We start from the raw sequence: 49,744 nt of genomic DNA, 5'->3' as shown, positions 1-49,744 counted from the left end.
CCCCCCCGCCCGGGGCGGCCGGCCCCCCCCCCCCCCCGCCGGCCCCGCCGCGGACGGCGCCGGCGATGTTGTAGACGCCGAAACCGCCGACCGCCAGCATGGTCCCGCAGACGACCGCGACACCGATCCGGACCGCACGCCGCCGCCCGGGCGCCGCCGCCCCCTCCGACCCGTACTCGGCGTCCTCGTACTCGGCGTCCTCGTACTCGATCATCCCCGCCCCCTCGTGAAAATCATGGCGGTGGAGATCATCCGCTCCCGAACGGCCGGGGCGCAATGAGTATCCGTACTCAGAGAGCACCGCGAGGGGCGGGGGGAATTGCGCAATTCGGATGCGGGCCACCAAACGGACCAGCGGTGAGCCGGATCCGTCAGGAGCACCCTCCCGGGCACTGCGCAGTTCTCCCCCGGCCTTCGGCCGGGAGGTACCCCCACGCGCCCCTGAATCGACCCCCCGAGCGCCCTTGAAGGCAGTTCCTAGCCGGCGGCGACGACCTGACCGGCCGTCACCAGGGGCGGGTTCGGGAGCAGGGAGGCGAGGTGGTCGCGGACGAAGTCGGCGGCCCTGGCGACCGACTCCTCGGCTCCGGCTTGGTCCTCGTACACGCTGGTCGAGATCATCACGCCGTTCCCGGCGTCGACCCAGTAGTAGGCGACGAAGCCCGGGACCTGGCGCAGGAGGGGGACGAATCCCTCCGCCACGCGGCGTCCCGCCTCGGCAGGGTCCGTCACGCCTTCGTACCGCCGCACTGCTGCGTACACGTCGTTCTCCTTGCCGCGTCCCTCGGGTGTGCTGTCCCGGGACGGCATACCCCCGCCGGGCCTCCCGCGGTCGCGGGAGGCCCGGAAGGCACCCGGACGGGCTCATCGTCCGCGGCGTCCGCGGGGCCGGCCCGGGCCCGGGTCAGGCGCGGCAGCGCAGCATCTCCAGCGGCGGCCGGTCGAGGAGGTCCGTCCAGAAGTCCTGGCCGTGGGCGCGGAGGCCGGCCTCGGACACCTGGATCGGCACCCACTCGAGTGCGGTGAATCCGGCCGCCCGCAGGGAGCCCTCGTAGACCTCGCGGCGCGGGGCGGTGGTCACGATGGTGATCGGCTGCGGTTCGAGGAGGGCGGTGACCCGTACCCGCGGCCCGGTCTCGGTCTCCTCGCCGGCCGGTTCGCAGCGGAAGCCGTACTCCGCGAGGGAGGCGCAGTCGAACCGGTAGTCGGGCTTCTGGACGAGCAGGAAGAACTCGCCGCCCGGGACGAGGCTGCGGTGGATGTTGCGGCACATCCGCTCCATCGCCGCGGCGGATTCGGCGTAGTTGAGGCACTGCACCGCCAGCGCGATGTCGAACTGCCGGTCGAAGGACCGGAGTTCCGCGACGTCTCCGACCTCGTACCGCACGTCGAGCGGGTCGCGGCGCTCGATGTCCCGCGCGGCGGCGACCATCTCGACGGAGATGTCGACGCCGAGCACCTCCGCGGCCCCGCGCCGCTTGAACTCCCGGCTGTAGAAGCCGGTGCCGCAGGCCAGGTCGAGCACGGACCTGCCCTTCACCTCGCCCACCATGCCGAGGAAGCTCGGTACCTCCCCGTAGCGCATCAGCGGCAGGGACTTGAACCCCTCGAACGCCTCGCCGATCCCGTCGTACTGCTGCACAGCCATGTGCTGCCCCCTCCTGCACGTCGTCCTGCGCCCTGCCCCGCCGGCCCTCCGGGATCGGGGGCCTGCGGGGCTCCGGGCCGTGGCAGAGAGTCTCCTCCGCACCCGTCCGACCGCCGTACTGGCAGATGGCACAAAGAAGTCGGCGCGGCGGCCGGGGTGTCTACTCGGCCGGTCCAGTGGCGCCGCCGGCCACGAGGGCGTCCTCCAGCGCCTGGATGTCGATCTTCTGCATCTGCAGCATCGCGCGCATCGCCCGCTGGGACCTGTCCGGGTCGGGGTCCGCGAGCAGTTCCGTCAGCCGGCGGGGGGTGATCTGCCAGGAGAGGCCGTAACGGTCCTTCAGCCAGCCGCAGTCGCTCTCCTGTCCGCCGCCCGCGGTGAGGGCGTCCCACAGGCGGTCGACCTCCGCCTGGTCGTCGCAGTTCACCTGGAGCGAGATCGCCTCGGTGAACGGAAAGATCGGGCCGCCGTTGAGGGCGAGGTAGCGCTGCCCGGCGAGTTCGAAGGACACGGTCATCACCGAGCCCGCCGCACCCGGTCCCGCCTCGCCGTAGCGCTGCACGCCGACGATCCGGGAGTCCGGGAACAGCGAGGTGTAGAACTGCGCCGCCTCCTCGGCCTGGTGGTCGAACCACAGGAACGTCGTGATCTTCTGCTCCGGCACTGCGTCCTCCCGTTGTTCCGGTCCCGCACGACGGTAGGCCGCGGGGCCCGCCCGCGCACCGGGGCCACGCCGTGCCGCGCACGGATCACCCGTCGGCGCGGGGATCGCGCGGCCGCCGTGGCTGCCCGGCGGAACAGGCCGGGCCCCGGCCCGCCACCTGCGTGGCGGTCCGGGGCCCGGTGGTGGTGTCCGTTCGGGTCAGACGTTGCGGCGGTACTGGCCGCCGACCTCGAAGAAGGCCTCGGTGACCTGCTGCAGGGAGCAGACCCGGGCGGCGTCCATGAGGACCTCGAAGACGTTCTCGCCGCTGATGGCGGCCGTCTTCAGCCGGGCGATCGCCTCGGCGGCCTCCGCTCCGTGCCCGCGCTGGAAGCCGCGGACGCGCTCCAGCTGGGACTCCTTCTCGGCGGTGGTGGCACGGGCGAGCTCCAGCTGCTGGGGCTCGCCGTCGCCGCCCGGGCGGCGGAAGGTGTTGACGCCGATGATGGGCAGGCTGCCGTCGTGCTTGCGCTGCTCGTACAGCATCGACTCGTCCTGGATGCGGCCGCGCTGGTAGCCGGTCTCCATGGCGCCGAGCACGCCGCCGCGCTCGTTGATCCGGTCGAACTCGGCGAGCACGGCCTGCTCGACCAGGTCGGTGAGCTGGTCGATGACGAACGAGCCCTGCAGCGGGTTCTCGTTCATGGCGAGGCCCCACTCGCGGTTGATGATGAGCTGGATGGCCAGTGCCCGGCGCACCGACTCCTCGGAGGGGGTGGTGACGGCCTCGTCGTAGGCGTTGGTGTGCAGCGAGTTGGCGTTGTCGTAGATGGCGATCAGCGCCTGCAGGGTGGTGCGGATGTCGTTGAAGTCCATCTCCTGGGCGTGCAGCGAGCGGCCCGAGGTCTGCACGTGGTACTTCAGCTTCTGGGAGCGCTCGTTGCCGCCGTACTTGTGCTTCATCGCCACGGCCCAGATCCGCCGGGCGACCCGGCCGAGGACGGAGTACTCCGGGTCCATGCCGTTGGAGAAGAAGAACGACAGGTTGGGCGCGAAGTCGTCGATGTGCATGCCGCGCGCCAGGTACGCCTCGACGTAGGTGAACCCGTTGGCGAGGGTGAAGGCCAGCTGGCTGATCGGGTTCGCGCCGGCTTCGGCGATGTGGTAGCCGGAGATGGAGACGGAGTAGAAGTTGCGGACCCTGTTGGCGATGAACCACTCCTGGATGTCGGCCATCATCCGCAGCGAGAACTCGGTGGAGAACAGGCAGGTGTTCTGGCCCTGGTCCTCCTTGAGGATGTCCGCCTGCACGGTGCCGCGGACGTTCGCCAGCGCGTGCGCCCGCAGGCCGGCCGCCTCCTCGGGCGACGGGTCTCGGCCCTCGGCGGCGCGGAAGGCCTCGGTCTGCTGGTCGATCACGGTGTTGAGGAAGAACGCCAGGACGGTGGGCGCCGGGCCGTTGATGGTCATCGACACCGAGGTGGTGGGCGCGGCGAGGTCGAAGCCGTCGTAGAGCGCCTTCATGTCCTCCAGGGTGGCGACGGAGACGCCGGAGGTGCCGACCTTGCCGTAGATGTCGGGGCGCTCGTCGGGGTCCCGGCCGTAGAGGGTGACCGAGTCGAAGGCGGTGGACAGCCGGGTGGCGGGCTGGCCCTCGGAGAGCAGCTTGAACCGGCGGTTGGTGCGGAACGGGTCGCCCTCGCCGGCGAACATGCGGGCCGGGTCCTCGCCGTCCCGCTTGAACGGGAAGACGCCGGCGGTGAACGGGAAGAGTCCGGGCAGGTTCTCGCGGCGCCAGAAGCCGACCAGTTCGCCGTGGTCGGTGAAGCCGGGCAGGGCGACGCGCGGGATCCGGTTGCCGGAGAGGGACTCGCGGGTCAGCTTGGTGCGGATCTCCTTGTCCCGGACGACGACGACCTGCTCGTCGCCGGAGTAGGAGGCGACCACGGCGGGCCAGTTGTCGATCTGCTCGCTGACCTCGTGCGGGAGCTGCTTGCGGGCGGTCGAGAGCAGTGCCTCGACGTTCGCGGCGTCGTGGCCGGCGTCGGCGAGCTGGCCGCGGACGGCGTCCAGGCGCTGCACGGACCGGGCGGCCTCGGTGATCCGCTCGGTCTCGGCGTGGTAGCCGCGGACGGTCTCGGTGATCTCGGCGAGGTAGCGCACCCGCTCGGCGGGGACGACCTGGCGGATGCCGGAGGAGTGGCGGACGGAGACCTCGGGCAGGGCGCCGTCGGTGACCGGCAGGCCGTGCTCGGCGAGGGCGGTCCGCAGGCTCTGGTAGAGCGCAGTGACCCCGTCGTCGTTGAAGGTGGCCGCGGAGGTGCCGAAGACCGGCATGTCCTCGGGCTTGGTGCCGAACGCCTCGCGGTTGCGGACGAGCTGGCGGCCGAGGCCGCGCAGGGCGGCCTTGGCGCCGCGGCGCTCGAACTTGTTGATGGCGACGACGTCGGCGAAGTCGAGCATGTCGATCTTCTCGAGCTGGGAGGCGGCGCCGAACTCGGGCGTCATCACGTACAGCGAGGTGTCGACGAAGGGCACGATGGCCGCGTCGCCCTGGCCGATGCCGGGCGTCTCGACGATCACCAGGTCGAAGCCGGCGGCCTTGACGACGGCGAGGACGTCGGAGAGGTGCTCGGGCAGCTCGTGGCTGCCGCGGGTGGCGAGGCTGCGGAAGAAGACCCGGTTCCCGTCGAGGGAGTTCATCCGGATCCGGTCGCCGAGCAGCGCGCCGCCGCCGCGGCGGCGGGTCGGGTCGACCGCGATGACGGCGATCCGCAGCTTGTCCTGCTGGTCGACGCGGAACCGGCGGACCAGCTCGTCGGTGAGCGAGGACTTGCCGGAGCCGCCGGTGCCGGTGATGCCGAGGACCGGGGTCACCCTGGTCGCCGCGGCGGCGCGCACCCGCTCCGTGAAGTCGGCGGGCAGCTTGCCCAGCTCCGCGCCGGTGATGCTGCGGGCGATCGCGAACCGGTCGCCGGCGAGCAGGGCGTCCAGGTCGGCGGCCCGGCCGTCCCACAGGTCGAAGTCGCAGTCCTCGACGACCGAGTTGACCATGCCGGCCAGGCCCATCCGCTGGCCGTCCTCGGGCGAGAAGATGGTGACGCCGCTGCTGCGCAGCCGGTCGATCTCCTCGGGCACGATCACGCCGCCGCCACCGCCGACCACGCGGATGTGCTCGGCGCCGGCCTCGCGCAGCCGCTCGACGAGGTACTCGAAGTACTCCACGTGTCCGCCCTGGTAGGACGAGACGGCCACGCCGTGGGCGTCCTCCTCGAGGGCCGCGTCGACGACCTCCTGGACGGACCGGTTGTGTCCGAGGTGGATGACCTCGGCGCCCTGGGACTGGAAGATCCGCCGCATGATGTTGATCGACGCGTCGTGCCCGTCGAACAGTGCCGACGCGGTGACCAGTCGGACGGGGTGCACGGGACGGTGCAGATCGCTCATGGAGGACCCTCATGTCGGTTCGGCGGAGACTGCTCACCAAATATAGTAGGACGTCCTAGCATTTTTGTGAGGAGCGATGTGACCAGACGCACATGTCGCCCGGACGGCGGACAGCGGAAGAGTGGTGTACGAGGCCGTTTTCGACCCCCGGCCACCGGCGTCCGCCGCCCTCAGGACGCCGGGACCCCGGCCGGGGGGACGGGCGCGCCCTCGGCCCCGCCGGGCAGCGGCACCACCGGCGACGCCTGAGCGGCGCCCTGCACCCGTGCGGCCCCGGGCGCCCGGGCGGCCCGCGAGGCCAGCCGGCGCAGGCCCGCGCGGCGCTGGACCGCGCCGAGGCCGGTCGCCGCCGCGCCCAGGGCGATCCAGCCGAGCGGGCCGCCGGCCGTCACCACGCCGGTGAGCAGCAGCGGCCCCACCGACTTCTGCACCGACTGGGCCATCCCGGCGACCCCCAGGTAGGAGGCCCGGGCCCGCGGCGGCGCCAGGCTCACCGCCAGTTCCCAGGAGCTCACCGAGCGCAGCAGCTCCGCCAGGGTGACCAGGCCGGCGGCCGCCAGCAGTGCCGCCGAGGCCCACCCCGGGCCGCCGCCGGTCGACGCCGCCAGCAGCAGACAGCAGGCCAGCAGCGCCGCCCCGTACCAGCGCAGCGCCTTGAGCGCCCCGTGCGGCCCCTCGGCCCAGGCGGAGACCCGTAGCTGGAGCAGCACCACCAGGACGGTGTTGACCACCAGGAAGGCGGGGACGAGGGCGTGCGGCGCCTCGGTGCGGTGCACCAGCCAGAGCGGCAGGCCCACGTTGAGCACCGAGTCGTCGAGGTTCAGCGGGATGTCGAGCAGGACGAACAGCAGGTAGCCGCGGTCCCGCCAGGGGCCGGGTGCGGCGGACCCGTCCGCGGGCCCCGCTCCCCCGCCGTCCGCGTGCCGGGCCACGACCGACCCGTGGCCGGCCGGCTCCCGGGTGCGCAGGACGAGGGTGGCGGCCAGGACGAAGGAGAGGGCGTTGGCGAGGATCAGCGCCCGGTACGCGGCGGGCGTGCCCACGGCCAGTCCGAGGGCCGCGATGCCCGCGCCGAGCGCGTAGCCGGCGTTGGCGGTGCTGCGGAAGAGCGCCTGGTAGACGCCTCGGCGTTCGCCCGCGACCCGGGTGGCGAAGAGCATCTCCAGCGTCTTGGCGGCCCGCTCGCCGAGGCAGGTGAGGGCCACCACGGCCAGCAGCACGGCGTAGTCGTGCACGACCAGCAGCAGGCCCGTGGTGCCGAGCCGCAGCAGGTGGCAGGCGGTCAGCAGGCCCCGGACGGTGAACCGTTCGGCCGCCCGGCCGGCGAGCGGCGATCCGGCGATCCCGGCGACCGCTCCGACGCCGAGGAGCAGGCCGAGCTGCCCGGCGTCGAGGCCGCGGACGAAGGTGAAGAAGAGCACGGCCGCGGCCGACCACACGCCGGTGCCGGTCCGGTCGACGAACTGGGCGAGCAGCATCGTCCGGCCGTCCCGGCCGCCCGGTGGCTGCCGCAGCTGTGCGACCAGTCCGCCGGTGTTCCGCTTCCGCCGCATGGGCGATCCCCCCGCTCGTCTCCTCCGACATAAATCTCGACATCAAGATACTTCATGTCGAGATTTCTTGGAAGATCGGGGACCGCCCCCGCCTCCGGATCGGTCGCGCAGGCACCGCGGGCGGCCGGCGGCGGCCGGACGACGCGTCAAGTCCCTTCGGCGGCACGCGGGGACGGCCCGCCCGCCCGGTCCACCGGCCGCCGTGCGAGGATCACGGGAGAGGAACGGCCCGGGTGAGGGGATGCGCCGTGTGCACCGTGTTCGTCAGTTTCGATCCGGGCTCGCCGGTTCCGGTCGTCGTCCTCGCCGCACGGGACGAGTACGCCGACCGCGCCTGGCTGCCGCCCGCCCGGCACTGGCCGGACCGGCCCCGGCTGCTCGGTGGCCTGGACCTGCTGGCCGGCGGCACCTGGCTGGCGGTCGACCCGGGCGGTGACGGCCGTACCCCGCGGCTCGCCTGCATCCTGAACGGCTTCGGCCTCCCCGCCGACCCGGCGAACCGGCTCTCGCGCGGCGAACTGCCACTACTGGCCGCGGACGGCGCCGACCTCGCCGACCGCGACTGGGCGCGCTACGACCCGTTCCACCTGATCACCGCCGGGCCGGACGCGGTCTCCATGCTGGGGTGGAGCGGCGCCGAGCTCACCCGCACCTCGCTGGGGCCGGGCCTGCACGCCGTGATCAACGACGGCATGGAGGGGCTCGCCTCGCACCGCACCTCCTCGCAGAGCGCCTCCCGGATGATGGCCGCCCGGCTGGCGCACTTCCGGCCCCGGCTCGCCGCCGTCCACCGGCCCGAACCGCCCACCGGGCCCGCCGGCGGGGCTGACGCCCCGACCGCCGCGGTGTGGGGCGACTGGCCGGCCATCGCCGACGGCGACGGGCTGGACCGCACCGACCCGGCCGCCCTCGTCCAGCACCGCGACTTCGGCGCCGGACGGGTCTGGGCCACCACCTCGCTCGCCCTGGTCGGCCTCGGCCGCAGCGGGGTCCGCTACGACTTCAACCCGGCCCCGGGCAACGCCGCCTGGTACCCGGTCGACACCCGCCCGATCCCCGGCTGAGTCCACACGTCACGTGGCGCCCCGGCCCGGCGCCGGGCCGCCGCTCAGGGCAGCCCGACGGTGCGGCGGACGGTCTCGAATCCGACCACCTCGATGAGCGGGGTGCCGTCGGCGTCCCGGGTCAGACGGACCTCGTTCCCGACCAGCAGGCCGGTGGTCACCACGTAGGTCCCGTCGGGCAGGACACCCAGCGGCAGGGTCCGCGGGCCGAGGTGGAGCGACAGGTCGAGGCCCTGCCGGGTGAGGCGGTAGCCGCCCTCGTAGTGCCCCAGGAACGCCGCGGTCGCCCCCGGGTCCGTCGGCGCGGTGCGGCTCCCGAGGTCGCGCAGGCCCTGGAGGGCGGCCAGGTACGCGGCGTGCGCCTTCTCCGGGACGCCCCGGTTGAGGCCGAACCGCTCGCTCAGCAGCAGGTTGAGGACGTACAGGTAGAAGTACGGTCCGGTCGGGGTCGGGTTCATCGCGTTGAGCACGACCAGCCCGAGGTCGCGCTCCGGCAGGAAGCCGATGTACGAGGTGAAGCCGTCGATGCCGCCGTTGTGCCAGACCAGCGACGTGCCGTCGCGGAACCGGTTGCGGATCCAGCCCATGCCGTAGCCGGAGGCGGTGACGTCCGGGTCGAACTCCGGCGAGACGGGGACGGGGATGTGCGGCTTCCAGCACTCGGCGAGGTTCTGCGCCGACACCACGCGGCGGCCGTCCACGGAGACGCCGCGGCGCAGCTGCAGACGGACGTAGGCCGCCATGTCGTCGAGCGAGGCGAGGGTGCCGCCGGCCGGGGCGTAGCTGCCGACCGGCCCGTAGGCGAGCGGACGGTTGGCGCCGGTGAGGTCGGGGACGGTGCCGCGCATGAAGTCGGTGACCAGCCCGCGGGGGTCGTCGGCGATCCGGGCGCCGGCCATGCCGGCGGGCCCGTAGACCCGGTCCCGCATCTCGGTGGCGAAGGTGCCGGTCAGGGCGTCGCCGGTCACGCCGGAGGCGAGCAGCGGGAGGTAGCCGCCGACCGAGTAGACGGTGTTGTTGTAGAGGTAGGCGGTGTTCGGGCGGGCCGCCACCGGCAGGGTGGCCAGGGAGGTGAGCAGCTGAGGGGCCGTCGGGTCGCCCTCGTGGAGGCCGGACAGGGCCGGTGGTTCGTCGATCCCGGTGGCCATGCCCAGCAGGTCGCGGACCTTCAGGGAGTGCGTCAGCCGGTCGGTGGGGGCCCGGAACCCCGGCCAGGCGTCGATCGCCCGCTGGTCCCAGGCGAGTTGCCGACGGTCGACGTAGGTCGCGGCGAGCAGCGAGGTCATCGACTTGGTCGTCGAGGCGACCAGGAACCGGGTCGCCGGGGTCACCGGCGCCCGGCTCTCCAGGTCGCGCACCCCGAGCGGCAGGCTCAGCAGCACGCCGTCCCCGTCGACCACGGCCACCGCCGCGCCGACCAGGCCCATGGCGGTGAACTCCTCCCGCACCCGGGCGGCGAAGGCGTCCCAGCCGCCGTCCCGGCCGGCCGCCGGCGCCGCGGACGGCGAACGGGCGCCGAGCCCCACCGCGACACCGCCCGCGACCAGTCCCCGGAGGACGGCCCGGCGTGTCGGACGGGTCGGTGTGAGTGCGTTCGCGGCGGCGAGCTCCAAGGTCTTCCTCTCCCTGCTGCGGGTGGGAGCGGGCGCCGGGCCGTTCCCGGCGCCGCGGCCGTACGACGCAGCCGACGTCCCGTCACGTCCCGGGCCCGCCCGGCCAAGCTAGCCACCGGCCCGCGGCCGCACCCCGGACACTCCGTCCCCGCGGAGCGAACGTCACCCGATCAGGGGTCGGCAGCCGGGTGCCGCAGCGCGGAATCCGGAGGCGCCGCCGGGCCGGACGCGGCAGACTCCGGCGGGTGATCGTGATGCGTCCCGTCGTGGAAATCGTCCCGCCGGAGGGCTTCGGCCTGTGGCCGGTCGTCGAGACCGAGCAGTTCGCCCTGCTGCCCCTGCACGGCGGCCTCACCCCGGCCGAGGTCGGCACGGTGATGATGGGCCTCGCCGAGTACCTGCGCGACGACGACCTCCCGCCCCGGCCGGACGATCCCGTCGGCCACTTCCTGCACGGGCTGCTGACGGCGGACGAGGGCCTCTGCGCCTCCGGCGGCCTGCAGGTCACCGACACCTCGACGGGCGTCGTCTTCCGGCCCGGCTGCTGCGACGGCCTGGAGGACTGGCGCGAGTGGCACCGCGTCACCGAGGCGGGCGAACCCCTCTGGTACGGCCACGAGCCGGTGACTCCGGCGGCCCTGCCGCACGGTGACACCGTCCGGCTCGTGGTGGACACCCTGCGCAGCGACTCCGAGGTGATCGAGGTGTCCGTCGACGAGCTCCGCCGCCTGCTCGCCGGTGCCGAACGCGACCTGGCGGCGTTCCTGGTCCTGGCGGCCGGCTGGGCGTCCGTCCACGTGCCGGCGTACGCGGCGGGCGTGGTCGACGCCCTCGCCCGGCTGGTCGACCTGCCCGCCCCGGAGCACCCGGTCCCCGACTTCGGCTGAGCCCGGTCCCCACCGGGTGGGGCCGGTGTCGTCGCGGCGTCAGCCGTGTCCGAGCCTGAGCACCACGATCCCGGCCAGCACGGCCGCGCCGGCCGCCAGCCGGGAGCGGCCGAGCGGCTCCCGCAGGACGAACGCGCCGATCAGGGCGGCGATCAGGATGCTGGTCTCACGCAGCGCGGCGATCGTGGCGAGGTCGCCGGCGGTCTGCGCCCACACCACCAGGCCGTACGCCGCGAGTGACATCACGCCGCCGGCCAGGCCCTGCCAGGGCCGGCGGCGCATCGCGGTGAGCAGCGGCCGGCCGCGGACGGCCAGCGCGACGAGCAGCATCACCGCGCCCTGGGCGAGGAACATCCAGGCCAGGTACCCCGCGGTGCCGCCGGCCCGCCGGACTCCGGTGCCGTCCACCACGGTGTAGGCGGCGATCAGCACGCCCGTCCCCAGGGCGGCGCCGAGGGCGGGCAGCTGGGCGCGGCCGGGCAGTCCGCCGGCGAGGGCGAGTCCGGCCAGGCCGAGCGAGATGACCAGGACCCCGGCGGCCTGCCCGGCGGGCAGCGACCGGCCGAGCACGGTGACCGTCAGCAGTGCGACGACGAGCGGCGAGGTGCCTCGGGCGATCGGGTACATCTGCCCGAAGTCGCCGAGCCGGTAGGCCTGGAGCAGGAGCAGCTGGTACCCGACCTGGAGCACGGTGGAGGCCGCGACGAACGGCCAGGCGGCCGGGTCCGGCAGCGGGACGAGGCAGGCGAGCGCGGCGCCGCAGGCCAGGGTGGCGGTGTTCATCAGGGCGAACCCGGCCAGCCGGTCGCCGCTGCGGTGCGCCATGGCGTTCCAGAGGGCGTGCAGCACGGCGGCGGCGAGGACGACGAACGGAACCGCTTCCCGCGTCACACGGACCCCTTCCGGTCGGGAGCGGGCCCTGCCCGACCCGAAGATGTATAGCCAACTTCGCATCATCCAACAGGCCCGGCCGGCGGGCCGTCAACCGCCGCCCCCGCGCCCGCCCGCCGGCCCCGGTCCGCGCCGGCCGGCCCGCCGTCCCCGGCAAGGCGAACGGCCCTGCCGAACCGGGTGGTTCGGCAGGGCCGTTCACAGGGTGTCACCGTCGCGGGGCGGTCAGCGGTAGCGGTAGCGGATGCGGCCGCGGGTGAGGTCGTAGGGGCTGAGCTCCACGAGCACCCGGTCCTCCGGGAGGATCTTGATGTAGTTCTTGCGGATCTTCCCGCTGATGTGGGCGAGCACCTTGTGCCCGTTGGCCAACTGCACGGTGAAGGTGGCGTTGCGCAGGCACTCGACGACGGTGCCCTCCACCTCGATGCCCCCTGCTGCTTTGGTCATGGTTCCTCGATTTCTCCGGTGATGGTGGTGGTTGTGTGGGCGACGTGCTCGGGCGGTCGCCGGCGCCCCGGGTGCGGCCGCGGGTCAGCGGCGGACGAGCTCCAGCGTGCTGCCCTCGCGCCGGGCCCCGGTGCCCGCGAGGAGGGCGGTGGCCGCCGCGTTGGACTCGTCCACCTCGGCGCGGACCCAGGCCGTCCCGGCCTCGTGCAGGGCGCCGAGCGCGTGGGCGAGCAGCGCCCGGCCGATGCCGCGGCGCTGCCGGTCGGCCCGGACGGCGATCAGCCCGATCCGCGGCAGCCGAAGGCGCGGCGTCACCCGGACGAGGCCCACGTAGCGGTCCCCCTCCTGCGCCACCGCGTACATCGACGGGTCGACCACGGTGTCCCCGGCCGGGCGGGGCAGGATCTCGGCCGGCATCGTCCGCCAGCCGGCGGTCGCCTCGACCTCGTCGCGGACGACCCGGTCCAGGGCGCGCAGCGGGCCGTCCTCCGCGGATCCGGCGGGGAGGATCGTCACGCCGTCCGGGCACGGCACGTCGCCGAGACCGGTGACCCGGGGGTCGGTGGGCACCAGGTGGCCCCACTCGCGGCGGGCCGGGGTGAAGCCGAGCCGTCCCCAGGCGGACGCCTCGTCGTGGTCGGCTTCGTCGACCAGGGTGTGGAGCGGTTGCGGCAGGTCGGCCAGCATGGCGTCGGCGATGCGGTCGAACGCGGCGCCGTGCCAGGCGTCGATGCTGACGAACAGCCGTCCGTCGGGCCGGAGCGAAGCGTCGCCGGTGCCGGCCACGACACCGTCCTCGACGGCCTGCCACTGCGTGTCGGAGACCCGGGTGACCCGGACCGCACGGTCGTCCCCGACCGGGGTGGAATGCGAAGGATTCATGGGAGTTGCCTCTCGGGAGTGCCAGCGATCAGGCGCCCCCGGCGACACCTCGGTCAGTCGCCCGCCGCAACGGAGATGGGGAGCACCCATACGGATACAGCCTTCACGGGTGTCACCTCCTCGGTCGTCTCACGGCTGCCCAGACGCTACCAGCCCGCCCCGCCGGGCCCAACCGGTTTTCCTCAGTGCAGCAGGACGGCGTGCACGGGCGTGTCGGGCACGGGCCGGCCGACCAGGTCCAGGACGTGCACGAGGCCGCCGTCCTCGATCTCCACCCGGACGGCGCGGTCGGCGTCCTCGTAGACCGGGTGGCCGTGCGGGCCGTACCCGGCCTGCCGTTCCACCACCACGGTGTCCTGTTCGCCGTGGGACCCGGCCGGTCCCGGGAAGGTCAGCATCCAGCGGCCCGTGTCCGGTGCCACGACGATCACACCCTCTCCACCACGGCGGTGCCCCGGCCTCCATTGTCCGGCCGGGCCGGGCCGCCGTGCACCCGCCGGTGGCGGCCGGCCGCGGCGTCGCTGCTCACGGCCCCTCCCGGGGGGCGGCGGGGTTGCGGTCGCCCGCCTCCCCCACCGCCCGTCCGGCATCAGTTCAGGGCGAACTTCTGGGCCGCGGATCCGTTGCAGTCCCAGATCTGCAGCCGGGTGCCGTTGCCGGTCGTGCCGTTCGGCGCGTCCAGGCAGCGGCCGGACTGCGGGTTGCGCAGCGAGCCGTCCGCCTGCTGCACCCACTTCTGACCGCCGACCCCGTTGCAGTCCCACAGCTCGACCTGCGTGCCGTTCGCCGTCCCGTTCCCGTTGACGTCCAGGCACCGGCCGAGCGTGCTCAGCGAGGTGTCGCCGTTGTGGTACCAGTGCTGGTCGAGGGCCCAGGACTGGCAGTCCCACAGCTGGACGGCCGCGGAGTTGCCGCCGCTGTCGTCGGCCGCGACGTCGACGCACTTGCCGCCGGGCCCGGTGACCGGGGCGCCGCCGTTGACGGAGAACCTCTGGGCGGCGGATCCGTTGCAGTCCCAGATCTGCAGCCGGGTGCCGTTGGCGGAGGCGCCGTTCGGCGCGTCCAGGCAGCGGCCGGACTGCGGGTTGCGCAGCGAGCCGTCCGCCTGCTGCACCCACTTCTGACCGCCGACCCCGTTGCAGTCCCACAGCTCGACCTGCGTGCCGTTCGCCGTGCCGTTGCCGTTGACGTCCAGGCACCGGCCGATGGTGCCGAGCGAGCCGTCGGCGTTGTGCGTCCAGTGCTGGTCCTCGGCCCAGGCCTGGCAGTCCCAGAGCTGGACGCCGGTGCCGTTGACGCCGGTGTCGTCGGCGGCGACGTCGACGCACTTGCCGCCCGGTCCGCCGACGGTGCCCTGCGGGCCGTTGGGCACGTTGGTCTGGCCGGTGTAGCCGACCGAGACGATGTTCGCCTGGACGGCGTTCTCGGCGGCGTCGGTCGGGTAGCCGGCGACCATCGCGCCCTCGAAGAAGGTGCCCTTGTTCCAGTTGCTGTTGTCGCCGCCGGTGCCCAGGATGATGCCGCCCTCCTGGTGCATGGGCAGGTAGCCGCCGCGGGTGGGCAGCGAGCCGTTCCACCAGGTGGTCAGCGCGCCGGTCTGCGAGTTGCCGCCCTTGAGGGCGTAGGTGCGCTGGCCGTCGTTCTTGAGGACGGCGGTGACGTACGGGGTGCTGTTGCCGCGGTTCGCGGTGTTGGAGCCGTTGTCGCCCTGGAACATGCCGTTCTCGAGGTCGGCCTCGATCCACGGGCCGGAGCCGCTGCACGGCGGGAAGTAGCAGGTGGTGGCGATGGAGACGGCGTCCATGTGGCCGTTGCCGGTGTCGGCCGGGGTGGACTCGGCGTTGCCGTAGTCGAAGCAGCAGTCCGCGCCGACGTGGGTGCCGCTGGCGACCATGTAGACGCCCTCGGGCTGGCCGTCGACGGCGACGCCGGAGGCCCGGCCGGTGTAGCGGTAGCCGACGCCGGGCGAGATCCAGATGCCGTAGACCTTGTGGCCGCCGGCGGTGACCGCGATCTCGCTCGCGTCGGCACCGCGGTCGGCGCCCATGCCGGCGGTACCGGCCGGGCCGGGCAGGAGGTCGTTGTGACGTGCCGTCTGGTCGTAGACCTTGGTGATGCGGCAGGTGCTGCCGCCGCAGAACACGTCCTGCTGGGCGGCGTTGGCGTAGCCGCCGGGGCTCAGCAGTCCGATGTCGGCGCGGGCGCCGTCCGAGGCGCGGGTGACCTGGTACAGCGGGCCGCTGTAGGAGGAGGCGAGGGCGCGCACGGTGCTGTGCGCGGCGACGCAGGGTGTGCCGGCTGCGGCGTAGATGTCGCAGGGCAGCGAGCCCGCGGCGTGGGACTGGCCCGGCAGGCCGAGCAGTCCGGCGAGGGCGAGTCCGAAGGCGGCCACGGCGGCCACCAGGACCCTCGCGTGGCGCAGGGTGCCGCGAGCGGCGGCGGGGACGGCCCGTGGGGCGGCCGGCCTCAAGTCGCGCATGAGGTGCTCCTGACACTGTGGTGGGGGTGGATCTGCGAGCGGTACGGCTCGGCCGGGAGGCGGCCCTCCTCTCCGGACGGGGGCGGCGAGCCTGCCCAGACGGTAGGAGAAGCGGGCCGCCCGGGGAAGGTATCCAACGATGGAAATTCTGATGGATCATCAAATCCGCTGGTCACGACGGGAGAACTCGAAGCTTTCGCCGAGCCACCCGGAGGAGGGGTTCGAGCCGTTCCAGACAAGGGAGTTGACATTGCTTCATGTGGGCGTGATGCTGCGACCGGCGATATTCCATCGATGGAAATAATCGTCCCGCGTTCACGGTCGGCGGCCTCCGCCCGCCGCGCGCCCCACCCGTCGCCGCGCGGTCCGTCCTGCCGGTCCGCCGCCCCGTGTCACGTTCCGCCCGCCTGCGTCGTCCGCCTACCGGCACGCAACCGAGCGACCCGCCGCGAGGCAGACAAGGGGACGGCACCATGGACGGACGGACGACGACGGACCGACGCGGCCTCAGGTTCCTGCAGACCTCCATCGCCCTGCAGACCGCGGCCGTCTTCTTCCAGGCGGTCACCGCCGGACTGCTGCTCTCCTCCCCCTCGCAGGAGGTGCTGCACAGCGTCGGGGCACGCGTGATGTACGGCGCGTCGATGCTGTACGTGCTCGCCGCGGTCCTCGCGTGGCGGCCCGGCGGCGCGTCGCCCCGCCGCATCCTGCACGCCTCGGGCTTCCTGGCGCTCGCCTCGGTCCAGGTGGTCCTGGGCATAGCGCACCGGCCCGCGCTGCACGTCCCGCTGGGCATCCTGATGTTCGGCCTGAGCCTGCTGGACCTGGCCCGGGCCCTGTCCACCCGTGCGCCCGGGCACGTCGCCGCCCGGCCCTGACGGCCGCACCGAGGGGACGGCCGCACCTAGGACGGCCGCGCGGTGGGCGCCCGCGGCCTCCCCTGCGGTCGGCGGCGAAAAACCCGTGGTCAACGCCCGCGTCCGCCCGGCACCATGCACGCCATGCACCCCCTGCACCCCATGGACCCCATGGACGGGGCCTTCACCCTGGCCTGGCAGCACGCCGTCGGCCACGTCCTCCCCGAGGACCTGCCGATGGCCGCCGCCCGGCTGCTGGCGGACGGCCTCGACTCCCCCGCCCTCCGCGACCTCGCCGGACGCCACCGCCACGAGGACACCCGCGAACTCGACGCCCTGCTCCACCGGTCCCTGGCCGAACTCGGCGTACAGGCACCGGACCACGACACGGCCGAACGCTGCCTGCTGCACCACCTGGCCGCCCTCCTGGTCGCCGGCGACCTCACCCCCGAGGAGGCCGCCGTCCGGCTCTGGCACGGCATGGCGGAGACGGCGACCGAAGCAGAGGCCCGCTTCCTGGAGATCGCTGTCACGGAGGACTACTACGTCCACGACCCGGAGTACCACCGCCCCGAGGAGGTCCGCTCCTGGCGCACCCGCCTGCGCACCGCAGCGGTCGAGCTCGTCGCCGCCGAGGACAACCCGCCGGCCCCGGCCCGGCATTCGGCACGCGGGCGGGCGCACTGACGGTGGATCACCGGCGGTGCCGGGCGCGGCGGGGTGCGGACGGGCCTCGTCGGCGGGGTGCGGCCCTCACCCGGCCGGCCCGCTCAGCCTGGGGACGGGGAACGGGTCGGCGGGTGCGGGGTTCCAGGTCAGGTCGACCAGGGCCTGCGGCGGGTCGCCTCCGTCGGCCATCGCCCGGACGTAGGCCGTGGCCTGGCCGATGCCGAGGACCGGCGCCTGCCTGCGCAGGTGGCGGACGGCAGCGGTCGGCCCGTCGGCCCGCAGGACGGCACGGACGGCCGGGGCCAGCGGGTCGGGCAGGTCCGGCGGGCGGACGCCCCTGTACTGCCAGAGGAAGTGCTTCTCCCAGCCGTCCGCCACGGCTTGGAGCGGCAGCAGGTAGACGCTTCCGTCGTCCTTGTCGACCAGGTACGGGCCGCCCCCGACGAGCTTCTTCCTCGGATCGCGGGTGCGGATGCACTCCACCGTGTCGCAGTGGACCAGCCATCCCAGGGCGTGCTCCTGCACCCCGTCGACGGCGACCTCCGTCCCTCCCTGCCGCTCCTTCACCAGGAGTGCCTCGACCAGCTCGACGGCGCCTTGTTCGGTGATCACCCGTCCATGGTCCGCCACGGCGCAACCGGATTTCCGGCGCCGGTACGGCCGCTCCGGCGGGGCCGCACACGGTCGGCCCGGATCCGCGACAGGATGCCCGTCAGGGCCCGCGACGGGACGGCCGGGAAATTCTTCGGGCCGCCCTGTCGATTCCGCTGCAGCCCGTTCGTCATACCTGCACGACCGACCCGAACCATCGAGGAGCTGCACCGTGAAGTACCTGCTGCTGATCAACACCCCGGCACCCGACTCCACCGAGGAGCGGCCGGCCGGGGAGCCGACCGTGGAGGAGTTCATGGCGTACGAGAAGGCCGTGACCGACGCCGGTGTCAGGCTCGACGGCAATGCCCTGGACCTCGTGAACGCGACCACCGTGCGGGTCCGCGTGGACGGCGAGCGGGTGGTGACGGACGGGCCGTTCGCCGAGACCAGGGAGATCGTCGGCGGCTACTACCTGCTCGACGTCCCCGACCTGGACGCCGCGCTCGACTGGGCGGCCCGGTGCCCGGGCGCCCGGTACGGCACGGTCGAGGTCCGCACCGTCTGGGAGCCGAACCAGTCGTGAACGAGCGGCGGGCGGCCCGCTCCGTGGAGGCGGTGTTCCGCGAGGACCGGAGCAGGCTGCTCGCCCTGCTCGCCGCGAGGTTCGGCGATCTGGACCTGGCCGAGGAGACCGCCTCGGAGGCGGTCGAGGCCGCGCTGCAGCGGTGGCCGGTCGACGGCGTCCCGGACAAGCCGCTGGCGTGGCTGCTCACGACGGCCCGCCGCAAGGCCGTCGACCGGATCCGCCGCGACCGGGCGTTCGCGGAGCGGCTGGCGCTGCTCCAGCTGGAGAGCGACCGGGCGGCGGCCGTCGTCCCCGAGCCCGGCTTCGACGACGTCCCGGACGAGCGGCTGCAGTTGTTCTTCACCTGCTGCCATCCGGCGCTGTCGCCGGAGGCGCAGACCGCGCTGGTGCTGCGGTTCCTCGCCGGCCTGACCACGCCCGAGGTCGCCCGGGCGTTCCTGGTGCCGACGGCGACGATGGCGCAGCGGATCGTCCGGGCGAAGCGCAAGATCCGCAGTGCGCGGATCCCGTTCCGCGTCCCGGGGCCGGAGGAGCTGCCCGGGCGGCTGCCGTCGGTGCTGCGGGCGGTGTACCTCGTCTTCACCGAGGGGTACGCGGCCAGCGCCGGCGACGGCCTGCTGAGGCCCGATCTGGCGGAGGAGGCCGTCCGGCTCGCCCGGATCCTGCACCGGCTGCTCCCGGCCGAGCGGGAGGTGGCGGGGCTGCTGGCGCTGCTGCTGCTCACCGATGCCCGGCGGGCCGCGCGGACGGACGCCGCCGGGCGTCAGGTGCTGCTGGAGGACCAGGACCGCTCGCTGTGGGACGCCGACCTCGTCGCGGAGGGGCAGCGGCTCCTCGTCCCGGCGCTGACCGGCCCCGGGGTCGGGCCGTACGCGGTGCAGGCGGCGATCGCGGCGCTGCACGACGAGGCGGCCGACATGGACAGCACCGACTGGCCGCAGATCGTCACGCTGTACGACGTGCTGCTGGGGATCGATGGGTCGCCGCTGGTGGCTCTGAACCGGGCGGTGGCCGTCGCCATGCGGGACGGTCCGGAGGAGGGCCTCGCGCTGCTGGACGGCCTGGCCGGTGCGGAGGAGCTGCGCGGCTACCACCTGCTGCCGGCCGCCCGGGCCGATCTGCTGCGCAGGCTCGGCCGCACGGCCGAGGCGGCCGCCGCGTACCGGGCCGCACTGGCCCTGGTCGGCAACGAACCGGAACGGGCCACGCTCACCCGCCGCCTCACCGAACTCGGCAGGCCCTGAGCCGGCGGGGAACACGAGCCCGCCGCCGGGGTCGTGCCGGTGGGCCCCGGGTCGGCGGCCGGGCGCAACCCGTTGTCCGTCCCGCGGGCGGGCACCTGCGGCGGCGGTTCGCCGTCGGCCCCTCGGGGGCATGACGTTCCGTCGGGTGCCGGGGTGTCCCGTTCGTCGGGCTCCCGTCCGCCGGCTCCGCCGCCGGTGAGGTCGGTCGGCGGGCTGCGCCGGGATGGTCGGCCGCTCGTGCGGTCAGGGCTGCGGGTCGAGGGGTGCGGCGGCGGTGGCGGTGGCGCCCGCGGGTGCACCGGGGGCGGCGAGGTCGAAGGGGTCGTGGGCGCAGACCAGTCGGATCTCGTCGGCGTGGGTGCGGCGCAGTTCCCGGAGGCGTTCGAGGGTGTCGCGGCGGGCGCCGTCGTCGATGGCCACGAGGCGCTGGAAGGCGGTCAGGCCGGGCGGGCGGCGCACGGGGCCGGGAGCGACGTCGGTGTGCGAGAAGTAGGCGTCGCCGCAGTGCAGCAGCCAGCGGTCGGCGGTGCGGACGGCGACGCCGCTGTGGCCGCGGGAGTGGCCGGGCAGCGGCACCAGGAGGAGGTCGGGGGTGTCGCCGGGCAGGATCGGCACGGCCGGCAGGCCGTACCAGTCCTCGGTGGCGCCGTGGCGCGGGTGTTCGACCCAACGCGGGTTGTGCGCCCACTGGGCGGGGCGGTAGCGGTCGCGTTCGCCGCGGGTGGCGCGGGCGCGGGCGGCGCGGAGTTCCTCGTCGAGGACGTGGATCCGGGCGTGCGGGAAGTCGCTGATCCCACCGGCGTGGTCGAGGTCGAGGTGGGTCAGGACGATGTCGCGGACGTCCTCGGGGCGGTACCCGAGGGCGCGGATCCGGTGCAGTGCGGTGTGCGCGAGGTCGAGGCGGGGCCGGACCATGGTGAGGAACTGCCGCCCGAGCCGGCCGGGGTCGGCGACGTCCGCGGTGCCGAAGGCGGTGTCGACGAGGATCAGCCCGGTGGGGCCTTCGATCAGCAGGCAGTGCGCGGAGAGCCGGCCGACCAGGGGTCCGCCGCTGCCGAGCAGCAGCCGGCCGCCGAAGGGGCACATGGTGGCGCAGTCCAGGTGGTGCACGCGCATGCGGCCTCCAGGCCTCTCGGACGCGGGCGGGCGTCGTGACGGTGCCGACGGTTCACGGGCGGTACCCGCGGGTGGCGGGCGGTGCCCGTGGTTGCGGGCGGTGCCGGGCATCGGTGCCGCGCGGCAGCGTACCAGCGGGTAGGAAGCGGACGGCACCCTGCGGCACCGGGGTCCGGCGGCAAGGGCCCCACGGCGCCGGGGTCCGTGCGAAGTGGCCGGGGCGGTTCGCCGCCGCAATGATGGGCAGATCCGGTCGATGGCCCCGAGCCGGTCGCGGCGGACGTCCCCGCGGCACTCGGGTCCCGGACGGAGGGTGCGGCCGGACTGCCCGCCCCCGCCGGCGGCCCGGTGCCGGATCCGGGACGGTCGCGGCGCGGCCCGGGGCCGTTACGGCCCCGCCGGTGCGGCGGGCCGAGGAGGCGCTGTGAACGACTACCCCCCGATCGCGGACCACGGCATCGTCGGTGACCTGCAGACGGCGGCTCTGATCGCCGCCGACGGCACCGTCGACTGGTGGTGCACCCCCCGCTTCGACTCCCCCAGCGTGTTCGCCTCACTGCTGGACAGCGACCGCGGCGGCTTCTGCCGGCTCGCCGCCGATGCGGGTCCCGAGGCGACCGTCCGCCAGCTGTACCTGCCGGACACGGCCGTCCTGATCACCCGTTTCATGGCGCCCGGCGGGGTCGGCGAGGTGGTCGACTTCATGCCGCCGGATCCGTCGCCGACGCCGTCCACCCATCACCGGCTGATCCGGGCGGCGCGGGTGGTGCGCGGCAGTCTGCCGTTCGAGCTGCTGTGCCGGCCGCGCTTCGATTACGGCCGGGCGGCGCACGGACTGACCCGGCTCGACGACGGGTCGGTGCTGTTCCGCGGGCCCGGCACGGACCTGCACCTGCAGGCGACCGCGCCGATCGCGCTGCACCCCGACGGTACGGACGTGTCCGCCCGGTTCACGCTGCACGCCGGCCAGCGCGCCGCCGTGGTGCTCACCGCCGAGTCGGGCGAGCCGGGCACGCTCAGCGGCCGGCCGGGCGGTCCGGCTCCCACCGCCGAGAGGATCACCGCCGAGTTCGAGGCGTGCACCGGGTTCTGGCTGCACTGGCTGCGGTCCTGCCGCTACCGCGGCCGCTGGCACGAGATGGTGACCCGTTCGGCGATCACCCTGAAGCTCCTGACGTACGCCCCCACCGGCGCGCCGATCGCCGCCGCCACCATGGGCCTGCCCGAGCAGGTCGGCGGGGAGCGGAACTGGGACTACCGCTACACCTGGGTGCGCGACGCCTCGCTGTCCGTCCGGGCACTGATCGACCTCGGCTTCGTCACGGAGGCGAACGCCTTCCGCCGCTGGCTGCGGGACCGGCTGGACGCCGGCGGGACGGCCTCGGGCGAGCCGCTGCAGATCATGTACCGGGTCGACGGCGAACCGCACCTCACCGAGGAGGTGCTGGAGCACCTGGAGGGCTACCGGCGCTCCGCGCCGGTGCGGGCCGGCAACGCCGCGGCCGGCCAGATCCAGCTCGACATCTACGGCGAGGCCGCGTACGCCCTCGCCCAGGCCGTGGACACCGGCGCGATCCGCGGCTGGCGCGCGTTCGCCGGGGTCGTGGACTGGCTCGCCGAGAACTGGGACCGACCCGACGAGGGCATCTGGGAGACCCGCGGCGGCCGCCAGAACTTCACCTACAGCCGCCTGATGACCTGGGTCGCCTTCGACCGGGCGATCCGGCTGGCCACCGCACACTCCCGCCCCGGCGACATCGCCCGCTGGCAGGCCGAACGCGACACGGTGTTCCGGCAGATCGTGGACCGCGGGTGGAGCGAGAAGCGCAGCGCCTTCGTCCAGCACTACGACACCGACGTCCTCGACGCCTCCCTGCTCCTCATGCCGAAGGTCGGGTTCCTCAGCCCGAAGGACCCGGAGTGGCTCAGCACCCTGGACGCCATGGACGGCGAACTCGTCAGCGACAGCCTGGTCTACCGGTACGACCCCGCCGCCTCGCCGGACGGTCTGCGCGGCTCCGAGGGCACGTTCAACCTGTGCACCTTCCTGTACGTGGAGGCGCTCGCCCGGGCCGGACGGCTCGACCAGGCCCGTTACGCCTTCGACAAGATGCTCACCTACGCCAACCACGTCGGCCTGTTCGCCGAGGAGATCGGCCCCTCGGGCGAGCAGCTCGGCAACTTCCCGCAGGCGTTCACCCATCTGGCCCTGATCGACGCGGCCCTCGCCCTGGACGAGGAACTCGACCGCGCCGAGGGCCGCACCGGCTGACCGCACACACCGCCGGCCGCTCCGGGCTCTCCCGCGGCGGCCGGAGGCGTGCCGGCGCCGGGTCGTCCGGGGCCGTCCGGCTTGTCCGCGGCGGGGTCACTGCTGCTGCGGGGCTCCGGGCGCCGCCACCGCCTCGGGTCCCGCCGCTGCGGGCCGGCGGACCCGCGGCAGCAGGAACGCGGCGGCCAGCCCGCCCAGGCCGACGACCCCGAGCACCGCCATCGCCGCCGCGTACGCGCCCTTGCTGAGCCCCGACACGAGGATGGTGCCGGCGACGGCCGTGCCGAGCGAGGAGCCGAGGTTGGAGATGCTGCGCGACAGACCGGAGATCTCGCCCTGCTGCGACTCGGGGAAGCACGACTGGACGACGTTCACCGACGGGGTCAGCATCACGCCCAGGCCGAGGCCGATCAGCAGCAGGCCGGGGGCGAACGCCCAGGCGCTGGGCGATCCGGCGACCAGCGCCAGCAGCACGGCGATGCCGGCGATCGTCACCACGAAGCCCGCCATGATGAGGGTGCGCTGCGGACGGCGCCGGGCCAGCTTCTCCGCGGCCAGCGAGGAGGCGAGGATGCCGAGCGTCGCGGCGGTGAAGATGACGCCGGTCTGGATCGCGTCGTAGCCGCGGACGACCTGCAGGTAGGCGGCGACGGTGAACGAGACGCCCATCAGCATCAGCCACTGGGTGTTCTGGGTGACCAGGCCGAGGTCGGAGGTGCGGTTGTGGAACAGCGACGTCGACAGCAGCGCCTCCCGGCCGGCCCGCTCCCGGCCGCGCACCCAGGCGAAGAAACCGGCCAGCACCAGCGCACCCGCCACCAGCAGGCCGAGCGCCAGCCAGCCGTTGTTGTCGACGGCCAGGATGCCGGTCACCAGCAGCACCAGGCCGGCCGCCGAGAGCACCGCACCCACCGTGTCGAAGGGCCGGGCCGGGTCGGGCGGCAGCGGGTCGGCGATCCCCCGGCTGAGCACCACGATCACCACGATCACCAGCGCCTGGAAGACGAAGGCGGCCCGCCAGCTGATCGCACTGGTGATCAGACCGCCGATCAGCGGACCGGCTGCCGCCCCGATCCCGCCCATCGCCATGATCGCGCCGAACGCGCGGGCCCGGGACGCCGTGTCGGTGAACAGCAGCGTCGTCAGGATGTAGACCGGCGGGATCAGCAGCGCGGTGCCGACGCCCTCCAGGATCGAGTTCCCCAGGATCAGCACGCCGAGGCCGGGCGCGGCGGCGCTGAGCACCGCCCCCACGCCGTACACCACGAGCCCGGCCAGCAGGCAGCGCTTGCGGCCCCACTTGTCGGTCAGTTTGCCGCCCGGGATCATCAGCGCGGCCATCACCAGCAGGAAGATGGTGATGGCCACCTGGACGCCCTGCACGGTGGTGTCCAGGTCCTCGCTGATGTCGTTGATCATCACGTTCATGTTGGAGCCGGCGAAGCTGCAGATGAACTGCGCCAACGCCAACGGGGCGAGGACGCGCCGGGCCCCCGCCGTACGCCCTGCGGCCCCCGCTGCTGCCGTTCCCGCCATGCCGTCACCCGCCTGTCCGCGCCCGACACCCAGGGCCGCAGCTGCGCCGTCCGCACCTGCCGGGCACGGCGCGACGCGGCGGCCACCACGACCGTCGCACGAACACCCACCCGGCACGACCTCGGACACGCGGCAAGGCGGGGGTGACAACGGCATCAGCCGGCACTGCCGGCCGGACGGCCCTCCGGTCCGATCCAGGAGCGGGGCGACGGCGCCCGGTTCCGGATGCGCGGCGCCCTGACGACGGTGTGCGGGCGGAGCCCGGCGGGTCACGCGGGCCGGCGAAGCCGATCCGGGCCGGACGGCGTCACGGTCTCATCACGAGTTCGGAGGATCTGGGCAGCTTTGACGCCCCTTGATCCGGTAAGGGGAGGATTGTGCCCAGCGTGATCGTCCCTATGCTCCGGCCGTCCACGATGATCGGCACCAGGCCCAGGAGCACTCGTGCACGCCCCACGCCGGGCCCTCACCGGCCTCGCGGCCGCCGCCCTCGCCCTCTCCCTCGCGTTGACGGCCGGTTGCTCCGCCGGCGCGTCGGAGCAGCAGTTGCAGTACGAGACCGACTACAGCAACCACCCGCACCTGGAGGTGACCGGCTACCCGACGACCGAGACGCTGGGCGTGGTGCAGCGGGTCGTGTGGGGAATGGCCGACGGCACGGCGGAACGGCTCGCGGACCTGGCCCACCCGGAGGGCTCCGACGCAGCACACCGCGCGACCGCCGCCGACTGGATCCGCGAGTACCGCAAGGGTGCCCAGGGCAAGGTGACCGCCGAGTTCCAGGACGACCCGATGGAGCGTCAGAGCGTGCAGCTCACCTTCCACGACACCGGCCAGGCCACGGTCCTGGACCTCCGCCCCGACATCGAGACCGGCTGGCGAGTCGTCATGAAGTGACGCCGGCCACCGGCGCCGCGTCCGCGCCGACTCGGAAGGCCGGCGGCCGACAGGTCCCGTCCCCGAAGACGACGGCGGCCGGGACGGCGGCGAACTCCTCACGGACGTGACCGCCGTGACCCGGGCCGTCGACGTGGGGCGCGATCAGGTCGAGGAGGGCCAGGAGGTCGCCCACCATGTCGTCCAGCCGGAGGTTGCGGCTGAACAGGCCCCAGGCATGGCGCTCCCCCTCGGCCGTGAAGCCCCGGGACCGGCGCCGCAGGGAGGCGACGTCCCCGCCGGGCAGCCGGCTGTCCGGGTCCGGGCGGAGCACCGCGTACGCGTGCTCCTCGGGGTCCGGTCCCGCCGGACGGTCGGCGTCCAGGCCGAGGTGCCACCGAAGGGCCGCCAGAACGCCGTCGGGCGTGTCGTCGCGGAGGAAGCAGCTGAGAACGACTTCGTCGCGCAGGCCCACGGCCCGCAGTCTGCCGTGCGGCCCGGACACGGCGCGCGTCCGGCCCGTCCCACGGTCAGCCGGTCACCGGTCAGTCCGGGACGATGCCGCCGAGCAGTTCGCCGGAGAAGACGGCCTCGTACGGGAGGTCGACGCCGAAGGCCTTCTCCGCGAGGAGCAGCATCCCGGCGACGCCGGTGGGGGGGCGGCGCGTCCGGGGAGGGGTCCGGCGAGGGGTCGAGTCCGACCTCGGCCATGGCGGTGAGCAGCCACTCCGGCGTGCTGCCGTGTCTTCGGGAGGGCGCTCCCGGGTCGAAGCCGCAGGCGGGTTCGGTGTCCTCGCAGTAGGAGAACCACGGGATCGTCTCGGTCTTGACGACGAAGGCGCGCGTGCCGGCCGAGACCGCCTCCAGGACGCCCGGCTGCAGCGCCTGGGCGGTCCATCGCTGGACCGCGAAGTCCCAGCCGTCGTGTTCCCCGCCCCGGATCATGACGATGCCCTCGGTCAGCTGCCGGTCCAGGGCGTCGTCCTCGTCGATCCGGTCGATCGACTCCTCCTCGCAGCCGAGCCGGAGCAGCAGGCTCCGCGCGTCCAGCCCTTCGGCGAAGGTGACGGAGAATCCCGTGTCGTACGCCTGCGGGAGCCACGCCAACCCGCCGTCCACCGGAACCCCTCCCCCGCCGGGCAAAACAACGGGCAAGGAGCTCGCCCGCTCCTTGCCACTCTCAACATATAGCGCACGGGGGGCCTTGCGGCAAGGCCCCGGTGGTGCCGCAGAATTCTCGACCGGAGCCGGGTCGGGCGGGAATCGGCGCGTGGCGGAAATCGGCTCGGGGAAATTCCGGAAATCCGGGCCGTACGCCGCCGGAACGGCCCGGAAAGGCCGGCTGTGGGGATATCGGCGCGAAGGGGTGCTCAATGATTGATGTCATCGTGGTCGGCGGCGGGCCGACCGGATTGATGCTGGCCTGCGAATTGCGGCTGCACGGGGTGCACACGGTCGTGCTGGAGAGGTCGGCCGAGCGGTCGGAGCAGTCCCGTGGGCGCGGTCTGCACGCGCGCAGCGTCGAGATCACGGACCAGCGCGGCCTGCTGGAGCGGTTCGCCGCGGCGGGCGAGCGGTTCCAGGTCGGCGGGTTGTTCGGCGGTGTGGTGAAGCCGTGGCCGGCCGGGTTGGACACGGCGCACCCGTACGGTCTCGCCACCCCGCAGCCGGCCACCGAGCGGCTGCTGGAGGAGCGTGCGGTCGAGCTGGGGGCGGAGATCCGCCGGGGCTGCGAGGTGGTCGGCGTGAGTCAGGACGGGGACGGGGTGGGTGTCGGGCTGGCCGACGGCACGCGGCTGCGTTCGCGCTACCTGGTCGGCTGTGACGGCGGCCGCAGCACCGTGCGCAAGCTGGTCGGCATCGGGTTCCCGGGTGAGCCCGCCAGGGTGGAGACGCTGCTGGGCGACGTGGAGGCGGCCGAGGATCCGGCGGTGATCGCGGCCGTCGTGGAGGAGGTCCGCCGGACCCAGCTGCGGTTCGGGGTGACTCCCGACGTGGACGGGCAGGCGGGGCTGTACCGCGTCGTCGTGCCCGCCGACGGGGTGGCGGAGGACCGGACGGCCGCGCCGACGCTGGAGGAGTTCAGGCGGCGGCTGCGGGCGGTCGCGGGCACCGATTTCGGCGTGCATTCGCCGCGCTGGCTGTCCCGGTTCGGCGACGCCACCCGGCAGGCCGAGCGCTACCGCTGCGGGCGGGTATTGCTGGCGGGCGACGCGGCGCACGTCCACCCGCCGACCGGCGGACAGGGGCTGAACCTGGGCCTCCAGGACGCGTTCAACCTCGGCTGGAAGCTGGCCGCCGAGGTCGCCGGATGGGCCCCGGAGGGGCTGCTCGACAGCTACCACGCCGAGCGGCACCCGGTGGGCGCGGCCGTGCTGGACAACACCCGGGCGCAGATCACCCTGCTCGGGACGGATCCGGGGGCGGCCGCGCTGCGCGGGCTGTTCTCTCGGCTGATGGACTTCGAGGAGGTGAACCGGTACGTGACCGGGCTGATCACGGCGGTCGACGTCCGCTACGACGTCGGTGGGGGCCACGAGCTGCTCGGCCGGCGGATGCGGGACGTGGCACTGAAGCGCGGACGCCTCTACGATCTGATGCACGGCGGCCGTGGGCTGCTGCTCGACCGGACCGGCCTGCTGTCGGTGGCGGGCTGGGCCGACCGGGTCGACCACGTCGTCGACGACGGCGAGGAGCTGGCGGCGCTGGGGGTGGCGGCGGCGGTGTTGCTGCGGCCGGACGGCCATGTGGTGTGGGTCGGCGACGACCAGGACGGCCTGCTCGGCAGCCTGCCGCGGTGGTTCGGCGCCGCCTCCGCCGACCGGGGCCGGGCCGTCTGAGGGGTGCCGCCCGATCCGTTCGGTGGTGACGGACGGGTCCCGGGCCCGCCCGGGTGTTCTCGGGTGGGCCCGGACCGGTGCGGGGCGCGCTCAGACGGGCGCCCGTACGGCGTCCGGGCCGATGTCGAGGTGGTCGGCGACCAGCTGCAGGGTGTCGGTGAGGACCATCAGCCGGTCGAGTCCGGCGGTGGACGCGGCGAGGCCGACCGTGTGGCCGGACTTCCGGGCGTACTCGCAGGCCCGTGCGAGGGCGGCGACACCGGCCTCGTCGCAGGCCACGACGGCACGCAGGTCGAGGGCCAGACCGTCCGGGCAGGCACGTGCGGCCGACAGCAGCGCCTCCGGCAGGTCGACGGCGCAGCGGTCGTCGAGGGTGCCGGCCATCAGCAGCAGGGTCACCGGGCCGCCGGCCGCCAGTTGCAGCGACAGCGCACCGTCGGCGAGGGTCCGGACACCGAGCGGGCTCGCGTCGGGCCGTTCGGGAGTCCTGCGTCCGTCGTGCGGGAGCATCGCACCACCTCCCTGCTCTCCGGTGATCCTGCCCGCACCAGATGGTTCGAACCCGATGGACCGGGCCCGGCGCCCGGGTCCCCGGGATTCTCATCTGTGCAGCCGGGGCGGCGGGTTGGAGGATCGCACCAGGCCGCGCCGGGCGGGAGGCAGCGGGAGGCAGCGGGCCGCCGCTCACCGCCCGGCGGGCCTGGCCCGCAGCCATTGGTCGAATTCGGCGGCGACGATGCGCTCGTCGTGGACGTCGGCGGCGGCGTCGGAGGCGAGCCAGACGACGGGCGGGCCCATCACGGACGGGTCCAGGAATTCCCGGTTCCCGGCGGTCGCGTCCGGGGGCAGCATGCCCGTGGCGGTCGGCCCGCCGGGCAGCAGCAGGTTGACGGTGACGCCCGTGCCGCGCAGGTCGGCGGCCATGATCCGGGAGAGCGACTCGCTGCCGGCCCGGGACGGCCCGTAGGGGACGAAGCCCGCCCGGTGCATGGTGGAGGTGCTCACGGCGATGTTGACGACGCGTCCGCCGCCGGCGGCCAGCATCCGCGGCACGGTCTCGCGCGCCGTCAGGAAGTAGCCGGTCAGATTGGTGTCGACGACGTCGCGGAAGCCGTTCGCGGACACCTCCCAGAAGGGCCGCGGGTCCGTCATGAAGTGCGGGTTGACGGTGCGCATGCCGATCCCGGCGTTGTTCACCAGCATGTCGAGGCCGCCGAGCCGCGACCACGCCTCGTCGACCGCCCGGGCCACCGATGCCTCGTCCCGGACGTCGAGTCCGATCCCGACCGCGCCCACGCCCGGCAGCGCCCCCGCGGCGGCTGCCGCCCGCTCGGCGGACCTGCCGGTCAGCGCGACCCCGGCGCCGGCGGCGGCCAGCGCCGCGGCCATGGCGTGTCCCAGTCCGCTCGTCCCGCCGGTCACCAGCACCTTCACCGGACCACCCCGTTCGTCGAAGCTCCCATGCCGCGACGCTAGGTGCTGGAGGGCCCTCCAGGTCAACCGACCGGCCGTCGAGGGGTCGGCTGCTCCGTGCCTGCCCGGCGAAGATGAGTACGCGTGCTCAGCCGCGGGCCGGCGCGGCACGGCAGGCTCGGACCATGCGCCGACCGTTGCCGGGACTCGTTCCCCCTCTCCTCCTCATGATCTCCGCGGTTGCGGCCTGGGCCGTCTGGCTGGGCTGGGACCAGCACCGCGACGTGCACCCCGACGGTTCGGTCTCCGGCCCGTACGAGGCCTGGCAGGTGATCGGGCTGGTCGTGACCCTGCTGGTTCCGATGTGCTGGGCAGCGGCGCGCCACCGGGTGGCGGGTGCCGTGGTCGGCACCACGGCCGGGCTGACCGCCGCGGCCTTCGTGGACTGGTCCGACGATGCGAGCGGTCTCTTCCTGGTCGGCGTGGGGACGGTCATGGTGGGGAGCCTCGTGGCGACCTCGGTCGTCGCCGCGCTGGTCGCCTCGCTGACGCGGTCGGGACGCTCGCGCCCGTCCGCGGGGTGACCTCACCACGGCCGATCCGCCCGTCCCGGCCCGGACCTGACCGGCCCGTACGGCGGTCGGCGTCGTGGGTCGCCCCCTTTCGGGTGAGGGACCCGGTGTCATGACGGGTCCCTGACGGAGCGTCATTAGTGTCGGGTCGACCGCTTCGTCGTGGAGGAGGAGGACACCACCGTGGGCACCGACGCACCGCGCAGGATCGTGCTGACCCGGCACGCCAAGGCCGAGCCTAACGGCCCGGACGACCACGAGCGGCCGCTGGCCGACCGCGGCCGCCTGGAGGCACCGGGGACGGGCAGGTGGCTCGCCGCGGCCGGGATCGCACCCGGACTCGCACTCGTGTCGACCGCCCGGCGGGCCAGGGAGACCTGGGAGTTGATCGTCCCCGAGCTCCCCGCCCCGCCACCGGCCGTGTTCGAGGACCGCGTCTACGAGGCGGAGGTCGCCGATCTCCTCGCCCTGGCCGGCGAGACCCCCGACGAGGTGTCCGGGCTGCTCGTGCTCGGCCACAACCCCGGCGTCCACGAGCTGGCCGACGCGCTCGTCGGCGAGTCCGACGGCGACCTCCTGGACCGGATGGACGCGTCCGAGTTCCCCAACAGCGCCGTCGCCGTCCTCGAGTTCACCGGCTCCTGGAAGGACCTCGACGCGGGCCTCGCCCGCCTGGTCGCGTTCCGGACCCCCGAGGGCTGAACCGCCGGCCTCCGCCAGGGCGGCTCAGCGCGGCCTGGCGTGCCGGGCGACCCCGTCGTGGCGGTGCCGCGCGGCGGGCCGCTCGCCGCGGTGGCGGGCCTGCCGCCCGGGAGCGGTGGCCGTCAGCACGGCCGCCAGGACGAGCGGGGTCAGCAGCAGGACCATCACGGTGTTCACGGCCACCTCCGGAGTCGCTCTCGCCGGTCGGACGCCGCACGCCTGCCCGCATTCCGGCCCGCCATGCCCGCCGCGCCCGCCATGCCCGCCGCGCCCGGCCTGCACCCGACAGGGGCCGCTGCGCGGCCCGGGAGCCCCCGGGTGTCGGCACGGTGCGGCACACTCCGACCGGGTCGGCAGCCGGGAGGATCGACGGATGGCATCGGACGTGCAGGGGCCGGGCGCACAGGAGCCGGGCGGGCAAGGGCCGGGCATGGAAGCGACGCGGCCCGTGTGGGCCCTGGACCCGTTGGAGGGCGTCGGGCCGCTGCGGTTCGGCATGCGGGCCGAGGACGTCGCCTCGGCACTGCCGGACGCCCACGAGCCGGGCCGCTTCGAGGCCGAACCCCACTGGCCGGAGATCCTCGGCATCCGCTTCGGCTTCCGGCCCGCGCTGCCGGCGGTGTACGCCTACTTCGACGGGACCGGCCGGCTGTTCTGCGCGGCGGCCGACGCGGCCCACGGACCGCAGGTGGTCCTGGACGGGCTGGAGTTGACCGGCCGTCCGCCCGCTCTGCTGCAGGACGCGGTGCACGATCTGCCCTGGCCGGAGGGCTCCGGCGTGCGCTACGGGCCGCGCGGGAACCCGGCGGTCCCCGCGGTCGGCCTCGTCCTGCGGGTGCAGCAGACCACGGGCGGTGTGCTCACCCGGCCGGTGCTGGTGGGCCGGGGGCGGGCCGACCGCTGTGCCGACGATTCGGAGGGACGGGTGCCGCAGTGCGAGTGGCTGGGCCGTCAGTGGCCCTACCCCGACTGCCCCGCCGTCCTTCCGCCGCCCGACCACGAACCGGTCTGGCCGCGGGGCTGGCGGCCGCCGTTCTGAGCGGGCGTTCCGCACCGGTGCGACCCGGCCGGCGTCACCAGAGCCACCGGTCGAGGATCGCCGGCCAGGTGAAGTCCTCGTAGCCTTCGAAGGCCGCGGGGTCGATCTCCCTGAGGTCGTCGGCCAGGGCCTTCAACTCGTCCAGGGCGGCGTCCTCGTCCTCGAACGGGTCGTCGAGCACCCGGGACCGGCTGAGGTGGCGCCCGAAGTGGTGGAGGGACAGCAGCCACCGTTCGACCGAACCGTTGGCGAACCGGGCCTCCCCCGTCCACCCGATGTGGTGGACCTCCCCGGTGACCGGCTGGACACCGAAGGCCTGCCAGAGGTCCGAGCCCGGCGTCCGGGCGACCGTGAGCCGGTAGAACCGTCGGCCGTCGGACGCCACCAGCTGTGGGGAGGACCCGTCCTGGTACGGAACGTCGGTGACGATCTGCTCGGTGATCGGGACTCCGACGCCGGTCAGCAGGTGCTTCGCCGCGGACGGGACGTCCCACCCGGCGACGGTTCGAAGGCTCGCGCGATGGACGTTGCCCGGCCCGGCCCAGGCGGCGAGGTCTGCGTGGGTGACCATGGTGTCCATTCTCCGGTGTGCGGCGGTGGTGGCCCTGGCCGAGCGGTGCGAGTGCCCCGGCGGCGGCCCGCAGGATATCGCCGCCGACGGATCCGACGACGGATCCGACGACCAGGTCGACCGGCCCGATGCCGGGCGGTGCGGTGCACGGGACGGTCACCCGCACTGAACGGGCTCCAGGCGCGCGGGACCCGCCGGACGAGTCGGAGACGGAGCAGCTCACGGCCCTGATCTCGCGGCTGATCGCGGACCGCTGACCGCCGGCCGCCGCGGCTCCGCCGCCGGCGACCCGGTCAGCCCAACCGTGGCGGATTCCAGTCGTGGTGGCGGAGGATCATCCGCACCGCTGCGCCGGAGGGCGTCAGCCGCATCGCCGTGTTGCGCAGGGCGACGGCGAGCGGGCGTGAGAGCTGATGGCCCATCCGTCCGGCCTGCCGGGCGGCCCGCGCGACCGTCTGGCTGCGCGGTCTGCGCTCGGCGTCGTAGCGGGCCAGCGCGGTCTCGACGTCGGGTGCGGCGGCGAGGGCGGCGGTCAGGGTGACGGCGTCCTCCAGTGCCTGGCAGGCGCCCTGCCCGAGGTTCGGGGTCATGGCGTGCGCCGCGTCGCCGAGCAGGGCGATCCGGCCGGCCGTGTAGCCGGGGAGCGGTGTGCGGAGCTCGTGGACGTCGTGGTGCAGGACGGCGTCGGGCCGGGTCGCGTCGAGCAGGGCAGGGATCGGCTCGTGCCAGCCGCCGAACCGCCTGCGCAGTTCACCGAGCGGGTCGGCGAACCGCGTCCCGGCGGGCAGGGTGAGGACGGCGTGCCATTCGGCCCGTCCGTCCCGCAGGGCGATGTGGCCGAACTCGGCGGCCGGGCCCCAGGTCAGCTCGAAGTCGGTGTCGAGGTCGACCGGCCGTTCGGTGAGGGCCCGGAGCACCGTCGACCCGCTGTGCTCCGGACCGGGGTGGGCCGGGAAGAGCGAGCCGCGGACGGTGCTGCCGATGCCGTCGGCCGCCACCACCAGGTCGGCGTCGAGGACGGTGTCGCCGAGGTCGACGCGGACCGTGCCGGGCGCGATCTGCCGGACCGGGCCGGCCTCCCGGCCGATCAGCAGCGACCCGGCGGGCAGCGCCTCCCGGAGCAGCCGGTGCAGGACGGCCCGCGGGATGCCCATGATCGGCGCACCCACCGCCCGTTCCAGCGCCGCGCCGTCCATCCGCGCGAGCCACCGCCCCTCGGGGGTGCGGGTACCGCCGGCGTACTGGCCGCGCGCGGCCTGCCGGACCGGTCCGCCCACGCCGAGAGCGTCCAGCGCGCGCAGGCCGTTGGCGGCCAGGGAGATGGCGGCCCCCGCGTCGCCGAGCACGGGTGCGCGCTCGACGACCGTCACCTCCCAGCCGATGCGGTGCAGGCCGATCGCGGCGGCCAGTCCGCCGATGCCGCCGCCGACGACCACCGCCGTGCCGCCCATGCCGAACCCCCGATCTTCTACATCTGTAGAAGGCCGACCCTACCCGAACCGCTACAGGTGTAGAAAGGACCCATGGCTACGGATCGGCGCACCCTGCTCGCGGACGCGGCCCTCGACGTCCTCGCCGACGAGGGGATGCGCGGGCTGACCCACCGTGCGGTCGACCGGCGGGCGGACCTGCCGACCGGCACCACCTCGGCCTACTACCGCACCCGGGCCGCGCTGCTCACCGCACTCGTCACCCGCCTCGTCCACCTCGACCAGACGGAACTGCAGACGGCGGCCGAGCAGTTCCCGTCGATCCGCACCGCGGACGAACTGGTCGCCGGCCTGGTGCTGCTCACCCGGCAACGCCTCACCGGCCAAGGCCGCCGCCGCTCGCTCGCCCGCCACGCCTGCGCCGTCGAGAGCGTGCGCGACCCCGAGCTGCGGGAGATCCTCGTCCCCCGCGAGAACGCCGGCCGCGAAGCCGTCCGGCTGTTCCTCGCCGGCCACGGCGTCGAGGACGTCGAAGGCCGCACCCACACCCTGCTGACCTGCGTCGACGGCCTCGTCTTCGACCGGCTGGTGAGCGGCGGCGAGGTGCGGCCCGAGGAACTCGAAGGGCTGGTCGCCGCCGCCCTGCGGTAGACCGGCGAAGCCGGGCATCTCTCGTACCCGGGTGGCGCTCCGGTGTCTTCTCCGGTCGGCCGAGCGATCCGTTCCAGCCGTTCGTCACCGTTCTGTTCCAGGGCCCGCCGCCCTGTTCCAGGGCCGGCCACCGGGGCCTCCCGGCCGACCGGTTCACAGCACTGGGTCGGCGTGAGTGGCGTCCACCATGGAACCACCCGGGCTTCCGACGGGAATGAGGTTCGGAATGTTCCGGAGGATGTCGGGACTGTGCTCGTTCGACGGATCGCGCTCGACCGTGATGGTCACCTGGTAGGCGATCCTGAAGATGCTGGCCTTCGCGATCCCGATGCGGAGTTCCAGCAGCAGACACAACGGTGGGCCACCGGAGCCCATCAGGTTGGGCTGCGTACGGAGTTGCGGCGCCGAGGAGTCGATGAAGGCGATCACGCCGTCCTGACCGATGACTCTCAGTCCTGCGAGTGAGGCCGTCACCACCGGTGTTGCCCGGACGCCGTTGAAGTCCTGGATCGCCCCGGCGGTCGGAATCCCCCCGTGCCCCGAGTCGCCGTAGGGCACGAAGGCCACCACAGCGTCATTGCGCGGCGCAGTGCTGCTCGCGTCGAGGGCGATCGTGCCGGTGTGGACGATCTGCAGAGCGTCGGATCCGTCGGGGGCCCGGTAGGGGACGAACAGGTGCTGTGGTTTCATCACGTCTTTCGTCGGAATGAGGACCGACATGACCGCTCCCTGAAGGTTCGGGGGAAGGGCGCCGGCCGGATCTCCGTACCTGTGCGTGCAAGCATCTGGCCGACGCGGACTTCTTGCGGTTCGCGCGGGCTCGCGCGTTCGGACCGCCTGCGGCCGCTCGGCAGGACAGCCTGCGAAACCCGGCGACGGACGTGAGCCGGACCGGTATCTCCATCCTGGGTCGCGCCGTCCGTGCTGTCCACCACTGGCTCCGCCCCTGCGGCCCGGGGCCGGTCCTGGACGCGAAGCCACACGGTCCGGACGGTCACGGGGCGTTGTCGCGGCACCGGTCCCGCTCACCGTCCGGATTCCACCGGCTGCCCACGCCGGCACGGCCGATCCGGCACGGCCGATCCGGGACGGCCGATCCGGGACGGGCGCCCGCCGGTTCGCGGGCCGTCGCCGAGCGGCTCGGCTTCACCGTCGAGGGGACGCTGCGCAGTTGCGGCATCGCCCACGACGGGCCGGCCGCACGACTGGTGGGTGGGCGGGCTGCCGGGGCCGTGAGGCCCCGGCCGCGCCGACGGCGGTACCCCACGGGTCGGCGACCCGTGGGGGTACGGGGCACGGCCGGTCAGTCGGTGTCGTGCCGGCCGGGGCGCCGGTCGGGCGGGCAGTCGTAGGAGGTCAGGTAGTCGGCGGTCGGGCTGCCGACGCCGGTGACGGCGTCGTAGCCGCGGTCGGCGACCAGCGAGGTGTCGTGGCCCATGGTGCGCAGCGAGGTGGTGGTGCCCTCGCTCGCGTCGACGGTGTTGTTGAAGTCGACGCGGACCTGGGCGAGTTCGGTGCCGGGGCCGAAGGGGTGGTCGACCACGTCGTGGTAGGCGGCGCTGCCGTAGCGGGCGTAGATCGAGGGGTTGGCGAAGCCGATCGGGGAGCCCTGGGCCTGCTGGGCGAGGGCCTGGAGGGCGGCGACGACCGGGCAGGCGAGGCTGGTGCCGCCGATCCGGTACTCGCTGTAGCGGGCGCTGCCGTCGGGGAAGGTCTGGGTCTGGCCGACCAGGAAGCCGGTGTTGGGGTCGGCGACGGCGGCGATGTCGGGGACGACCCGGTTGCGGCCGCCGTTGGCGCCGGACAGCGATTGCGGGACGACGCCGCGCTGGTAGCGGGGCTGCGCGAAGCGGGCGCTGGTGCCGCCGCCCGCGCCGCCGTTGAAGGTGCCGGGGAGGTCGGTCCAGCTGGTGCCGTCCGCGGAGAGGACGGACTTCAGCGTGCCCCAGCCGGTTTCGAAGCGGTACGCGTCGGAGGCGTCCAGGGCGAGCGAGGTGCCGCCGACGGCGGTGACCCAGGGCAGCGAGGCCGGCATGTCGGTCTGCTTGGTGCCGGTGTCGGCGAGTTCGTCGCCGGAGTCGCCGCTGGAGAAGTAGAAGCCGATGCCGGTGGCGGCGCCGCGCTTGAACAGGTGCTGGTACACCCGGTCGAAGGCGGGGTCGCTGGCGTTCTCGGGCTCGCCCCAGGAGTTGGAGACGATGTCGCCGAGGTGCTGGTCGACGACGCGGTCCAGGGCGTCGACGAGGTCCTGGTCGTAGCAGGAGGAGGCGCCGACGTAGGAGATGTCCGCGTCGGGGGCGACGGCGTGCACGGCCTCGATGTCGAGGGTCTGCTCGCCGTACCAGCCGGCCGCGTCGCAGCCGTCCGGGTCGACCTCCGGCGGGGCGGTGTGCGTCCACACCGCCGGGTCGTAGCGCAGCAGTTTGTCCTTGGTGTAGGGGGCGTCGCCGTGCTCGGCGGCGTAGCGGGTGACGTCGTCGCCGATGGTCGGGGAGTCGTAGGCATCGACGACGGCGACGGTGACGCCGCGGCCGGTGAGGCCGGTGGCGGCCGCGCCGTACGCGCTGCGCAGCTGGGTGCCGTTGAGGCCCTGGATCACGTAGGGCCGGACGGCTCCGTAGGCCGCGGGCGTGCCGGTGGCCGGGTTGGCGCCGAAGTAGGCGGAGAACGGGCCGGAGTTGACGAAGGCGCTGCCGGGGCCGGGCAGGGTGTCCTGGGGCTTGGGCCGGCCGGGCCGGACCTTGCTGGGGGCGGTGTTGAGTCCGGTGACGCTGAGCACGTCGTCGGTGAGGTCGGCGGGCACGGTGACGTCGCCGGCCGGTGCCCGGTAGCTACGGGTGCCCTTGCGGTAGGTGTGCAGTTCGGTGCCGAAGGCCCGTTCGGCGTCGGCGGCGTCGCCCTCGGCGGTGAGGTAGTGCCGGTTGGTCGAGGTGACGCGCAGGCCGGAGGAGTGCAGCCAGCGGCCGACCTTGTCGCTCTGCGCGTCGCTGCTGCCGAACCGCTCGGCCAGCTGCTGCGGCGTCAGGAAGTGCCCGTACTCGTCGGAGGCCGGGTCGGAGACCTGGCGGGCGAAGGCGTCGAGGCCCTTCTGGTCGCGGCCGGCGAGGTAGACGCGTACGGTGACGGGCGCGTCGGCGCGTTCCCTGCCCTGGTCGGCGGCGGAGCGGGTCCAGTTCGGTGCCGTGCCGGGGACGGCCGCGCGTCCGTGCGGTGCCGGGGTGTCCGCCCGCGCGGGCGTGCCCGCCGCGGTGGCGGCCAGGAGCGGCAGCACGGCCATGACGGCCAGTCCGGTTCTGGAGCACGACAGGCGGATGCGCATGCGGGTCGGCCTTCCGGTCGGGGATGCGGGAACGCGTGCCCGGGCGGTCCGTCGGCCCGGCCACGCTGGACGGCCTCGACGCTAGGGTGGCGCGCCACGCGGATCGTGCAGCCCCGATGCGACGCACCGTCGGCTTCACCCGCCCGGTGGCCGGAGTGCGGCCGAACCACCGGCGGCTCCTCCTCGCCGTCGGGGTGGCGTCCTCGCCGTCGGGATGGCGCGTCCGTTGCGGAGGAGATCGGGCCGCGGTCCGGACGGGTGGCGTGGCAGGACCGGGCGGATCGGATCGGGACTCCGGCCGACACTCGGCAGGAGCGGTCCGGCCGATGACGCGCGGAGCCGGCGGTGTGCGGCAGCCCGAAATCCGCTTGCCCCGCTCTCCGTACCCGATGAGGATCGGCGCATGAGTCACGTCATACGAGCGGTAACGGTTGAGGACTGGCAGCGCGTCAAGGAACTGCGCCTGGATGCGCTGCGGGATCCCGTCGCGGGGATCGCCTTCCTGGAGACGTACGACAACGCCGTCACCAAGCCGGACGGGTTCTGGCAGGAGCGCGCGGCCGGCTCCCGCGGCGACATGATCGTCCAGCAGTTCGTCGCCGAGCGGACGGACGGCGGCTTTGACGGATCGGTGACGGTCCTGATCGAGCCGGCCGGCGGCGCGGATGTCTTCGGCGCGCCGGTCGACGTCGACCAGGCCCATCTGGTGGGTGTGTTCGTCCGCCCGGAGCAGCGCGGCACCGGACTGGCCCGGGCGCTGTTCGATGCGGCGATCGACTTCGCCCACCGGCTCGACGCGTTGAAGGTCTCCCGCGTCCGTCTCTACGTCCACCAGGACAACCAGCGGGCCGAGGCCTTCTACCGGAAGATCGGCTTCACGCGCAGCGGCCGCTCCGTCCCCGTCCCGGGCGACGAGTCGTCCGTCGAGCGCGAACTCGTCCTCGGCTGAGCCCCCGGCCGGCGATTCCGCCCGGGGAGGGCGCGGGGCGCTCCGCCGACGGCTACGCGGCGGGAGGTCCGGGGAGGTAGCGCCGGACTCTGGCGCTCGGATCGCCGGCCAGCTGGGCAGCCCTGCGTTCCACCTCCCGGGGGGCCAGGATGCTCAGGGTGCGCCATGCTTCGGCACGCACCCGTGTCCTCGGGTGGGTGGTGAAGTCCAGTACGCGTGGCACGTCGTGGGTGCCTCCGAGGTCGGCCAGCCCTCCCAGCGCTCCGACGGCGGTGGCGTCCGGCACGTCCCCGGGCGCGAGGGCGTCGCGGTACACCTGCGGGGCCAGGTCGGTGTACCCGCGCGCGTACAGGATGGCACGGGCGTGGTACCGGACCCGGGCGTCCGGATCGAGCATGGCCTCACGCAGGCGTCCCTCACCGTACGGCCGGCGGGCCCGGACCCGCAGGGCACGCAGTCGGATCCGGGGGCTCGCGCAGCTGTCCAGGAGCGGGAGAACGGCATCCTGCTCGGCCGGTGCCAGCTTCGACGAGGTGACGAGCCGGGCAGCCCACTGCCACAGGCCGGGGTCCTTCGTGGCGAAGGCAACCTCGACGGCCCCGGTCGGATCGATCCGCGCCAGCCACCGCAGACAGCACGCCCGCGCCACGGGATCGCCGGAGCGGGCGCCCTGCCGCAGCTCCTCCGCCCCCGAACGGCGGAGCAGGTCCTCCACCCCGGCCAGCATCGGGCGTGCCCTGCTGCGCCTGCGTATTCCGTCCAGCAGGGGCAGCAGCCGGACGAGGATCCCGACGTGCTCGGCACCGGTCAGCCGTGCGGTGACCGCGCGCTGCGCGAGGTCCCTGACCGGTTCGACGGGATCGTTGAGCCGCAGCAGGAGGAAGGGCAGCGCGAAAAGGTCTGCGGACGCTCCGAGCAGCTCGACCCCGGTCTGCCTGAGGTACCCGGAGCGGTCGAACGACATCAGGGCCGCCACGGCAAGGGCGTGCGGATCGGTCTGCCCGCCGCCCGGCACCTCGGATCCCATCAGGATGCCGGTGGAGCTGAGAGTCCCGCGCCTGCGGCGGTAGTCCGCCTCGATTCGCATCAACTCGACGGGCGTCGCCGTTCGGAGCAGGGTGTCCAGCCGGCTCGCCGCCGGCCCCGGGTCGTCGTCCCATGAAACCGTCACACGCGGGACAGTATCCAAAGTGCAGGGTCCACCTCGTCGCTCGGGGGCTAGCCGTGCTCGGTGATCAGTAGGCGGGCTGCGGTCAGGGCGCCGTCGGTGCGGATGCGGCCCGCCAGGGTGCGGGCGGTCCGGACCGTCCGGGGGGCGAGGGCATGGCGCAGCGCCGTGGTGAGGGAGTCGGCCGTCGGGTTGCTGCCCGGGTGGGCGCTGCCGATCCCGAGCCGGTCGACGCGGTCGGCGAAGTAGAACTGGTCGAACATCTGCGGGACGACCACCTGGGGCGTCCCGGCGCCGGCGGCCGCGGTGGTGGTGCCGGCCCCGCCGTGGTGCACGACCGCGGCGGCGCGCGGGAACAGTGCCTGCTGGTTCACCTCTCCGATCACCAGGCAGTCGGGCGCGGCCCCGTCGACGGAGAGGTCGGCCCAGCCGCGGGCGAGGACGGCGCGGCGGCCGAGTGCGCGGGCGGCTGCGATCATCGTCCGGGCGAGGCCCTCGGGAGCTCGCATGCTGCCGAATCCGAAGACGATCGGCGGCTCGTCGGCGTCGAGGAAGTCCTCCAGCTCGGGCGGGAGCGGGCGGTGGTCCGTCAGCGTCCACGCCCCGGTCTGCAGGACGTCGGGCTCCGACGGCCCGGGCCACGGCGCCAGGAGGGGATCGGCGGCGAGCCAGGGCGTGTCGGTGAGGATGTGGCGCCTGACGTCGCCGGCCGGGGCGAGGCCGATGGCGGCGCGCTGTGCGTCGAGCGCGGCGCCCCACAGGGCGTTCCAGCGTTGTGCGTCCCGGGCCCACAGGGTCGGGTTGTCGATCGTGCCGTCCGCGGGCTTGTCCCCCAGCAGTCCGAAGACGGGCGGCGCGTGGTGCGGGGACGGCAGTGTCATGGGCGCGAACGCGGCGTACACGTAGCCGGCACCGCGCTGTTCGGCCACCGAGCGGGCCGCGACGGCCAGCGCGCCGCCTGCCACGATCACGTCGCATCCCTCGGCGGCCGAACCCACCGCCGCGAACTGCTCCGCGACCGTGCCCTCGATCATCCGTCGTCGCTGTCCGGGTGTGGGCACCGTCCCTGCCGGCTGCTTCGCCGTGCCGTGCAGTTCCGGGCCGACCGGCAGGTAGGCGATCCCCAGTGACTCCGCCCACGGGCGGAAGTCGGGCGGTGCGACGACCACGGTTTCCTGTCCCAGTTCCTGCAGCCGCAGGGCCAGGGCGATCACCGGCTGGACCTCTCCCCGCGAGCCGATCGTTGACAGCAGCACCCGCATGTTCGCTCCCGATTCTTCTGCCGTGTCCCGTCGCACGGCTGGCCATGTTCGCCGAAAGAGGGGGCCTTGCGGCAAGATCCCCCCTGCGATATACGGTTGAACGGGAGAGGGAATCGGGTGGGGTCGTGGGGGACGGGGCAAAGACGCTCACGGTGGCGTCGCTGAACGTCTGTTGCGGGGTCAGGAACACGCTGCCTCCGCTGAAGGAGCGGGCGGCCGGGATCTGCGCGCTCATCGAGCGCACGGACGTGGACGTGGTGAACCTTCAGGAGGTCTGGACGCCCGGCCTGCTCGCCTTCCTCCGTGCCCGGCTGCCCTCCTTCCCCTTCCTCGCCCGCGGGACGGGTCTGCTGGGCCAGCCGGCGGGCGGCCTGGTCGCGTTCTCCCGGATGCCGCTGCGGTCGGCCGTGTACCGGTCGTTCCGCCGTGCCCGGGCGCGGCGCGGAGGCGTGCTCTTCCGTGCCGGCGCGGCGGCGAGCGCGGGCCTGCAGGGCGTGCTGACCTACGAACTCACCGGACGCCGGACCGTCGTGGGCAACGCCCATCTGACGGCGAACCACGACGGGGACTGGTCGCCGGGCAACCGGTACGAGGCCCTGCAGTCGGCGCAGCTGGAGGCGGTGCACGAAGCCGTGCGGGGGGCCCGCCGCCCCGACACCCGGCTGTCGTTCCTCGTGGGCGACTTCAATGTCCCGAGCAGCAGCGGCCTCTACCGGGCGGCAGTGGACGGCGGCACCTGGCGGGATCCGTTCGCGGCCGCCGACCTGCCGACCTTCCAGGCCGCGCTGCTGCCGGACGGGGCACGGGCGCACCGGGTCGACTACGTCCTGGTCCACGGCGATCCGGAGTGCCACCCCGTCACCGGCGCGGACGTCTTCCTGACGGAGCCGGTGCCGCTGCGGTCCGGGCCCGCGGCCCACCTCTCGGACCACGTGGGGCAGTTGGTCCGCGTCGGGCTGCCCGGCGCGGCGGCCGACTGACCTCGACACCCGAAGCTCGGCCGTTCACCGGAGGAGGAGCTGTTGGAACCCCGACCCGTCGGCGCGCTCGGCCCGTTGCAGGACGACCTGCACCGGCTGCCGACCCATCTGTATCCCGATCGGCTGTACGGCGGCCCGGCCCTGCCCGACCGTCCGGTCAGGGGTGTGCGGACGACGAGGCGCCGCGGCCGGCTCCACGGGCCGCTGGGGCTGAACCGGCCGGGCCTGCCCCTGCAACGGGTCCCGGTCCGCGCCTTCGTCGGGCCGGGAGGATCGGGCAAGACGCTCCGCGCTCTCGGCGAGAGCTACACGGGCGGCCACAACTGGGATCCGTACCTGTGGAGCTACCGGGACATCTCGTGGGTGTCCGCCCGCGACGACGCCTCGCTGGAGGCCGGTCTGCTGAAGGTGCTGGAACGCCTCCACCCGCGCGGCGGGGCGCCGTCTCCCGGTGCGGGCACCGGCACGCCGGAGGACCTGGTGCTCGACGGGCTCCACGCCCGGACGTCGCAGTGGCTGCTGATCCTGGACGGGCTGGACGACCCGGACCTCCTGCGGCGCCTCCAGGCGCCCGACGGCCTCCTCCGGCAGCGGATGCCCCGCGGCCCCTGGCCCGCCGTGGGCGAGATCGTGGTCACCTCCCGGATCACCGCCCGCTCCGCCTGGGGGCCGTGGGTCTCCCTGACCCGGGCCGAACCGTGGAACCGCGAGACCGCGGTCGAGCTGCTGCACGCCCACACCGGCGCCGGAGTCGAGCAGCACGCCGAACTGGCGGCCCTGGCGGCCCGGCTGGGCCGCCTGCCGTTGGCCTTGCGGCTCGCCGGGCGGCACGTGCACGCCCGGGCGGCGGCGGACGGGTCCTCCCCCGCGGACGGCATCGCCGGCCTCGCGGATGCCCTGGACGGGGTGTGGGGGCGGCATGCCGGCCGCCCCCACGCTCCGCAGCAGGCCGTGCCGGTGCTGTGCGGGCTGAGCCTGGACCTGCTCGCCGACCACGGTGTCCCGCACGCCCGGCCGGTGCTCGCCCTGCTCACCCTCTTCGCGGCGGAGCCCGTTCCGACGGCCCTGCTGAAGGCGGCGGCAGTGGTCGGCCTCCAGGACCCCCGTGGGGTGCGGATCACCGAGGAGGACCTGGAGCGGACGGTGACCGCGTTGCGGGACATCGGCCTCGTCCACGGGACGTCCCTGCTGACGGTGGATCCGCTGGTGAGGGAGGCCGTGCGCGCGGCGCTCGCACACGAGCCGGAGACGGCCCGAGCGGTACACGGGGTGTTCGTCGACCTGCTGGAGCTGGCCGTGCACGCGGTCGATCCCGAGGACCCGGGCCACGCCCCGTGGTGGCCTGCGCTCGCGCCGCACCTCACCGCGGCCCGCGACCTACCGGTGGCCGTGGCCGCGGCCGCGGATCCGCGGCAGGAGGCCCGGCTGACGGCGGCTGCGCAGGTCCTGGCGGCCGGTCTGCAGCGTCACGGGTACGTCCGTTCGGCCCGGCTGGTCCGCCGGGAGAGCGTGCCCGGCACCCCCTCGTAGCCGGTGTCCGGCCTGCCTGTCCCCGGCAGTTGCCACACCCTCGCCCGGGGCCGACACCCGTTCCTCGGATGCGCGGGCAGGGCGGCAGCGGCAGGCTCCGCCCGTCCGGCGGGTGTGCGCGGCGGGTCCGTCCCTAGGATCGCCGCGACCACCGGCCCGGCCGACCCCGCCACGTCCGCCACGAAGCGCCCTCGCCCGACGCCGAGTTCGCGCAGCGCCCGCCCGTGGTCGGCAGCCACCACCAGTCCCGCGCCGAGGAGCATCACCCGCCAGCCCGCCAGGACCGGCCGCCGGAGCGGGCGCGGCAGCCCCGCGACCGACCCGCGCAACCGCGCGCAGTGGAACGGGACGTGCCGCTCCTCGTCCGCCAGGATGCGCCGGGCGACCTCCGAGGTCAGCGGGTCGCCGGTGCCGTCCCGCAGCGCCCGGTAGTAGCGCAGGGCCACGACCTCCGCGACCATCAGGAGCAGCAGCTCCGCGTGGAGCCCCGCCGAACGGCGCATGCGTGCGAACACCGCGTCGCTCCAGTGGCCGGCCGACGTCGTCGCCCCGCCCGCCGCCAGCAACCGGGCGAGCAGCCGCGCGTGGTTGTGCTCCTCGTCCTCGAACAGCCGCACCGCTGCGGCGTAGTGCGGGTCGCCCGCGGCGTCCGCCTTGGCGATCAGGTTCGCGCCGTCGCCGTCCTCGCCGAGCTGGAAGCGCTGGACGCTCGCCCGCACCGCAGGGGACAGCCGGGCACCCGACTCCCAGGAGGGATCGGGCGTGGCGCCACGGCGGTCCCGTTCGGCCTCGAAGTCCCTCACCCAGGCGACGAATTCCGATGCAGCCATGCCCTGCCCCTTCCGTGCCCGTCCCGCCGCTCCGGGCGGCGCCCCCTCGATCAGGGAGGACGCTGCCGGACGGTTGCCCCGTTCCCGCGAGGACCAGCACCGCGGTCGGCCGGACCTGCCCTGGGCGAGCGCCTCCTTCGGCAGCCGGTTGCCCGACGTGCAGGGACGGCTGGTCACGGACGGACGGTGCACATGGTGCCGGCAGCGCCCGTCCGGGCAGCAGGCCGGGAGGCCGGCGCCGCGCCGTCGACACCGGCCGGTGTTCGGCCGCTTCGAGGATCCGGCCCACTGGCTCCCGACGCCGCCGAAGCAGGGGGCCGCACCGCGCGCGCTCAGGCACGCTCGGGCACGCTGCCGTGGACCGAGCCGGGCTGACGGATCCCGGTCCGGTCGGCCGCCGGGGCAGGCCCGGGCGGCGGGTGTGACACGACGCCGGCTCTCCGGAGTCCGTCGGGGCCGGGCGGAAACCCGTTGGTGGGGCTGTGACGGCGGACCGTAGACTCCCGTGATCATGACCGACATACCCGCCGCGGCCTCGCCGAACCCCGCGGCCCCGCACCCCTCCGTGTCCCCGTCGATCCCGGCGATCCCGTCGATCCCGTCGATCCCGGCGGCCGCGCCGTCCCCGGTGCCCGGCAGGGGCGGTGCGTCTGCGCCTGGTGGCGCGGGCACGGCCGACGCGGACCTCGTGGCGGGCGCCGGCGCCGCCGCGGGCCGGGGCATGGTCGACCGCGAGGTCGTCGCCGAGGTCGTGGCGCTGTGTGCGGTCGCCGGTGAGCACCTGCTGGTCGTCGGTGCGCCGGGCACGGCGAAGTCCGAGGCCGTGCGGCGGGTCGCCGGGCAGCTCGGCGGGCGCTACTTCGAGTACCTGCTCGGCCGGTTCACCGAGCCCAACGAGCTGTTCGGGCCGGTCGACCTGCGACGGCTGCGCGAGGGCCGCGTCGAGTTCGAGACCCGGGGCATGCTGCCCGAGGCCGACATCGCCTTCCTGGACGAGGTGTTCCTCGGCTCCACCGCCGTCCTCAACACCCTCCTCGGGCTGCTCAACGAGCGGGTCTTCCGCCGCGGCGGCACGGTGCTGGCCAGCCCGCTGAGGGTCTGTGTCGGTGCTGCCAACCACCTGCCCGAGGACCCCGGGCTCGCCGCCTTCGCCGACCGGTTCCTCGCCCGGCTGTTCGTCGAGCCGGTCGCCGACGCCCGGCTGGAGGAGCTCCTCGAAGCCGGACGCCGCCCGGCCCCGCCCCTGCTGGCGCCGGCCGACGGTGCGGCGCCGCACGGCGCACCCGGCCGGCCCACCGACCTGCTCGGTGCCCTCGACCGGCTCGCCGTCGCTGCTCGCGCCTGCGACCTCACCGAGGTCACCCCCGCGGTCGCCACCGCCCTGCGAAGGCTGCGCGCCGCCGGAGTCCCCGTCAGCGACCGCCGGGCCGTGCGCTCCCAGCGGCTGGTGGCTGCCGCCGCCGTCCTCGACGGACGGGACCGCGCCACCACCCGCGACCTGTGGGTGCTGCCGCTCATCGCCCCCACCGCGGACGCCCAGGCGCTCGCCCGTGACACCCTCGCCGACCTGATCGAGAAGTCCGCCAACCACAGCCTGGTGCACGCCGCCGAGGAGATGTCGCGCAGCGCCGATGCCCGGGCCGAGCGGCTCGCGCGCTCCGCCGCCGCCCTGCTCGCCGAGCACTGCGCGCTCCCGGGCGGCGCGGACTCGCGGCTGCGGCTGGAGGGCGCGCTGCGCGAGATCGACGCGGGCTTCGATCCGGGCGACCTGCCCGCCGTGCTCGCGAGCGTGCGCGCGGACCTGGTCGCGGCGGTCTCCCCGACGTGACCACCGCCCAGCCGTCCGTGCCCGCCCGGACGTCCGGCCCCGGCGGGGCGGTCACGCCCGGGCCGCCTGTAGCGCCCGGCTCGGCCGCCGAGCCCGTCTTCGCGCTGCGCTGGGAGCGGCGCGAACCGCCCCTGCCGCCCGCCGCGGTGCTCGCCGTCGGCGACGCCGTTCCGGCCCTGGCCGCGGCGACCCGGGCCCGGCTGCTCGCCGGCGTGCGGCTCGGCACGCTCGCGGACGCGGGCGCCCTGCTCGTTCTGGGTGCGGCCGACGACCTGCCCTGGGCCGACGGTGCCCGCTACCTCGGGCGCGAGGGCGAACTGCTCGTCCCCACCACGGCGCGGCCGCTGCCCGTACCCGCCCTGTGGCCGGCCGCCCTCGGCGCCCGGCGCGGCCAGGTGTGCGTCCTGCTGCCCGGGCACGCCATGGTCGCCGACCCGCCGCCGCCCACCACCGACCCCGCGGCACTGGACCGCTTCCTCCCGGCCGAGCCAGACACCGAGCCGGGATCCGCCGCCGAGCCGGAGCCCGACGCCGCCCCCGGCCCTGGCCCCGACGCCGCCCCCGCACCCGCCCCTGGACCCGCCCCCGGATCCGCCGAGCAGCCCACCGGGAGCCGTCCCGCATGACCAGCGCCCTGCCCTCCGCCCTCGCCCCCTGGTCGGCCTCCCTCACCGCCCTCACCCCCGAACTCGCCACCGCCCTGGGCCCGTTGCTGCGCCGCCTGGAGGCCCTGGTCGCCGAGCACGAGCCGGCCGCCCGGGCCGAGGGCACCCCGGACGGCCACGGCGGCCTCGCCCGCACCGGCCACCCGGACCGGCTGCTGCCCTCCGAGTGGCTGCTCGCCGACGAGGTCCCCGATGAGTTCCTCCGTCGCCTCGTCGACGGCGAACTCCTTCACCTCGCACCCGAGTTCACCTCCCCTACGCCGACCGGCCGGACGGTCGTGCTGGCCGACACCGGCCCGGAGCAGGCCGGCGCCGCCCGCCTCGTCCAGCTCGCCGCCCTGCTCGTCCTGCACCGCAGGGCCGCCGCCCGCGGCACCGGTCTGCGGGTCGGCATCCTCGGCGACCTCTCCGGCACCTGGCTCGGCGGCGACCTGGAGGACCTGCTCCCGGCCTGGCTGGAGGCGCGCCGCCGGAGCGACCCGACCTCTGAGGACGTCCGGCACGCCCGCGAGCTCCTGGAGGACGGCGACCGCGCCTGGGTGCTCACCTCGGAACGCCTCGCCGCCCTCCTCCCGGCCGGCACCCGGGCGCTGACCGCCCGGCCGGTGCGGTGGGACGCGAACGGCGCCACCGGCGTCGAGGTGCGCATCTCCACCGGTACGGCCGCCCCCACCACCGCGCTGCTGCCGCTGCCCGCCCCCGACATCGCCGTCCGGGCGCTGCGCGGCGCCGGGTTCCGTCGCGCCGCCCCGGCGCAGGCGGTGCTGCCGACCGGCGTCCGGGGTGGCGCCCTGCCCGTCTTCACCACCGACTCCCGCACTCTGCTGGCCCGCGGCCGCGACGCGGACGTCCTGCTCGCCGTGCACCTGCCCGGATCCGACCAACACGCCGCCGCGGTCCGCGCCCGCCGTCACGACCTGCCCGGTCCCGCCGTGGCCGCCGGCCGCAACGGGCGGCGGCTGATCGTGCTGTGCGCCTGGGGCCGCCGGCTCGTCCCGTACGTGAGCGGGCGCCGGTTCTGCGAGCGCGGCGAGTACGTGGTCCGCGACAGCGCCGCCCTCGGGCTCGACCGCGCCGGCCTGGACGCGCTGCTGGCCGAGCCGGTTCTGCCGTTGCTGGTCGACGGCCGGTTCCTGCGGCTGCCGGTCGCGGGCCGCTGGTGGCGGATCGGCGCGGACGGCGAGGCCGAGGACGACGGGCCGGTCGGCAGGCAGGCTGCGGGCGTACCGTACGACCGGGCCCGTGACACCCGCCTGTTCGAGGGCGACCTGCCGCCCGAAGCCGCACGGGCCCGCCATCTGCTGCACGGCGCCGGCGCCGTCGCATGGAGCAAGGACCGCCGCGCCTGGGACCTCGTCGACCGCGACGGCGTCCGTCAGCGCGTCGCCCTCCGGGAGCAGGCGGACGTGATCGGGCTGGTCCACGGCGCCGAGGGCGCCGCCCTGGTCACCCTCGGCCGCAAGGACGCCGTGCTGCGCCACGCCCGTGCGAGCGGTCGGCGCACCCTCGCCCGGCTGTCCGGCGGCAGCGGCCGCCCCGCCCTCCACCCCTCCCTGCCCCTGATCGCCGTGCCCAAGGGACCCGACCGGATCCTGGTCGGCGACGCGGACACCGGGCGGATCCACCACGTCATCGGGAGCGGCCAGTGAGCACCGCAGAGGCGCCCCGCACGGCCCGTCCGACCCCCGACCGGCCGGACCGGCGCACCTCCGCCACCCGCCCGCCCGCGCCCGGGGACTTCCGCGGCGCCGTCGAGGCCGACGGCTTCGTCCTCGACACCCCCGTCACCGGACCGGCCGAGGCCGCCGCCCGGGTCCTCGCCCACTGGCAGGACGGCGCCGAACTCCACCGGCTGCCCGACGGACGCTGGCTGTTCACCCTGGCCGCAGCGGTCACCGTCCGCGCGGACCTGGCCCCCGGCCTGCCCGTGCGCCGCACCGCCGGGGCGCTGGTCGCCCTCGGCACCGACGGAACCGGCGCCCCCGCCGGGCACCTGCTGCTCACCACCGGCGGCCGCGTCGCCGCGCACCCGACCGCCGACCTGCCCGCCGTCGACCCGGCGGGCTGGCTCGACCCCGGCGGCCTCACCGTCCACCGCCTCGGGCCCGTCGGCACCCCACCCGACCCCGCACCCGTCGTCGACGCCGTGCCGGCCCCGGCCACCCCCGACCTGCGCGCCGCCGCCGAGCTCGGCGCCCGCTCGGCGACCGCCGGCCGACTGCTCGGCGAGTCCGGGCGGCCCCGGCTGCTCGACCGTCTGCCGGTGATCGCCCTGCCCCGGCTGCGTCTGCGGCGGACGCCCGGCGGGCCGCGCTTCGCCCGCCTCGGGCCGTCGCCGAAGGCTCCGCGCCGCGGTGCCGCCCCGGCCGGGCTGCTGTCGCCGCGCGGTCTCGGCCGCCTCCTGCGGTCCGTGCTGCGCGGCGCCCGGACCGCCCTGCGGTTCCTCATGAACCTCGCCGGTGCCGCCGTGGTGCTGACCGGCCTCGTGCTGATCCTGGTCCGGACGGTGAACGGGCTCGCCTCGGGCGACACCACCTCGCCGTACACGCTGTTCGGTCCCGTCCTCCTGGTCCTCCTCGCCCTGGCGATCCGTCTCCAGCGGCAGCAGGCCGGCGCCGCGGCCGGCGGCTCCGCAGGCACCCGCACCCGCACCCGCGGGGCGGCCGCCGGCGGCGCCGCGGGCGGGGGGGC

The 49,744-nt window shown here is 74.7% G+C and carries 44 protein-coding genes and 3 pseudogenes; 20 read left to right on the top strand and 27 right to left on the bottom strand.

Annotation, left to right across the window (positions count from 1 at the left end; genetic code table 11):
- From ABD353_RS23510 to ABD353_RS23485, 6 genes and pseudogenes are all read right to left on the bottom strand, one after another.
- A pseudogene (locus ABD353_RS23510) lies at window positions 1-214 on the bottom strand (hypothetical protein); the annotation flags it as partial.
- A gap of 263 nt (window positions 215-477) precedes the next feature.
- Window positions 478-762: an antibiotic biosynthesis monooxygenase family protein gene (locus ABD353_RS23505; RefSeq protein ID WP_344625636.1), complete on the bottom strand. Its 285-nt coding sequence runs from the start codon at window positions 760-762 to the stop codon at window positions 478-480.
- A 142-nt stretch (window positions 763-904) separates the two neighbouring features.
- The gene (locus ABD353_RS23500; RefSeq protein ID WP_344625635.1) at window positions 905-1,648 is read right to left on the bottom strand and encodes a class I SAM-dependent methyltransferase; all 744 of its coding nucleotides are present in this window, start codon (window positions 1,646-1,648) and stop codon (window positions 905-907) included.
- 160 nt (window positions 1,649-1,808) lie between these two features.
- Window positions 1,809-2,312: a VOC family protein gene (locus tag ABD353_RS23495; protein ID WP_344625634.1), complete on the bottom strand. Its 504-nt coding sequence runs from the start codon at window positions 2,310-2,312 to the stop codon at window positions 1,809-1,811.
- Window positions 2,313-2,510: 198 nt separating this feature from the next.
- Entirely contained in the window at window positions 2,511-5,738 is a 3,228-nt protein-coding gene (gene icmF / locus ABD353_RS23490) for a fused isobutyryl-CoA mutase/GTPase IcmF (RefSeq protein ID WP_344625633.1), read from the bottom strand.
- A gap of 170 nt (window positions 5,739-5,908) precedes the next feature.
- The gene (locus tag ABD353_RS23485) at window positions 5,909-7,291 is read right to left on the bottom strand and encodes an MFS transporter (RefSeq protein WP_344625632.1); all 1,383 of its coding nucleotides are present in this window, start codon (window positions 7,289-7,291) and stop codon (window positions 5,909-5,911) included.
- Window positions 7,292-7,539: 248 nt separating this feature from the next.
- On the opposite strand from ABD353_RS23485, the gene ABD353_RS23480 reads away from it, so the two are divergent.
- Window positions 7,540-8,355 (top strand): NRDE family protein, encoded by an 816-nt coding sequence (locus ABD353_RS23480; protein ID WP_344625631.1) that lies wholly within the window; start codon window positions 7,540-7,542, stop codon window positions 8,353-8,355.
- 44 nt (window positions 8,356-8,399) lie between these two features.
- On the opposite strand, the gene ABD353_RS23475 is transcribed toward ABD353_RS23480, so the two are convergent.
- Window positions 8,400-9,968 (bottom strand): serine hydrolase domain-containing protein, encoded by a 1,569-nt coding sequence (locus ABD353_RS23475; RefSeq protein ID WP_344625630.1) that lies wholly within the window; start codon window positions 9,966-9,968, stop codon window positions 8,400-8,402.
- Window positions 9,969-10,222: 254 nt separating this feature from the next.
- Between ABD353_RS23475 and ABD353_RS23470 the strand changes: the two genes are divergently transcribed.
- Window positions 10,223-10,855, top strand: a complete 633-nt coding sequence (locus ABD353_RS23470) for a hypothetical protein (protein WP_344625647.1) — start codon at window positions 10,223-10,225, stop codon at window positions 10,853-10,855.
- 39 nt (window positions 10,856-10,894) lie between these two features.
- Here the strand turns inward: ABD353_RS23470 and ABD353_RS23465 are convergent, their stop codons facing one another.
- From ABD353_RS23465 to ABD353_RS23445, 5 genes are all read right to left on the bottom strand, one after another.
- Entirely contained in the window at window positions 10,895-11,680 is a 786-nt protein-coding gene (locus ABD353_RS23465; protein WP_344625646.1) for an EamA family transporter, read from the bottom strand.
- A gap of 291 nt (window positions 11,681-11,971) precedes the next feature.
- On the bottom strand, window positions 11,972-12,193 hold the full coding sequence (gene infA, locus ABD353_RS23460; RefSeq protein WP_344625629.1) for a translation initiation factor IF-1: 222 nt from the start codon (window positions 12,191-12,193) through the stop codon (window positions 11,972-11,974).
- 84 nt (window positions 12,194-12,277) lie between these two features.
- Window positions 12,278-13,075 (bottom strand): GNAT family N-acetyltransferase, encoded by a 798-nt coding sequence (locus tag ABD353_RS23455; RefSeq protein ID WP_344625628.1) that lies wholly within the window; start codon window positions 13,073-13,075, stop codon window positions 12,278-12,280.
- A gap of 182 nt (window positions 13,076-13,257) precedes the next feature.
- On the bottom strand, window positions 13,258-13,497 hold the full coding sequence (locus ABD353_RS23450) for a DUF6296 family protein (protein WP_344625627.1): 240 nt from the start codon (window positions 13,495-13,497) through the stop codon (window positions 13,258-13,260).
- 167 nt (window positions 13,498-13,664) lie between these two features.
- On the bottom strand, window positions 13,665-15,554 hold the full coding sequence (locus ABD353_RS23445; RefSeq protein WP_344625626.1) for an arabinofuranosidase catalytic domain-containing protein: 1,890 nt from the start codon (window positions 15,552-15,554) through the stop codon (window positions 13,665-13,667).
- A gap of 473 nt (window positions 15,555-16,027) precedes the next feature.
- On the opposite strand from ABD353_RS23445, the gene ABD353_RS23440 reads away from it, so the two are divergent.
- Both ABD353_RS23440 and ABD353_RS23435 read left to right on the top strand, forming a co-directional pair.
- A complete protein-coding gene (locus ABD353_RS23440) occupies window positions 16,028-16,432 on the top strand; it encodes a hypothetical protein (protein WP_344625625.1) in 405 nt (134 codons plus the stop codon).
- A gap of 123 nt (window positions 16,433-16,555) precedes the next feature.
- A complete protein-coding gene (locus ABD353_RS23435) occupies window positions 16,556-17,098 on the top strand; it encodes a hypothetical protein (RefSeq protein WP_344625624.1) in 543 nt (180 codons plus the stop codon).
- 66 nt (window positions 17,099-17,164) lie between these two features.
- Here the strand turns inward: ABD353_RS23435 and ABD353_RS23430 are convergent, their stop codons facing one another.
- The gene (locus tag ABD353_RS23430) at window positions 17,165-17,692 is read right to left on the bottom strand and encodes a YrhB domain-containing protein (protein ID WP_344625623.1); all 528 of its coding nucleotides are present in this window, start codon (window positions 17,690-17,692) and stop codon (window positions 17,165-17,167) included.
- Window positions 17,693-17,903: 211 nt separating this feature from the next.
- Between ABD353_RS23430 and ABD353_RS23425 the strand changes: the two genes are divergently transcribed.
- Together ABD353_RS23425 and ABD353_RS23420 are read left to right on the top strand one after the other, a co-directional pair.
- Window positions 17,904-18,257 (top strand): YciI family protein, encoded by a 354-nt coding sequence (locus ABD353_RS23425; RefSeq protein WP_344625622.1) that lies wholly within the window; start codon window positions 17,904-17,906, stop codon window positions 18,255-18,257.
- Complete coding sequence (locus ABD353_RS23420) at window positions 18,254-19,504, top strand: RNA polymerase sigma factor (protein WP_344625621.1); 1,251 nt, start codon at window positions 18,254-18,256, stop codon at window positions 19,502-19,504. The genes ABD353_RS23425 and ABD353_RS23420 overlap by 4 nt, the downstream gene beginning before the upstream one ends.
- Before the next feature lie 243 nt (window positions 19,505-19,747).
- On the opposite strand, the gene ABD353_RS23415 is transcribed toward ABD353_RS23420, so the two are convergent.
- Window positions 19,748-20,620, bottom strand: coding sequence for an MBL fold metallo-hydrolase (locus tag ABD353_RS23415; RefSeq protein WP_344625620.1), 873 nt, complete (start codon window positions 20,618-20,620; stop codon window positions 19,748-19,750).
- 424 nt (window positions 20,621-21,044) lie between these two features.
- Between ABD353_RS23415 and ABD353_RS23410 the strand changes: the two genes are divergently transcribed.
- On the top strand, window positions 21,045-22,892 hold the full coding sequence (locus ABD353_RS23410; protein ID WP_344625619.1) for a glycoside hydrolase family 15 protein: 1,848 nt from the start codon (window positions 21,045-21,047) through the stop codon (window positions 22,890-22,892).
- Window positions 22,893-22,988: 96 nt separating this feature from the next.
- On the opposite strand, the gene ABD353_RS23405 is transcribed toward ABD353_RS23410, so the two are convergent.
- Complete coding sequence (locus ABD353_RS23405) at window positions 22,989-24,428, bottom strand: MFS transporter (RefSeq protein ID WP_344625618.1); 1,440 nt, start codon at window positions 24,426-24,428, stop codon at window positions 22,989-22,991.
- Between the two features lie 444 nt (window positions 24,429-24,872).
- On the opposite strand from ABD353_RS23405, the gene ABD353_RS23400 reads away from it, so the two are divergent.
- Window positions 24,873-25,325 carry a hypothetical protein gene (locus ABD353_RS23400; RefSeq protein WP_344625617.1) on the top strand — a complete coding sequence of 151 codons (453 nt, stop codon included), beginning with the start codon at window positions 24,873-24,875 and terminating at the stop codon, window positions 25,323-25,325.
- Here the strand turns inward: ABD353_RS23400 and ABD353_RS23395 are convergent.
- Both ABD353_RS23395 and ABD353_RS40510 read right to left on the bottom strand, forming a co-directional pair.
- Window positions 25,315-25,779: a hypothetical protein gene (locus ABD353_RS23395; protein ID WP_344625616.1), complete on the bottom strand. Its 465-nt coding sequence runs from the start codon at window positions 25,777-25,779 to the stop codon at window positions 25,315-25,317. The genes ABD353_RS23400 and ABD353_RS23395 overlap by 11 nt on opposite strands.
- A 200-nt stretch (window positions 25,780-25,979) precedes the next feature.
- Window positions 25,980-26,423: pseudogene (locus ABD353_RS40510) on the bottom strand (DUF6461 domain-containing protein); the annotation flags it as partial.
- A gap of 254 nt (window positions 26,424-26,677) precedes the next feature.
- Here ABD353_RS40510 and rox point away from each other — a divergent pair.
- Window positions 26,678-28,144 (top strand): rifampin monooxygenase, encoded by a 1,467-nt coding sequence (gene rox / locus ABD353_RS23390; RefSeq protein WP_344625615.1) that lies wholly within the window; start codon window positions 26,678-26,680, stop codon window positions 28,142-28,144.
- Window positions 28,145-28,234: 90 nt separating this feature from the next.
- Here the strand turns inward: rox and ABD353_RS23385 are convergent, their stop codons facing one another.
- Together ABD353_RS23385 and ABD353_RS23380 are read right to left on the bottom strand one after the other, a co-directional pair.
- Window positions 28,235-28,654, bottom strand: a complete 420-nt coding sequence (locus ABD353_RS23385) for an STAS domain-containing protein (protein ID WP_344625614.1) — start codon at window positions 28,652-28,654, stop codon at window positions 28,235-28,237.
- A gap of 174 nt (window positions 28,655-28,828) precedes the next feature.
- A complete protein-coding gene (locus ABD353_RS23380) occupies window positions 28,829-29,578 on the bottom strand; it encodes an SDR family oxidoreductase (RefSeq protein ID WP_344625613.1) in 750 nt (249 codons plus the stop codon).
- Between the two features lie 206 nt (window positions 29,579-29,784).
- On the opposite strand from ABD353_RS23380, the gene ABD353_RS23375 reads away from it, so the two are divergent.
- Window positions 29,785-30,141, top strand: coding sequence for a hypothetical protein (locus tag ABD353_RS23375; RefSeq protein ID WP_344625612.1), 357 nt, complete (start codon window positions 29,785-29,787; stop codon window positions 30,139-30,141).
- 171 nt (window positions 30,142-30,312) lie between these two features.
- A complete protein-coding gene (locus tag ABD353_RS23370) occupies window positions 30,313-30,831 on the top strand; it encodes a SixA phosphatase family protein (RefSeq protein ID WP_344625611.1) in 519 nt (172 codons plus the stop codon).
- 24 nt (window positions 30,832-30,855) lie between these two features.
- On the opposite strand, the gene ABD353_RS23365 is transcribed toward ABD353_RS23370, so the two are convergent.
- The gene (locus ABD353_RS23365; RefSeq protein WP_344625610.1) at window positions 30,856-31,008 is read right to left on the bottom strand and encodes a hypothetical protein; all 153 of its coding nucleotides are present in this window, start codon (window positions 31,006-31,008) and stop codon (window positions 30,856-30,858) included.
- A 253-nt stretch (window positions 31,009-31,261) separates the two neighbouring features.
- On the opposite strand from ABD353_RS23365, the gene ABD353_RS23360 reads away from it, so the two are divergent.
- On the top strand, window positions 31,262-31,870 hold the full coding sequence (locus ABD353_RS23360; RefSeq protein ID WP_344625609.1) for a hypothetical protein: 609 nt from the start codon (window positions 31,262-31,264) through the stop codon (window positions 31,868-31,870).
- Window positions 31,871-31,904: 34 nt separating this feature from the next.
- Here the strand turns inward: ABD353_RS23360 and ABD353_RS23355 are convergent, their stop codons facing one another.
- Window positions 31,905-32,441, bottom strand: a complete 537-nt coding sequence (locus ABD353_RS23355) for an SUKH-4 family immunity protein (protein WP_344625608.1) — start codon at window positions 32,439-32,441, stop codon at window positions 31,905-31,907.
- Between the two features lie 293 nt (window positions 32,442-32,734).
- The gene (locus tag ABD353_RS23350) at window positions 32,735-33,892 is read right to left on the bottom strand and encodes an FAD-dependent monooxygenase (RefSeq protein ID WP_344625607.1); all 1,158 of its coding nucleotides are present in this window, start codon (window positions 33,890-33,892) and stop codon (window positions 32,735-32,737) included.
- 72 nt (window positions 33,893-33,964) lie between these two features.
- On the opposite strand from ABD353_RS23350, the gene ABD353_RS23345 reads away from it, so the two are divergent.
- Window positions 33,965-34,522 (top strand): TetR/AcrR family transcriptional regulator, encoded by a 558-nt coding sequence (locus tag ABD353_RS23345; RefSeq protein ID WP_344625606.1) that lies wholly within the window; start codon window positions 33,965-33,967, stop codon window positions 34,520-34,522.
- Window positions 34,523-34,675: 153 nt separating this feature from the next.
- Here the strand turns inward: ABD353_RS23345 and ABD353_RS23340 are convergent, their stop codons facing one another.
- A complete protein-coding gene (locus tag ABD353_RS23340; protein WP_344625605.1) occupies window positions 34,676-35,242 on the bottom strand; it encodes a hypothetical protein in 567 nt (188 codons plus the stop codon).
- A 583-nt stretch (window positions 35,243-35,825) separates the two neighbouring features.
- Entirely contained in the window at window positions 35,826-37,841 is a 2,016-nt protein-coding gene (locus ABD353_RS23335; RefSeq protein ID WP_344625604.1) for a S53 family peptidase, read from the bottom strand.
- Between the two features lie 403 nt (window positions 37,842-38,244).
- Here ABD353_RS23335 and ABD353_RS23330 point away from each other — a divergent pair, with 403 nt between their 5' ends.
- Window positions 38,245-38,790, top strand: coding sequence for a GNAT family N-acetyltransferase (locus tag ABD353_RS23330; protein ID WP_344625603.1), 546 nt, complete (start codon window positions 38,245-38,247; stop codon window positions 38,788-38,790).
- 52 nt (window positions 38,791-38,842) lie between these two features.
- Here ABD353_RS23330 and ABD353_RS23325 read toward each other — a convergent pair whose 3' ends face one another.
- Both ABD353_RS23325 and ABD353_RS23320 read right to left on the bottom strand, forming a co-directional pair.
- Window positions 38,843-39,961, bottom strand: coding sequence for a HEAT repeat domain-containing protein (locus tag ABD353_RS23325; RefSeq protein ID WP_344625602.1), 1,119 nt, complete (start codon window positions 39,959-39,961; stop codon window positions 38,843-38,845).
- Window positions 39,962-40,008: 47 nt separating this feature from the next.
- Window positions 40,009-41,220, bottom strand: a complete 1,212-nt coding sequence (locus tag ABD353_RS23320) for a glycosyltransferase (RefSeq protein WP_344625601.1) — start codon at window positions 41,218-41,220, stop codon at window positions 40,009-40,011.
- Window positions 41,221-41,345: 125 nt separating this feature from the next.
- On the opposite strand from ABD353_RS23320, the gene ABD353_RS23315 reads away from it, so the two are divergent.
- Both ABD353_RS23315 and ABD353_RS23310 read left to right on the top strand, forming a co-directional pair.
- Entirely contained in the window at window positions 41,346-42,200 is an 855-nt protein-coding gene (locus tag ABD353_RS23315) for an endonuclease/exonuclease/phosphatase family protein (RefSeq protein WP_344625600.1), read from the top strand.
- 42 nt (window positions 42,201-42,242) lie between these two features.
- Window positions 42,243-43,730 (top strand): hypothetical protein, encoded by a 1,488-nt coding sequence (locus ABD353_RS23310; protein WP_344625599.1) that lies wholly within the window; start codon window positions 42,243-42,245, stop codon window positions 43,728-43,730.
- Between the two features lie 122 nt (window positions 43,731-43,852).
- Here ABD353_RS23310 and ABD353_RS23305 read toward each other — a convergent pair.
- A pseudogene (locus ABD353_RS23305) lies at window positions 43,853-44,560 on the bottom strand (ferritin-like domain-containing protein); the annotation flags it as partial.
- 511 nt (window positions 44,561-45,071) lie between these two features.
- Between ABD353_RS23305 and ABD353_RS23300 the strand changes: the two are divergent.
- The 4 genes from ABD353_RS23300 to ABD353_RS23285 form a co-directional block, all read left to right on the top strand.
- The gene (locus tag ABD353_RS23300; protein ID WP_344625598.1) at window positions 45,072-46,388 is read left to right on the top strand and encodes an AAA family ATPase; all 1,317 of its coding nucleotides are present in this window, start codon (window positions 45,072-45,074) and stop codon (window positions 46,386-46,388) included.
- A complete protein-coding gene (locus tag ABD353_RS23295) occupies window positions 46,385-47,014 on the top strand; it encodes a bpX5 domain-containing protein (protein WP_344625597.1) in 630 nt (209 codons plus the stop codon). The genes ABD353_RS23300 and ABD353_RS23295 overlap by 4 nt, the downstream gene beginning before the upstream one ends.
- Complete coding sequence (locus tag ABD353_RS23290; RefSeq protein WP_344625596.1) at window positions 47,011-48,702, top strand: hypothetical protein; 1,692 nt, start codon at window positions 47,011-47,013, stop codon at window positions 48,700-48,702. The genes ABD353_RS23295 and ABD353_RS23290 overlap by 4 nt, the downstream gene beginning before the upstream one ends.
- A partial coding sequence (locus ABD353_RS23285) for a bpX6 domain-containing protein (RefSeq protein WP_344625595.1) occupies window positions 48,699-49,744 on the top strand: 1,046 nt, incomplete at its 3' end. The genes ABD353_RS23290 and ABD353_RS23285, both read left to right, overlap by 4 nt.

It is taken from the genome of Kitasatospora arboriphila, from assembly GCF_039528095.1.
GTDB lineage: Bacteria > Actinomycetota > Actinomycetes > Streptomycetales > Streptomycetaceae > Kitasatospora > Kitasatospora arboriphila.
Note: the sequence above shows the minus strand (reverse complement) of the source record. Positions and strands in the feature narration are given on the sequence as shown.

Bases quoted from the DNA above. Each gene is read 5' to 3' on its own strand.
- infA (WP_344625629.1), bottom strand. From the start codon at position 12,193: ATGACCAAAGCAGCAGGGGGCATCGAGGTGGAGGGCACCGTCGTCGAG.
- ABD353_RS23345 (WP_344625606.1), top strand. From the start codon at position 33,965: ATGGCTACGGATCGGCGCACCCTGCTCGCGGACGCGGCCCTCGACGTC.
- icmF (WP_344625633.1), bottom strand. From the start codon at position 5,738: ATGAGCGATCTGCACCGTCCCGTGCACCCCGTCCGACTGGTCACCGCG.
- ABD353_RS23455 (WP_344625628.1), bottom strand. From the start codon at position 13,075: ATGAATCCTTCGCATTCCACCCCGGTCGGGGACGACCGTGCGGTCCGG.
- ABD353_RS23330 (WP_344625603.1), top strand. From the start codon at position 38,245: ATGAGTCACGTCATACGAGCGGTAACGGTTGAGGACTGGCAGCGCGTC.
- ABD353_RS23500 (WP_344625635.1), bottom strand. From the start codon at position 1,648: ATGGCTGTGCAGCAGTACGACGGGATCGGCGAGGCGTTCGAGGGGTTC.
- ABD353_RS23385 (WP_344625614.1), bottom strand. From the start codon at position 28,654: ATGCTCCCGCACGACGGACGCAGGACTCCCGAACGGCCCGACGCGAGC.
- ABD353_RS23320 (WP_344625601.1), bottom strand. From the start codon at position 41,220: ATGCGGGTGCTGCTGTCAACGATCGGCTCGCGGGGAGAGGTCCAGCCG.
- ABD353_RS23300 (WP_344625598.1), top strand. From the start codon at position 45,072: ATGACCGACATACCCGCCGCGGCCTCGCCGAACCCCGCGGCCCCGCAC.
- ABD353_RS23335 (WP_344625604.1), bottom strand. From the start codon at position 37,841: ATGCGCATCCGCCTGTCGTGCTCCAGAACCGGACTGGCCGTCATGGCC.
- ABD353_RS23470 (WP_344625647.1), top strand. From the start codon at position 10,223: ATGCGTCCCGTCGTGGAAATCGTCCCGCCGGAGGGCTTCGGCCTGTGG.
- ABD353_RS23355 (WP_344625608.1), bottom strand. From the start codon at position 32,441: ATGGTCACCCACGCAGACCTCGCCGCCTGGGCCGGGCCGGGCAACGTC.
- ABD353_RS23340 (WP_344625605.1), bottom strand. From the start codon at position 35,242: ATGTCGGTCCTCATTCCGACGAAAGACGTGATGAAACCACAGCACCTG.
- ABD353_RS23440 (WP_344625625.1), top strand. From the start codon at position 16,028: ATGGACGGACGGACGACGACGGACCGACGCGGCCTCAGGTTCCTGCAG.
- rox (WP_344625615.1), top strand. From the start codon at position 26,678: ATGATTGATGTCATCGTGGTCGGCGGCGGGCCGACCGGATTGATGCTG.
- ABD353_RS23350 (WP_344625607.1), bottom strand. From the start codon at position 33,892: ATGGGCGGCACGGCGGTGGTCGTCGGCGGCGGCATCGGCGGACTGGCC.
- ABD353_RS23415 (WP_344625620.1), bottom strand. From the start codon at position 20,620: ATGCGCGTGCACCACCTGGACTGCGCCACCATGTGCCCCTTCGGCGGC.
- ABD353_RS23375 (WP_344625612.1), top strand. From the start codon at position 29,785: ATGATCTCCGCGGTTGCGGCCTGGGCCGTCTGGCTGGGCTGGGACCAG.
- ABD353_RS23290 (WP_344625596.1), top strand. From the start codon at position 47,011: ATGACCAGCGCCCTGCCCTCCGCCCTCGCCCCCTGGTCGGCCTCCCTC.
- ABD353_RS23360 (WP_344625609.1), top strand. From the start codon at position 31,262: ATGGAAGCGACGCGGCCCGTGTGGGCCCTGGACCCGTTGGAGGGCGTC.
- ABD353_RS23485 (WP_344625632.1), bottom strand. From the start codon at position 7,291: ATGCGGCGGAAGCGGAACACCGGCGGACTGGTCGCACAGCTGCGGCAG.
- ABD353_RS23405 (WP_344625618.1), bottom strand. From the start codon at position 24,428: ATGGCGGGAACGGCAGCAGCGGGGGCCGCAGGGCGTACGGCGGGGGCC.
- ABD353_RS23435 (WP_344625624.1), top strand. From the start codon at position 16,556: ATGCACCCCCTGCACCCCATGGACCCCATGGACGGGGCCTTCACCCTG.
- ABD353_RS23465 (WP_344625646.1), bottom strand. From the start codon at position 11,680: ATGGCGCACCGCAGCGGCGACCGGCTGGCCGGGTTCGCCCTGATGAAC.
- ABD353_RS23445 (WP_344625626.1), bottom strand. From the start codon at position 15,554: ATGCGCGACTTGAGGCCGGCCGCCCCACGGGCCGTCCCCGCCGCCGCT.